Annotated in this window: 55 protein-coding genes, 1 pseudogene and 1 riboswitch (1 of these 57 only partly in view); of the genes and pseudogenes, 8 read left to right on the plus strand and 48 right to left on the minus strand. The window is 58.5% G+C overall.

Annotated features, from left to right (window positions below; translation table 11 throughout):
• Positions 1–118 (plus strand): annotated as a pseudogene (locus DA373_RS11585) (IS5/IS1182 family transposase); the annotation flags it as partial.
• Between the two features lie 7 nt (positions 119–125).
• Here DA373_RS11585 and DA373_RS11590 read toward each other — a convergent pair.
• The 7 genes from DA373_RS11590 to bioB form a co-directional block, all read right to left on the minus strand.
• Entirely contained in the window at positions 126–1,313 is a 1,188-nt protein-coding gene (locus tag DA373_RS11590) for a CRISPR-associated endonuclease Cas3'' (RefSeq protein WP_157953708.1), read from the minus strand.
• Between the two features lie 97 nt (positions 1,314–1,410).
• Positions 1,411–2,247, minus strand: coding sequence for a WYL domain-containing protein (locus DA373_RS11595; RefSeq protein ID WP_107852475.1), 837 nt, complete (start codon positions 2,245–2,247; stop codon positions 1,411–1,413).
• Positions 2,248–2,416: 169 nt separating this feature from the next.
• On the minus strand, positions 2,417–3,292 hold the full coding sequence (htpX, locus tag DA373_RS11600; RefSeq protein ID WP_107852476.1) for a protease HtpX: 876 nt from the start codon (positions 3,290–3,292) through the stop codon (positions 2,417–2,419).
• A gap of 74 nt (positions 3,293–3,366) precedes the next feature.
• Positions 3,367–4,050 (minus strand): dethiobiotin synthase, encoded by a 684-nt coding sequence (gene bioD, locus DA373_RS11605; protein ID WP_107852477.1) that lies wholly within the window; start codon positions 4,048–4,050, stop codon positions 3,367–3,369.
• Complete coding sequence (locus DA373_RS11610) at positions 4,043–4,798, minus strand: methyltransferase domain-containing protein (protein WP_107852478.1); 756 nt, start codon at positions 4,796–4,798, stop codon at positions 4,043–4,045. Before DA373_RS11610 ends, bioD begins: the two co-directional genes overlap by 8 nt.
• 215 nt (positions 4,799–5,013) lie before the next feature.
• On the minus strand, positions 5,014–6,150 hold the full coding sequence (gene bioF / locus DA373_RS11615) for an 8-amino-7-oxononanoate synthase (protein WP_107852479.1): 1,137 nt from the start codon (positions 6,148–6,150) through the stop codon (positions 5,014–5,016).
• Positions 6,151–6,315: 165 nt separating this feature from the next.
• Entirely contained in the window at positions 6,316–7,347 is a 1,032-nt protein-coding gene (bioB, locus tag DA373_RS11620) for a biotin synthase BioB (RefSeq protein ID WP_107852480.1), read from the minus strand.
• Positions 7,348–7,458: 111 nt separating this feature from the next.
• On the opposite strand from bioB, the gene bioA reads away from it, so the two are divergent.
• Positions 7,459–8,724, plus strand: coding sequence for an adenosylmethionine--8-amino-7-oxononanoate transaminase (bioA, locus tag DA373_RS11625; protein WP_107852481.1), 1,266 nt, complete (start codon positions 7,459–7,461; stop codon positions 8,722–8,724).
• Positions 8,725–8,737: 13 nt separating this feature from the next.
• Here the strand turns inward: bioA and maiA are convergent, their stop codons facing one another.
• From maiA to DA373_RS11720, 18 genes are all read right to left on the minus strand, one after another.
• Positions 8,738–9,379 carry a maleylacetoacetate isomerase gene (gene maiA, locus DA373_RS11630; protein ID WP_107852482.1) on the minus strand — a complete coding sequence of 214 codons (642 nt, stop codon included), beginning with the start codon at positions 9,377–9,379 and terminating at the stop codon, positions 8,738–8,740.
• Between the two features lie 54 nt (positions 9,380–9,433).
• Positions 9,434–10,384: a tetratricopeptide repeat protein gene (locus DA373_RS11635; RefSeq protein ID WP_107852483.1), complete on the minus strand. Its 951-nt coding sequence runs from the start codon at positions 10,382–10,384 to the stop codon at positions 9,434–9,436.
• A gap of 77 nt (positions 10,385–10,461) precedes the next feature.
• On the minus strand, positions 10,462–11,403 hold the full coding sequence (locus DA373_RS11640; protein ID WP_107852484.1) for a type II secretion system F family protein: 942 nt from the start codon (positions 11,401–11,403) through the stop codon (positions 10,462–10,464).
• 2 nt (positions 11,404–11,405) lie between these two features.
• Entirely contained in the window at positions 11,406–12,380 is a 975-nt protein-coding gene (locus DA373_RS11645) for a type II secretion system F family protein (protein ID WP_107852485.1), read from the minus strand.
• Positions 12,381–12,391: 11 nt separating this feature from the next.
• Entirely contained in the window at positions 12,392–13,699 is a 1,308-nt protein-coding gene (locus DA373_RS11650) for a CpaF family protein (RefSeq protein ID WP_107852486.1), read from the minus strand.
• Between the two features lie 20 nt (positions 13,700–13,719).
• On the minus strand, positions 13,720–14,928 hold the full coding sequence (locus DA373_RS11655; RefSeq protein WP_107852487.1) for an AAA family ATPase: 1,209 nt from the start codon (positions 14,926–14,928) through the stop codon (positions 13,720–13,722).
• Entirely contained in the window at positions 14,925–15,413 is a 489-nt protein-coding gene (locus DA373_RS11660; RefSeq protein ID WP_107852488.1) for a TadE/TadG family type IV pilus assembly protein, read from the minus strand. The genes DA373_RS11655 and DA373_RS11660 overlap by 4 nt, the downstream gene beginning before the upstream one ends.
• Positions 15,410–15,841, minus strand: a complete 432-nt coding sequence (locus DA373_RS11665; RefSeq protein WP_107852489.1) for a TadE/TadG family type IV pilus assembly protein — start codon at positions 15,839–15,841, stop codon at positions 15,410–15,412. The genes DA373_RS11660 and DA373_RS11665 overlap by 4 nt, the downstream gene beginning before the upstream one ends.
• On the minus strand, positions 15,841–17,205 hold the full coding sequence (locus DA373_RS11670; RefSeq protein WP_107852490.1) for a Tad domain-containing protein: 1,365 nt from the start codon (positions 17,203–17,205) through the stop codon (positions 15,841–15,843). The genes DA373_RS11665 and DA373_RS11670 overlap by 1 nt, the downstream gene beginning before the upstream one ends.
• Positions 17,206–17,216: 11 nt before the next feature.
• The gene (locus tag DA373_RS11675) at positions 17,217–17,486 is read right to left on the minus strand and encodes an addiction module component (RefSeq protein WP_107852491.1); all 270 of its coding nucleotides are present in this window, start codon (positions 17,484–17,486) and stop codon (positions 17,217–17,219) included.
• 31 nt (positions 17,487–17,517) lie between these two features.
• A complete protein-coding gene (locus DA373_RS11680) occupies positions 17,518–18,927 on the minus strand; it encodes a type II and III secretion system protein family protein (protein ID WP_107852492.1) in 1,410 nt (469 codons plus the stop codon).
• Positions 18,928–18,967: 40 nt separating this feature from the next.
• Positions 18,968–19,759: a Flp pilus assembly protein CpaB gene (gene cpaB, locus DA373_RS11685; protein ID WP_107852493.1), complete on the minus strand. Its 792-nt coding sequence runs from the start codon at positions 19,757–19,759 to the stop codon at positions 18,968–18,970.
• Between the two features lie 45 nt (positions 19,760–19,804).
• The gene (locus DA373_RS11690) at positions 19,805–21,040 is read right to left on the minus strand and encodes an AAA family ATPase (protein ID WP_107852494.1); all 1,236 of its coding nucleotides are present in this window, start codon (positions 21,038–21,040) and stop codon (positions 19,805–19,807) included.
• A gap of 89 nt (positions 21,041–21,129) precedes the next feature.
• A complete protein-coding gene (locus tag DA373_RS11695; RefSeq protein ID WP_107852495.1) occupies positions 21,130–21,648 on the minus strand; it encodes a prepilin peptidase in 519 nt (172 codons plus the stop codon).
• A gap of 61 nt (positions 21,649–21,709) precedes the next feature.
• Positions 21,710–21,910 carry a Flp family type IVb pilin gene (locus DA373_RS11700; RefSeq protein WP_107852496.1) on the minus strand — a complete coding sequence of 67 codons (201 nt, stop codon included), beginning with the start codon at positions 21,908–21,910 and terminating at the stop codon, positions 21,710–21,712.
• Positions 21,911–22,240: 330 nt separating this feature from the next.
• Positions 22,241–23,557: a L,D-transpeptidase family protein gene (locus DA373_RS11705; RefSeq protein WP_107852497.1), complete on the minus strand. Its 1,317-nt coding sequence runs from the start codon at positions 23,555–23,557 to the stop codon at positions 22,241–22,243.
• Between the two features lie 227 nt (positions 23,558–23,784).
• Positions 23,785–24,096: a nucleotidyltransferase family protein gene (locus tag DA373_RS11715; RefSeq protein ID WP_107852499.1), complete on the minus strand. Its 312-nt coding sequence runs from the start codon at positions 24,094–24,096 to the stop codon at positions 23,785–23,787.
• Positions 24,083–24,472, minus strand: coding sequence for a nucleotidyltransferase substrate binding protein (locus tag DA373_RS11720; RefSeq protein WP_107852500.1), 390 nt, complete (start codon positions 24,470–24,472; stop codon positions 24,083–24,085). Before DA373_RS11720 ends, DA373_RS11715 begins: the two co-directional genes overlap by 14 nt.
• Positions 24,473–24,773: 301 nt before the next feature.
• Here DA373_RS11720 and asnS point away from each other — a divergent pair, with 301 nt between their 5' ends.
• Complete coding sequence (asnS, locus tag DA373_RS11725) at positions 24,774–26,174, plus strand: asparagine--tRNA ligase (protein ID WP_107852501.1); 1,401 nt, start codon at positions 24,774–24,776, stop codon at positions 26,172–26,174.
• Between the two features lie 88 nt (positions 26,175–26,262).
• On the opposite strand, the gene fadJ is transcribed toward asnS, so the two are convergent.
• Entirely contained in the window at positions 26,263–28,374 is a 2,112-nt protein-coding gene (fadJ, locus tag DA373_RS11730) for a fatty acid oxidation complex subunit alpha FadJ (RefSeq protein WP_107852502.1), read from the minus strand.
• A complete protein-coding gene (gene fadI / locus DA373_RS11735; protein WP_107852503.1) occupies positions 28,371–29,684 on the minus strand; it encodes an acetyl-CoA C-acyltransferase FadI in 1,314 nt (437 codons plus the stop codon). Before fadI ends, fadJ begins: the two co-directional genes overlap by 4 nt.
• Positions 29,685–29,915: 231 nt before the next feature.
• Here fadI and DA373_RS11740 point away from each other — a divergent pair, with 231 nt between their 5' ends.
• The 3 genes from DA373_RS11740 to putP all read left to right on the plus strand — a co-directional run bounded on the left by DA373_RS11740 (position 29,916) and on the right by putP (position 32,841).
• Positions 29,916–30,431, plus strand: a complete 516-nt coding sequence (locus DA373_RS11740; RefSeq protein WP_232821267.1) for a sigma-70 family RNA polymerase sigma factor — start codon at positions 29,916–29,918, stop codon at positions 30,429–30,431.
• Positions 30,424–31,152, plus strand: coding sequence for a DUF3379 domain-containing protein (locus tag DA373_RS11745; protein WP_107852505.1), 729 nt, complete (start codon positions 30,424–30,426; stop codon positions 31,150–31,152). Before DA373_RS11740 ends, DA373_RS11745 begins: the two co-directional genes overlap by 8 nt.
• A 225-nt stretch (positions 31,153–31,377) precedes the next feature.
• Complete coding sequence (gene putP / locus DA373_RS11750) at positions 31,378–32,841, plus strand: sodium/proline symporter PutP (protein WP_107852506.1); 1,464 nt, start codon at positions 31,378–31,380, stop codon at positions 32,839–32,841.
• 79 nt (positions 32,842–32,920) lie between these two features.
• Here putP and DA373_RS11755 read toward each other — a convergent pair whose 3' ends face one another.
• Positions 32,921–34,498, minus strand: coding sequence for a Na+/H+ antiporter NhaC family protein (locus DA373_RS11755; protein WP_157953709.1), 1,578 nt, complete (start codon positions 34,496–34,498; stop codon positions 32,921–32,923).
• A gap of 71 nt (positions 34,499–34,569) precedes the next feature.
• Positions 34,570–34,742: riboswitch (Lysine riboswitch) on the minus strand.
• A gap of 363 nt (positions 34,743–35,105) precedes the next feature.
• Between DA373_RS11755 and DA373_RS11760 the strand changes: the two genes are divergently transcribed.
• Positions 35,106–35,516 (plus strand): H-NS family histone-like protein, encoded by a 411-nt coding sequence (locus DA373_RS11760; protein WP_107852507.1) that lies wholly within the window; start codon positions 35,106–35,108, stop codon positions 35,514–35,516.
• 150 nt (positions 35,517–35,666) lie between these two features.
• On the opposite strand, the gene DA373_RS11765 is transcribed toward DA373_RS11760, so the two are convergent.
• From DA373_RS11765 to cmk, 7 genes are all read right to left on the minus strand, one after another.
• Positions 35,667–35,903, minus strand: coding sequence for a DUF3820 family protein (locus DA373_RS11765; RefSeq protein WP_107852508.1), 237 nt, complete (start codon positions 35,901–35,903; stop codon positions 35,667–35,669).
• Positions 35,896–36,612, minus strand: coding sequence for an orotidine-5'-phosphate decarboxylase (gene pyrF / locus DA373_RS11770; protein WP_107852509.1), 717 nt, complete (start codon positions 36,610–36,612; stop codon positions 35,896–35,898). Before pyrF ends, DA373_RS11765 begins: the two co-directional genes overlap by 8 nt.
• A 169-nt stretch (positions 36,613–36,781) precedes the next feature.
• Positions 36,782–37,951: a lipopolysaccharide assembly protein LapB gene (gene lapB / locus DA373_RS11775; protein WP_107852510.1), complete on the minus strand. Its 1,170-nt coding sequence runs from the start codon at positions 37,949–37,951 to the stop codon at positions 36,782–36,784.
• A gap of 8 nt (positions 37,952–37,959) precedes the next feature.
• A complete protein-coding gene (locus DA373_RS11780) occupies positions 37,960–38,247 on the minus strand; it encodes a LapA family protein (RefSeq protein ID WP_107852511.1) in 288 nt (95 codons plus the stop codon).
• Positions 38,248–38,337: 90 nt separating this feature from the next.
• Positions 38,338–38,619 (minus strand): integration host factor subunit beta, encoded by a 282-nt coding sequence (ihfB, locus tag DA373_RS11785; protein ID WP_107852512.1) that lies wholly within the window; start codon positions 38,617–38,619, stop codon positions 38,338–38,340.
• 67 nt (positions 38,620–38,686) lie between these two features.
• A complete protein-coding gene (rpsA, locus tag DA373_RS11790) occupies positions 38,687–40,357 on the minus strand; it encodes a 30S ribosomal protein S1 (protein ID WP_107852513.1) in 1,671 nt (556 codons plus the stop codon).
• A 108-nt stretch (positions 40,358–40,465) separates the two neighbouring features.
• Positions 40,466–41,146: a (d)CMP kinase gene (gene cmk / locus DA373_RS11795; protein WP_107852514.1), complete on the minus strand. Its 681-nt coding sequence runs from the start codon at positions 41,144–41,146 to the stop codon at positions 40,466–40,468.
• A 204-nt stretch (positions 41,147–41,350) separates the two neighbouring features.
• Between cmk and ribA the strand changes: the two genes are divergently transcribed.
• The gene (gene ribA, locus DA373_RS11800) at positions 41,351–41,950 is read left to right on the plus strand and encodes a GTP cyclohydrolase II (protein ID WP_107852515.1); all 600 of its coding nucleotides are present in this window, start codon (positions 41,351–41,353) and stop codon (positions 41,948–41,950) included.
• A gap of 55 nt (positions 41,951–42,005) precedes the next feature.
• On the opposite strand, the gene DA373_RS11805 is transcribed toward ribA, so the two are convergent.
• From DA373_RS11805 to pfkB, 13 genes are all read right to left on the minus strand, one after another.
• Positions 42,006–43,310 carry a Ni/Fe hydrogenase subunit alpha gene (locus DA373_RS11805; RefSeq protein WP_107852516.1) on the minus strand — a complete coding sequence of 435 codons (1,305 nt, stop codon included), beginning with the start codon at positions 43,308–43,310 and terminating at the stop codon, positions 42,006–42,008.
• Positions 43,307–44,110 carry an NADH-quinone oxidoreductase subunit B family protein gene (locus DA373_RS11810; RefSeq protein WP_107852517.1) on the minus strand — a complete coding sequence of 268 codons (804 nt, stop codon included), beginning with the start codon at positions 44,108–44,110 and terminating at the stop codon, positions 43,307–43,309. The genes DA373_RS11805 and DA373_RS11810 overlap by 4 nt, the downstream gene beginning before the upstream one ends.
• Entirely contained in the window at positions 44,107–44,925 is an 819-nt protein-coding gene (locus tag DA373_RS11815) for an FAD/NAD(P)-binding protein (protein ID WP_107852518.1), read from the minus strand. Before DA373_RS11815 ends, DA373_RS11810 begins: the two co-directional genes overlap by 4 nt.
• Positions 44,922–46,031, minus strand: a complete 1,110-nt coding sequence (locus DA373_RS11820) for a 4Fe-4S dicluster domain-containing protein (protein WP_107852543.1) — start codon at positions 46,029–46,031, stop codon at positions 44,922–44,924. The genes DA373_RS11815 and DA373_RS11820 overlap by 4 nt, the downstream gene beginning before the upstream one ends.
• Positions 46,024–46,770 (minus strand): hydrogenase nickel incorporation protein HypB, encoded by a 747-nt coding sequence (gene hypB / locus DA373_RS11825; protein WP_107852519.1) that lies wholly within the window; start codon positions 46,768–46,770, stop codon positions 46,024–46,026. The genes DA373_RS11820 and hypB overlap by 8 nt, the downstream gene beginning before the upstream one ends.
• Positions 46,770–47,096 carry a hydrogenase maturation nickel metallochaperone HypA/HybF gene (locus DA373_RS11830; RefSeq protein WP_107852520.1) on the minus strand — a complete coding sequence of 109 codons (327 nt, stop codon included), beginning with the start codon at positions 47,094–47,096 and terminating at the stop codon, positions 46,770–46,772. Before DA373_RS11830 ends, hypB begins: the two co-directional genes overlap by 1 nt.
• A gap of 2 nt (positions 47,097–47,098) precedes the next feature.
• The gene (gene hypE, locus DA373_RS11835) at positions 47,099–48,133 is read right to left on the minus strand and encodes a hydrogenase expression/formation protein HypE (RefSeq protein WP_107852521.1); all 1,035 of its coding nucleotides are present in this window, start codon (positions 48,131–48,133) and stop codon (positions 47,099–47,101) included.
• A complete protein-coding gene (gene hypD / locus DA373_RS11840; RefSeq protein WP_107852522.1) occupies positions 48,130–49,248 on the minus strand; it encodes a hydrogenase formation protein HypD in 1,119 nt (372 codons plus the stop codon). Before hypD ends, hypE begins: the two co-directional genes overlap by 4 nt.
• A complete protein-coding gene (gene hypC / locus DA373_RS11845) occupies positions 49,245–49,493 on the minus strand; it encodes a HypC/HybG/HupF family hydrogenase formation chaperone (RefSeq protein ID WP_107852523.1) in 249 nt (82 codons plus the stop codon). Before hypC ends, hypD begins: the two co-directional genes overlap by 4 nt.
• A gap of 136 nt (positions 49,494–49,629) precedes the next feature.
• Positions 49,630–52,422 carry a carbamoyltransferase HypF gene (hypF, locus tag DA373_RS11850; protein WP_232821268.1) on the minus strand — a complete coding sequence of 931 codons (2,793 nt, stop codon included), beginning with the start codon at positions 52,420–52,422 and terminating at the stop codon, positions 49,630–49,632.
• A 131-nt stretch (positions 52,423–52,553) separates the two neighbouring features.
• Positions 52,554–53,855 (minus strand): dicarboxylate/amino acid:cation symporter, encoded by a 1,302-nt coding sequence (locus tag DA373_RS11855; RefSeq protein WP_107852524.1) that lies wholly within the window; start codon positions 53,853–53,855, stop codon positions 52,554–52,556.
• A gap of 237 nt (positions 53,856–54,092) precedes the next feature.
• Positions 54,093–55,826: a PTS fructose-like transporter subunit IIB gene (locus DA373_RS11860; RefSeq protein ID WP_107852525.1), complete on the minus strand. Its 1,734-nt coding sequence runs from the start codon at positions 55,824–55,826 to the stop codon at positions 54,093–54,095.
• On the minus strand, positions 55,823–56,316 hold the 3' portion of the coding sequence (gene pfkB, locus DA373_RS11865) for a 1-phosphofructokinase (RefSeq protein ID WP_107852526.1). 457 nt of this gene lie beyond the right edge of the window; only the last 494 of its 951 coding nucleotides appear in the window; its start codon lies off the right edge, out of view; the stop codon is at positions 55,823–55,825. The genes DA373_RS11860 and pfkB overlap by 4 nt, the downstream gene beginning before the upstream one ends.

Below are 56,316 nucleotides of genomic sequence, written 5' to 3' on the forward strand. Positions count from 1 at the left end.
CTCATTTGCTTGGCTGGAGAAGTGTCGGAGGCTGTGGAAGAACTGCGAGCGCAAGCTCAATACGAGCTTGCAGTTCATCCACTTGGCATTTTTGGTTTTGCTATTACGGAGATCGTAAACAGGTTCTAAGAAGTTCCGGCTTTATCAGCGGGGAGCAAGGCTTCCTGAAATTGCTCGTTCATTTCTCGGGCACCATGGGCCAGCACTATGCTGGGGCGGCTGCCTTGCACCGATAACATCTGCAGATAATGGCCAGCTACGCGGGAAAACATGGCATTGGAAGTCGCCATGGTGGGCAAACCAAAATAAAAACCATCAGCTTCACCCTGCTGCAACAATCGATGGGTCAGCGCCAGTGCCGCCTCTGTTTTGCCAGCGCCAGTCACGTCTTCAAGAATGAATAACTGGGGGCCGGCAGCCAGAGACACCGATTCTGCCCATGCCTGCAAGGGAGTAGGTTCAAAACCAAAATGAGACTTAATAGAGATAAACGGTTGCACACTAACAGGCTGGTTCAGCTCCGTTGCCGCCAGTGCTTGCCGGGCTTTGTCCTGTGCAACAGGCCAATACTCATCGAGCGTATAACCACCGGTTTGGTACTCAAAATGGGTTGTGTCGGAGCCAATCCAGTCACTTAAAATAGCCAAGCCGGATAAGTGCCAGCTCACCTGCCGAAAGCGAGTCAGCCACTCTTTATCGGCCATTTGCTGCTCCGGCCACTCAACTTGCAGCAATGCCGCACAGTCCCGAATAAAGTCACAGGCGGCGCTGATATTTTCCTCATGACAGTAGTTTTTCATCGCCCTCGGCTGGTTACTCCGATTAATGGGGTAACCATGGTGGCCAAAGACCACATCAAACATGGCGTTCAGGCTGTCCAGAGCCGGACTGACTTGGGTGAGATCAGTTTGCTTAAGTCCAAGCTCGGTACCTGATAAATGCCTGACCCGGCTGGCCTGCAACCAGAAAAAATAACCCAGCCTGTCGTGCCTGGCCTGACGGCTGTCATAGCCAAACCTTGGCTGATAGTTAACCAGCGGAGAATCTGGGAAGTCAGCCAAATTCTGAAATGCCGATGCAAACTTGCCAAGGTCGTGCAGCATGAGAAAAAAGGTAAACAGCAACCTCAGTTGCGCAGGAGAAATATTGAGGAATGCCGCCAGGCTTCTGGTCAGCGGATCGTGTTCATCCAGCAGCCACCAGCCCACTGCTGCTACATCGAGGCAGTGATAAGGCAACAAGTGATAGTCTGCTCCGGACTCTTTTTCATCCTTACTGGCCTTGCCCCAATACAGAAAATAACTGGCATTCATTCTGTTTTCCTTTTGTTTGCTGCGCTTACTTTGGTGCATTCCGGCCCTTAAGCCAATCCTGTGCAAAAACACATGTCGCCTCACTTTACAGGTCTGCTCAAAACAACCACTCCTTCACCTCCTCGTAATTGGCGAGGATCAGCTGTTGGGCGGCGGGGTTGATGTCGAGCATTTTGGTGTTTATCTGCATTTCTCTGACTAAATAACCAGCAAGAGCGGCGCGGGTGTTGATTTTCAGCTGACCATGTTGCATGGCGTAGTCATGTATCAGGGCTTGTTGTTGCTCAGGAAGTAAACGCGGATCGGGAATGATGATGAGAGTAATCTGTGTATTCCAGCCAGTATCGGGAGGCAGCGGTGCCAGCTGTTTGCCTTCCGGTATTGGCGTGCCGTGAAAGCGGCTGAGCACAAAGTCACGGTAGTTTTGTGCTTTTTCACAGCAGGCCCGCAGATGCCAGCGGCTACCGGTATTCACAAAACGTACCGGTACAATAATGCGGCCGTCACGCTCACAGCTGCTTACGGCGCCGTAATCCACATCCAGCCGTTCGCCCTGGCGAAGGGCTCGCACCAGGGGGCGGATTACCTGCGGAGACACGTTTCTGGCCGGCGGCAGCAGAATGGCATGTTCCAGCCGGTAGCCCGGAGCGTTGGGCATGGCGTGGGCGCTCTGGCCGGTCATCCAGTTGAGATATTCAGCCACGTCACCGGAGATATAAACAGGATTAAAGCTGGCGGAAGGCACATAGCCTCTGCGAGACGCGCAATATTCCAGGTTACCGGCATGCTCCTGCTGATATTGATTAATATCCTTGCTGGCCTGCTGCCGGCTCAGGCCAAAAAACTGCCGCAAGTAACTGGTGGTGAACCGGCCTTCCCAGCAGGCGATCAGCTCTGCCAGCCAGTAACGGCGACGGCGTTCGGTTTTTATCATGGCGTTCGTGCTTTTTGTTTTTCGCCATTAAAAGCATTTGGCACGGAAATAACAAGAGCCACTGTGCAAAAATGAAAATACCGACACGCAAAATGCAGCGAACCGCTTATAAAAAAACCCCGGCAAGCCGGGGTTAAAAAGAGACCAAACTACAGGGTTATTGCAACTATTAACGGTGTTCGCGCAGCACCTGAATGCGTTTTTCCAGCGGCGGGTGGCTCATAAACAGCTCGCTCTGTTGCTTGCCGTTGATGCCAAAGGCCGCGAGGGAGCCTTCCAGCTGGGACTCGTGGCCGTGGCGCAGACGCTCGAGGGCAGCCACCATCTTGTCGCGGCCAGCCAGGCGGGCGCCGCCTTCGTCGGCACGGTATTCGCGCTGACGGCTGAACCACATCACGATAATGGAGGCCAGAATGCCGAACAGCAGCTCCAGGATCATCACGGTCACGAAGTAGGCAATGCCACCCATGCCGCCGCCTTCTTCCTCTTCATCGCTGCTGAGAAAGTTGCTGATCACATCGGCCACAATGCGGGCGAAGAACATCACAAAGGTGTTGACCACGCCCTGAATGAGGGTGAGGGTGACCATGTCGCCATTGGCAATGTGGCTCACCTCGTGGGCCAGCACGGCCTCGGCTTCGTCCCGGCTCATGCTGTACATCAGGCCGGTAGACACCGCCACCAGCGAGCTGTTGCGGCTGGCGCCGGTGGCAAAGGCGTTCATGTCGGGGGAGTCGTAAATGCCCACTTCGGGCATGCCAATGCCGGCCTGCTGGGCCTGACGCTGCACCGTGCTAACCAGCCAGTGCTCCATTTCGTTGCGGGGCTGTTCAATCACCTGCACGCCATAGCTGCGCTTGGCCATCCACTTGGATATCAGCAGCGAAATGGTGGCGCCGCCAAAACCGAACACGGCACAGAACACCAGCAAACCACCCACGCTGCTGCGATCAATGCCCAATACCGAAAACACTATGTTCAGTACCACACCCAGCACCAGCACCACGGCCAGGTTGGTGGCAATAAACAACAGTACGCGTTTCATAACCTTATCCTTACATCAGGGAACTCCAGACATAATATGTCCGGTTACGGGAATTTCAAGATGACCATGATGAATTATTTAAGCAGCGGAGCCAAATCAATAAAGCCCTCGGCGGTTTCGGCTTCCTCCTCGGTGAGCCTGGGCATCTCGCCCAAAAAAGGAGCATGAATGAGTTGCTTGAGGGTGGCGGCGTTTTCTTCATAGTGGCTCATGTGTTCATCCACCCGGTTCAGCACCCAGCCGGCCACCACCAGGCCGTCGTGACGAATGGCTTCCAGGCTGAGCAGGGCGTGGTTAATGCAGCCCAGCCGGGCGCCCACCACCAGGATCACCGGCAGGTGCTCCTTTTTTACCCAGTCGGAAAGAAAATGTCCCTGACCCAGTGGCAGGCGCCAGCCGCCGGCCCCTTCGGCAAAAATCCAGTCGGCGGTGGTTTCCCTGAGCCGGGTCAGGCCCTCGGCTATGCAGGGCAACGCAATTACCTCGCCCGCCTGCTCGGCGGCAATGTGCGGAGCAATGGCCGGCGCAAAGGCATAGGGGTTGTGCATGGCGTAGGGCAGTTTGATGCTGGACTCGGCCTGCAGGGTAAGGGCGTCTTCGTTTTTCAGCTTGCCGTTTATCAGTTCGCACCCCGAGGCGACGGGTTTGTAGCCCAGCACCTGCTTGCCCGCCTCTTTGGCGGCGCGCATCAGGGCGCGGGTAATAAAGGTTTTACCCACTTCGGTGTCGGTGCCGGTTACAAAAAAGGTTTTAGCCATAAATCACTCCATATGCCAGCCGGTAGGTGGCCACACAGTGGCCCTGTTGGTTTTTAGGATAGATGAGATTAAGCCGCTGCCAGGCGTTTCTGCCCAGCAAGCCGGTCCGGCGGCGGCCGTTAATCTGGTTGGCGCCAATGCCCTTGAGATCGAGCAGCAGACCCTTGAGCTCGGGATAAAACAGCTGCTCGGTGGCGGTGTGCAGTTGCCACTGCCGGCCGGTGGCGGCGAGATGCTCATGCAGCAGCGGCGCAGTAATAAAACGGTTGATATGGGCGTGATCATCCAGAGCTTGCCAGCTTTCGGCCAGCTCTGCGAGGCTGCCGTCCAGCAGAGTGGAAAACACCATGACCCCGCCGGGCCTGAGCCGGGCACTCCAGTTAGTCAGCCAGGCGGCGGTGTCGTTGCTCCACTGCATGCACAAATTGGCAAAAATGAAGTCGAGACTGTGCTCGGTCAGGGGCGGCGCGTCCATGTCGGCGCACAGGGGAATAATGTCGGCCCGGGTGGCGGCCTGTTGCAGCATGGCCGGAGAAAGATCCAGCGCCAGCAAGTGTTGTGCCCGCTGTTTCAGCATGGGGGCAAACCAGCCGCTGCCACAACCCAGATCCAGCCCGGTATGTGCCCACGCCGGCAGATATGTCAGCAGCGCCTCGCCGCTGCGCCGCTGCAGGGCGTTATGACGGTCGTAGCTGGTAGCCGCCCGGCTGAAGGCGGCGGCCACTCTGTGTTTGTCGACCTGTTGCATGGGGTTCTCCGGAAATCAGCTATAAGCCATAAGCTGTCAGCTGTAAGTAAGGTCATTCCGGCCTTCGAGCCGGAATCTATTCTGCAGGCGGTTGTGTACTCAAGTTCATACGGCCCTGGACTCCCGCCTTCGCGGGAGTGACGTTGTTTTGTAGGCCCCAATTTATTGGGGCAATGGCATCGCCTGCTGGCCGGCTTGCCCGGCTGAAGCCGGGCCTACAAAGCACTGTGCAGGGCATCAATCAGCCGCTGCACGTCTGCCTGAGTGTGGGCGGCGCTCAGGGTAATGCGCAGCCGGGCCGAGCCTTTGGGCACGGTGGGCGGACGAATGGCGCCGGTCCACAGGCCCTGTTGTTTAAGCGCGGCGGCAAGCCTGAGGGTGGCGGCTTCTTCCCCCACCACCAGAGGCTGAATGGCGGTGGCCGAGGGCAACAGCGTAAGCGGCAGACCGGACACACCGTCACGAAACTGCGCCACCAGCTCGCGCAGGTGGGCCCGTTTGTCGTCGGCCTTGCGCACCAGGCGTACGGCGGCGAGCACGGCGGCGGCCTGGGGTGGCGGCAAGTGCGTGCTGTAGATATAGCTGCGGCCGAAATTGTGCAGATATTCCACCAGCTCCCGGCTACCGCCCACAAAGGCGCCGCTGACTCCCAGCGCCTTGCCAAAAGTGCCCATAAAGACGTTCACATCGCTGGCTGCAAGGCCCTGTTCAGCGAGTGTGCCCCTGCCCTCTTCTCCCAGCACACCCAGGCCGTGGGCGTCGTCTATCATCAGCCAGTTGCCGCTTTGCCTGGCCAGCCGCACCAGCCCGGGCCAGGGCGCGGTGTCGCCGTCCATGCTGAACACACCTTCCGACACAATCAGCCCGGCGGCGGGCTTGAGCTTGGCTGCCAGCGCATTCATGTCGTTATGGGCAAAGCGCACCATGCGCGCCGGGCTTAACAGGCCGGCTTCCTGCAGGGAGGCATGGTTGAGCCTGTCCTGCCACAGGGTGTGCTCCTTACCCAGCAGCGCCTTGATAACCGCCTGATTGGCGGAAAACCCCGAGCTGAACAGCATCACAGCTCCAAGTCCCAGCCAGTCGCACAGCTCGGCTTCAAGCTCCCTGTGAATGGCCTGATGGCCCACCACCAGCGGCGAGGCCACGGCACCCACGCCATAGTCCCGCGCCGCCTGCTCACTGGCGGCCAGCAGCTCGGGAGCCCGGCTCAGGCCCAGATAATCATTGCCGGCAAAGTTGAGGTAGTGTTTGCCACCGGCATACAGGCAGCGACCGTCCACCCGCTCGATAACCGGCAAACTCCGTTTCAGCCCGGCGGCGTCGCGCTCGGCAAGAGACAAATTAAAAGGCATTTTAAAACCAGCTGTAAGCTATAAGCCGTAAGCTGTCAGCAGCCCGTGCCGAGAGTGGGATTTATGATCACCGCAGGCAACTGAGTTTCTGCAGAACAAACAACGTTGATCACAAACCACATCCATCGACTTACAGCTTAAAGCTGATAGCTTACAGCTGTGTGTTCAGGCTTCGTAATACAACGGCTTGGGCGCGTTCTGCTCGGCAATCTGCTCGTGCAGCTCGATTTCCGCCATTTCGTCCGGCTTCTGGCTGGCGCCGCTGGGGCGCAGGCCCAGCCGCTTGAACAGCTGCATGTCGCTGTTTTCATCCGGGTTGGGGGTGGTGAGCAGCTTGCAGCCATAAAAGATGGAGTTGGCGCCGGCCATAAAGCACATGGCCTGCATTTGCTCGTTCATCTTCTCGCGGCCGGCGGAGAGCCGCACATGGCTTTTTGGCATCAGAATACGGGCCACGGCAATGGTGCGGATAAAGTCGAAGTCGTCGAGATCTTCCTGGTTTTCCAGGGGCGTGCCCTTCACCTTGACCAGCATATTGATGGGTACGCTTTCGGGCTGACGCGGCAGGTTGGCCAGGGCCAGCAGCAGGCCGGCGCGGTCTTCCGGGCTTTCCCCCAGGCCCACAATACCACCGGAGCACACTTTCATGCCCGCTTCACGCACGTTTTCCAGGGTGTTGAGCCGGTCGGCATAAGTGCGGGTGGTAATGATGTCGCCGTAGAACTCGGGGCTGGTGTCGAGGTTGTGGTTGTAATAGTCAAGCCCGGCCTCGGCCAGCCGGCCGGCCTGCTCGGCGTTGAGCATGCCCAGGGTCATGCAGGTTTCCAGCCCCATGGCTTTCACTTCCTGCACCATTTTCACCAGATAGGGCATGTCGCGCTCTTTGGGGTTGCGCCAGGCCGCGCCCATGCAGAACCGGCTGGAGCCGTTTACCTTGGCCTCGCGGGCCCGCTCCAGCACCTTTTCCACTTCCATCAGCCGCTCGGTTTCCAGACCGGTGTTGTAGCGGGCGCTCTGGGGGCAGTATTTGCAGTCTTCCGGGCAGGCGCCAGTCTTGATGGAAAGCAGGGTGCTTACCTGCACTTCATTGGGGTCGAAATTGGCCCTGTGCACCTGCTGCGCTTCAAACAGCAGGTCGAAAAAGGGGCGGTCAAACAGTTCGAGCACCTGCTCGCGGGTCCAGGGTGTACGGCTCATGCTGAGGCCTTTTGCTTGATGTTTGTAAAAGTGTTTCGTCTGGCCAAGTGTAAGGGCCGGTGTTAGCCTGTCAATCACAAACCAACACCAAAGTTTACATTCGACCACTTTATGACCAATCAAGACTTTGACCTGCACCATCTGTGGCACCCCTACACCTCCCTCACTCGTCCCCTGCCCTGCTATGAAGTGGCCAGCGCCAGCGGCGTGCATTTGCAGCTGAAGGACGGCCGCCGGCTGGTGGACGGCATGTCGTCCTGGTGGGCCTGCCTGCACGGATACAATGTGCCCGAGTTGAACGCCGCCGCCACCGCCCAGCTGGGCAAAATGTCCCATGTGATGTTTGGCGGCCTGACCCACGATCCGGCCATTGAGCTGTGCAAGGCGTTATCTGGCGTGCTGCCCACCGGGCTGGATCGCTTTTTTCTGGCCGACTCGGGCTCGGTGTCGGTGGAAGTGGCGCTGAAAATGGCCATTCAGTACTGGCATGGCCGGGGCACGCCCAAAACCCGTTTTGCGTCACTCAGCCGGGGCTATCATGGCGATACCTTTGGCGCCATGAGCGTGTGCGATCCCAACGGCGGCATGCACAGCCTGTACAAAGGCTTTTTGCCCGAACATGTATTTGTGCCCACACCGCAAAGCCGGTTTGACGGCGAGTTTGACCCGGCCGATCTGCAGGCCCTTGAAACGGTACTGGAACAGCATCATCACGAGCTGGCGGCGCTGATCCTGGAGCCGGTGGTGCAGGGTGCCGGCGGCATGCGCTTTTATCACCCGGACTACCTGAAAGGCGCCCGCGCGCTGTGCGATCGCTACGACGTGCTGCTGATTGCCGATGAAATCGCCACCGGCTTTGGCCGCACCGGCAAGCTGTTTGCCTGCGACTGGGCCGGCATTTCACCGGACATCATCTGCATCGGCAAGGCGCTCACCGGCGGCTACATGACCATGGCCGCCACCATTACCACACAGCATGTGGCCGAGACCATCTGCAACGGTCCCGCCGGGGTGCTGATGCACGGCCCCACCTTTATGGCCAACCCGCTGGCCTGTGCCGTGGCGCTGGAAAGCCTAAAACTGCTGCTGGACTCTCCCTGGCAGCAGCGTATTGCCGCCATTGAAGCGCAAATGCGGCGGGAGCTGGCGCCGGCGCTTAAGCTTGATTCGGTCGCCGACGTACGGGTGCTGGGTGGCATTGGCGTGATTGAACTGAAGGAGCCACTAAACGTGGCCGAAGTGCAGAAGCGGCTGGTGGAGCTGGGAGTGTGGATACGCCCCTTTGGCAAGCTATTTTACATAATGCCGCCCTATGTGATCTCACCGGAAGAGCTGAGCCAGCTTACCTCTGCCATGCTGACGGTGTGTGAAAAATGACTCCGACCCCTTTTTAAGGTTTGTAGTCTGGTTGTTGATCCGGTGCAGCCTGCTGAAAGGCGGGCTGTTGCTGGCAATGGTGGTACACCGCCATCACTCCGGGGTATGGGGTCAGATCACAGTTAGTGCGAATGCCGTTGGCCACCTGGGGCACCAGGCAGCAGTCGGCGACCGTGGGCGTGTCGCCAAAGCAGTAATCGCCAAAACCGTGGCGCTGCAGCAGGGCTTCGGCCGCCGCCAGGCCCTCGGCCAGCCAGTACCGGTACCAACGCTCCTGCTGCTCCTCGCTCAGGGCCAGTTCATTGGCCAGATATTTACGAACCCGCAGATTGTTCACCGGGTGAATATCGCAGGCGATCAGGTTGGCCAGCTCCAGCGTCCGGGCCCGCAGCAGCGGCTCGGCGGGCAGCAGCGGCGGCTCCGGATACAAGGCCTCAAGATAGTCGATAATGGCCAGAGACTGGCCCAGGCCGTTACCCTGATCGTCCACCAGCCAGGGCACACCCGCGGCCGGGTTCAGTGCCCGGTAATCCTCACTGCGCTGCTCTCCGGCCCTCAGATCTATGCCCTTGTAATCGGCCTTCACCCCCTTGATCGCCAGGGCAATGCGCACCCGGTACGAGGTGGAGCTGTTGAAGAAGCTGTAAAGGTGCATCAGTTAAATCCATTATCAGGTAGCCGTTAAATGTTGGGACTCGTCCCGACATTGCTATCGGCGATTATTGGCCGATTGCATGGACCTGGCCTGGTTCAGATTATCCACCGCCTTGGGGTAATAACGGGGCGAGGCATCAATGGCCCGCTGAAACAGGCTGGTAGCAATGTCGTATTCGCCTTCCATCATGGCGATATAGCCCAGATCGTTGAGCGCCTCGGCCTGAGACATGATTTTTCGCAGGGCCATCAATGCTTCCGACTGCCTCCCCCAACGATAATAGAGCAGCCCCAGATTGCTCCAGGCACGCTCATATTCGGGCTCCTGATTTACCGCCCGGGTATAGGCCTGCTCTGCCTGAGGATAATCACTTTCGAGATAATAGGAAAAACCCAGGTTGGTATGCAGCATGGCCATACCGGGCTGAATTTGCAGGGCGCAACGATAATATTCCCGGGCCTGTTGGCCTTGTTCGAGAATGTCGGACAACAGACCCAGGGCATTGTAACTGCGCCACGGCGACTCAGCGTTGGTGACGCAATCTCCTGTCTCGGCCGACACTTTCCCCAGCCGGGCCTGATCGGCTGTGACCACTTCAAGCAGCAGGGTTTCCGCCTCCTGATGACGCTTCATGTCGATCAGCAACAAGGCCAGCCCTTCTTTTGCGCCCTGCCGTTTTGCATCTTCCTGCAAGGCATTGCGATAGGCCTGCTCGGCACGGGCGTTATTCTTACGCTGGTGCTCCAGACGGGCAATGTTGATATACAGTTCTACCTTGTCGAATTCGCGAAATGCCAGTGCCTGGGTGTAGGCATAGACCATGGCATCAATGTCGCCGGCGGTTTGCGACTGGGCAATCAGCATTTGTGCTTCCTTGCCGCTGGTGGGTTTAATGGCCCCTGCCCCCGGGGTTTTGATGGAGGAAAGTCCATTTTCTTCCGAGTCAGACATGGCCGCGCAGCCGGACATCAGAACAGTTACCAGCGCCAATACAGTGTATTTCATCTTGTTATCCTTAAGCCGGTTCCATGGCCAAAGTTTACTGTAGTTATTATGCTAGTCGTTGTGTGCCATTCGAGCCATTACATATTACCAAACACCCGGAACACCTTGATCAGGGCCGGACCAACCGCCACGATAAAGAACGATGGCCAGATAAGTATAACCAGCGGAAAAATCATCTTGGTGCCCACCTTGGCCGCCATTTCTTCCGCTTCCTGCTTGCGCTTGATGCGATACTCATCGGCATACACCCGCAGGGTTTCGGCAATGCTGGTGCCCAGATGAATACTCTGATTAATGGCCACACTCAGGCTTTTAAAGTCTTCCAGCCCGGTACGCAAAATAAACTCGTCAAAGGCCTGCTGCATGCTGAACCCCGCCCTGAGCTTTGCGGAAATCAGGTTCAGCTCCTCGGCCAGCTCCTCATGGCTCATGCTTACTTCCTGAGCCACCCGCTGCAATGCCGCCTTGAAGCCCAGCCCCGCCTCGGTACAGACCACCAGCAGATCAAGGGCATCGGGCATAGACAGCTTCATTTGGGTCATTCGCTTATTGGCCAGGCGCTCCAGAATAAACACCGGTAACACGTAGGCCACATATCCCACCCCCACTAACACCAGCAAAATGCCATTCAGAGGTAGCTGAGTCGCCATATTGAGCGCCACAAAAGTCACCAGCAGAGCAACCAGCACCACCATCACCCGAATGCCGTTAAACACCCGGTAGGCCGAGTTTTTCTGAAAGCCCGCATGCACCAGCAGGGTACGAATGCGATGGCCGTTAAAGCCGCTGCCCCGCTCCCGGGCAATCACCAGCCGTTGTTCCAGCGACTCTTCGTTTTCATCGACCTCCTGCTGAATTTCCTTCAGCTGACGCCGGTAAGGACTGGTCACCCCACTGGCCACCAGACTCAGTCCCCAAAACAGGGTAACGGCACTCAGGCCCACCACGCCTACCAATACCCACTGGCGCATTTGCGGATCGGCCAGCACCTGGCCCAACACCTGATTGAGCGTGTCCATAATCACACCTCTATCTTGATAATTTTGCTAATCCACCAGGTACCCAGCGCCATGCCTATCGCCCCCATGATCAACAGACGGTTACCTTCTGGTGTGTTCACCAGCTCGGTAATGTAACCGGGCGTGGTCACAAAGATTAACGCAAACAAAGCAAATGGAGTCAGCACCAGGATCCAGCCCGACATGCGCCCTTCGGCGGAGAGTGTGCGCAGCTGACGGTTAAACTTGAAGCGATCCCGAATGATCTTCGCCAGCTTGTCGATGTTTTCCACCAGATTACCGCCGGTTTCCCGCTGTACCTGCACGGCGCTGACCAGGGCCATGTTGGAAATGCTGGGTACCCGCTCCAGCAGACCGGTCATGGCCTTGCGCACATCCTTGCGGTAATTGATATCGGCAAACACCAGGGCAAATTCCCGGCCAATGGGGTTGGGCATCTGCTCGCTGATAAGCTTGATGGTGTCGGCAAAGGAATAGCCCGCCTGCAGGCCCCGCTTCATAATGTCCAGGGCTTCCGGCATCTGCTGCTCATACAGCGCCAGCCGGTTCAGATAGCTACGCTTGAGCTTGAACCAGGCAATCAGCGACGGCACTGCCAGCATAATGAGACTGATCCAGATATTGTGCAGCCACCACCAGCTGCCCACCACCAGCACCAGGGTAATGGCGCCCACCATCAACACCAGCTGATACGCATAGCGTTTTGAGCCTGCCAGCTCCAGGGAAAACGCCACCCGCTCCATCAGGGGCAGAGTTTCAATACGGCGCATGGCTGGTGACAGGGCATCCAGCTTCTTGGTACGGAAAATCGAGGCCTGGGCCTGTTCACGGTTCTCATCCGCCAGCGCCTGCACCCGACGCTTGAGCATGGCGGAGTATTTAAGCCGCGGTTGGCTGATGGGCACAAACAGCGCCATGCTCAGGCACACCACCGCCAGCCCCACCAGCGCCAGAAAGATCAGGGTATTGCTGCTCATAATGCCTCCCCTCAGAATATGCCCTTGTGCAGATCATCATCACCAAACAGGCTGCGGGGCAGCACCATGCCCCGGCGGGCCAGACGATCATAAAAGTTGGGCATGACCCCGGTGGCCTTGTGACGCCCCTGCACATTGCCCTCGGCGTCGATGCCGGTACGCTCAAAGGTAAAGATTTCCGACATGGTGATGGTCTCGCCTTCCATGCCGTGTACTTCCTGCATGCTGATCATGCGCCGGCGACCATCTTCCTGACGCTCCAACTGAATAATCAGATCCAGTGCCGAGGCCACCTGGGTACGTATGTTTTTTACCGGCATGTCGAAGCCGGTCATGGACACCATGTTCTCGAGCCGGCTGAGGGCATCACGGGGCGTGTTGGCGTGCACTGTGGTGAGCGAGCCTTCGTGGCCGGTATTCATGGCGGTGAGCATGTCAAAGGCCTCGGCGCCACGCACTTCCCCCACCACAATACGATCGGGCCGCATACGCAGGGTGTTTTTCACCAGATCCCGCAGGCCGACCTCGCCGCGCCCTTCAATATTGGCGGGGCGGCTTTCCAGCTGGACCACATGGGGCTGCTGCAACTGCAGCTCGGCGGAGTCTTCCACCGTAATAATGCGCTGATTGGACGGAATAAAGCTCGAGAGAATATTAAGAAAGGTGGTTTTACCGGTACCGGTACCACCCGAGATAAGAATATTGAGCTTGCCCTTCACTACCGCCTCCATTACCTGGGCAATGGCCGGAGTAATGGTGCCAAAGTCAATCAGGGTATCGATGGCCAGTTTTTCCACGGTAAAGCGGCGAATGGACACGGTCGGTCCGTTCAGCGCCAGTGGCGGAATAATGGCGTTCACCCGGGAGCCGTCTTTCAGGCGGGCGTCCACCATGGGCGAGAGCTCGTCAATACGCCGCCCCACGCTGGATACAATGCGCTCAATCACCCCCATCAAATGTTCATCGTCCCGAAAGGTCAGCGGCACCCGCTCAATGCGGCCCCGGCGCTCCACATAAATGCTTTTGGCGCCGTTTACCATGATGTCGGCAATGCCGGCATCGGCCAGCAGCGGCTCCAGTGGCCCCAGGCCCAGCACCTCGTCAAGAATTTGCTGCACAATTTTCTGGCGCGAACTCATGGAAAGCGGTACCGGCGAATCCTGCATCAGCTGATGACACAGCCGTTCAATCTGTTCCGATGCCTGCTCCCTGGAAATGGTCTGCAACATGGGTAAATCAAGCATGTCCATCAGCTTGCCGTGCAAACGCTGTTTATGGCCTTCTTCTTCCTGGCTGAGAATATAATCTTCAAGGTTCATCCGTGACCCCCTAGGTCCGGTCAGTGACCGAACAGTCGTTTAAACAAGCCCGGCTTTTCGTCCCGTTCCTTGCCAAGCCGGAGCGCCTGAGCAAGGTGGCTAAAACCATCCACCAGCTTGTGATTGCGTTTTTCTTCTGCCACCAGCCGTCCCAGATCGGTACAGGTTTCTGCCATGGCAAAGTCATTGACCAGAGTGACAATGCGCTTTATTTCTGTGGCCTTTTCTATTTCCTGCAACGACACGTCCTTTTTCTTGTCGTAACGGTTCACCAGCAGCAAAATGCGCTCCTTGCCAATGCCCAGCTCATGGCGCAGCTGCCGCAGCAGAAAAATGGTTTCGCGCAGAGCGCTCAGGCTTTGCTGCATCACCACCAGCACCTGCTCCGCGTTTTCCAGCAGCGGCAGGTTCCAGGCCTCGGGCCCACGGGACATGTCGACGACCACCCGCTGATACTGTCCCCGAATCAGGTGCAGCAACTGGGCACACTGCCGGGCGGTAACGGCATTTTCATCGTGCAGGGGCAACACGGAGGCTGGCATCACATCCATGCCATCCCGGGCCTTGCTGACCATACCCGCCAATGCCATGGCATCCATTTCACCGGCACGCTGCAGGGCATCATGTAATCCCCCCTGTTTCTCACGAATATTGAGATAATCTGCCAGAGAGCCATAGTGGCGGCTGGCATCCAGCAACAGCACTTTTTCATCTTCATCCCGAAATGAATGACCCAGGTTGGCACAGACAAAACTGGCCCCCGAGCCCCCCTTGCCATTTATGACTACGGTGACCGGCGCCAGGCTGACACTGGCGGACACCCGGGCGGAAATACGAACCAGTGCCGACCAGAGTTCAACGAGCTCACTGTCTGATGGCAAGAAGTCGGCAGCCCCCATGCGCATAGCCCGGCGCACCAGGCCAGTATTTTGAGCATCGCCCACAAAAATCAAACTACGGCTTTCTCCGGCCTTGCGCTCCAGCTCGTCGTATACCGGCGCCAGCAGCGGATGATCCACCATCAGCAGTACCTGACGATCGCCCTTGGGCAAGAAGTCCTGATCGCTGAGCCTTTTCAGCTGCAACTGACTGCTGTTGTGCAGCCTGACCTTGAGCAGGGGCCACAACCGCTCATCGGGATCCATTACATTCAGCTGCAACGGACAGGAAAGGGCGGGCATGGCCTGCAGCCCTTCCCGCTCCAGTTCAACTATTTTGGCGTCTGTCATAAGCTTGCTCCACCATCAGGGTTACACTTCACCTTTCCATTAATGGTTACACCCAGGCTTTCAGCTCTTAAGGTGGTAGAAAATGCGGGAGCCCACTGCGAAAGATTAACAGGTAATGGCAGTATCATATTATACTGATAGTTCACTATTCTGCTTTCTACCAGGCTGGCACTCACTTCAGGGACAGCGGCACTGCCATCCTCATTAAGGTACGAGAACTGCAGATTTGATTGCTGGAGGTTAATGGCATTACCCTGCCACTGGTTTACCACCATGTCTGAAACAACACCATTATTCACATCATCAACAGAACAGACCGTTGCCAGCCTTGCTGACAGCCTTGCCACTTCATTTAGTGCATTCCAAGTATAGATGATTCGACCAACTTCAATTAACGAAAAAAGCACCAGAAAAACAACAGAGCCTACAATGGCAAACTCAACCGTTGTTGTTCCCTCCTCGTGCTTTGATGTAAAAGATTTCATTCCAGCGACCTCATTGTCACACTGGTTACCAAAGGGAAATCCAGTGATAAGCTACCCGCAACAAAGGTATTAAAGGTATCTCCCCACACAGGTGTCCAGTTATATACTGCGCTCACCACAATATAAATGTCCCCATTTACCACTGAGGATCCCACAGTTACATCACTTACATCCAACCCAGGAAGTACAGAGTCTCCCGAAGCGTCATCCTTACCATAAACAACCACTCTTTTCGTTTTATCAATGTTCACCGGGCCAGGGTGCTCTGCAAAAAAACCAGCCCCTGCGCGCACTGACTTGGTCAAAGTGTTGTATTGGTACAGAGCCCTTCCAAACTCGCCTACAGCCATTATCATCAATAGCAGCACGGGCATGACTATTGTTGCTTCAACAGCTGCCAGTCCTTTTTGTCGTGACAGATTATTCATTATGCGTCTCCACGAGTGTCATGCTTGAATAAAACTATCTTTTTGTAACCACTGGTACCCGGTGTAGGTTGATCACCCGATCTTGGAGGACAATGTTGTGTTTCAAGCAATTCGGCCATGATGTACTGGGTATTGCCAGCACCTTTTTCCTTGGTCACTTCCTGAGGCAAATACATACAAGCCAGTTTTATTTCTGTAGGAGACTTACCCGGTGATAACCCCGCACAGTTGGCTGTTGGCACCCATACAACTCTTCTGTTATCAACGCACACATCTCTCCCTTGAACACCGATAGGACTACTCTCTGAACCACTAATATAATCGGAATACGTTTGCAACTTACCAACATCCTCGGATGATAGCTTACTGTATGTTGCTCCAGACGAAGTTGACACCGGAACAAAATTGGCAGGATCAAGTTTTATCGGCGCATTAGCCGACTGATTACAGTCTGGATAATATGCTTGAGTCATATTTGCCGGATCTGAATAAGGAACGCCGGGCTTATCATTTCGCAGGTCACCCGAATACTTATTGAATCGTGTATTTATTCCCCATGCAACCTTGTTTGGCATATTGCCAGTTTCAGTATAGATTTCATCTCCATCACTATAACTACAGTGGTCTACCAAATCACCATTGCCATCATATCTCAGGCAGTCACCGGCAAGAAATTTCCCCAGATCACTGGCACCATTACCGTCAAAGTCCAGAGCCAGAAAATTGCCTGGACTGCCCGACCAAGTATGGCTTGGTGCCTTGATCACCAGAATATCGCCGATGGGTGTAGGATCATCAACGTCAAGTGGGTCATAAGCACGAAATCCAAAGTCATTTGAACTATCAAAGTCTGCGGCACACAGCAATAAAGGAAACATGCCTTCGGTATCAGGATCATCAATATAAACTGTGCCTGCCACACCTGCTGCAGAAACCTGCCAGGTATCAATTAACAACTGGGAAAAAAACTGATCAACCGGAACCGTGTTCAAAGTCACCCTGATGTACTCTCCAGTGGGCGAGCCCGGAGTAAAAGGAACCGGAGCATCAGAAAAATCTATGGTAACCAGAGAGCTCAACTGGCTGGTATCTATATTGACAGTCTCAAATCCGCTTCCGGTAAATACCTCTGTCAAGGTATCAATCACCGCCTGTTCGGCCTCAGCTTGAGTTTTACCATCAGCCAAAGTTCTGGCACCACTCAATGCTGCCGAGTCCACCGCGTCCTGTACCCGGGTCTTGTTAAGAATAAGATACCCTCCATCCAGGGCCAGGGCGGTAAAGCCAAGCAGGGTAAACAGCGCTACCGTCACCAGAACCAGTACGGCGCCTTTCTGTTTGTTGTGGTGTGGCAGCGCTTTCATGGCGTTACTCCTTAATTACCAAAGTTCAGAGTGACCTGGGTTTTGCCTTCGGCCGGGGCCTCGGCGCCTTTCACATATTTGTCGTGCAACGACACGCCGTATTCACCGTTCAGCGTGAGCGCGGCCAGCTTGCCATCGTTACGGACGGCGGCACCGGGATCCAGCACCTGTAGTGTGTCGAGACTCTGAGTATCCTGACCCATGTCAAAGCCGTAGTAGCGTTCACTGGCACAGCCAGTAAGCACACCGGCTGCCAGCAGGGTGAACAATAACTGTTTCATGGTAACTCTCCTTGTTTGGCGACTTGTTCCACTAGAGCGACTGACCATAGGTTTGTTCCATGCCACCCTCGCTCATTGCCGGATTGGCGCCAGTGTTACCGCTCTGGCTTGAGCCAGAAACATCGCTGTCTGCGCGAGAACGTTCCGACATTCTGCCCAGCAGATAAAACTCGAGATCGTTGGGCTCAACAAAACCATCGGTGGGCAGGGTAACCTGCTGCTTATTAAAGGGCCTCACCAGGCGAGGCGTGACCATAATCACCAGCTCGGATTCCCCCTTGGCAAAGCTGCGGCTGGTAAAGAGGTTGCCAAGCACGGGAATATCACCGGCAAAGGGCAGCTGGCTTACCTGCTCCCGGCTGTTTTCGCTGAGCAGGCCGGCAATACTGATGGTCTGACCATCGCCCAGCTCCACCGTGGTGCCGGCGCTGCGCTTGCTGAGGGCGGTAATATCGCCAAACAGAGGTACGTTGGCCGAGTTGGCTACCACAGGCTCACTCACGGCAACATTGAGGTTAAGGTTGATTTTGCCGCTGCTCAGCACTACCGGCGTGAATTTAAGCCCCACACCAAACTCCTTGAATTCCACGGCAACACCATCCTCAGTCGGCACAGGTACCGGAAACTCTCCGCCGGAGAGAAACTCGGCGGACTGACCGCTGATGGCGGTAATGCGCGGCTCGGCCAGTACCCTGGCCAGACCGCGGGTTTTGGCCAGATCCAGCGCCACGTTAAATACGGTGTCGGCGCTGGCAAAGCTCCCAATCACGGTATTGCTACCAAAGGCGGCCAGCTGGCCCACGCTGTCACGCAGCAGGGAAAAACCCCAGTTGCCGGAGCTTTCCAGCAGTTCAAAGGCCGACTCCCAGCTGCGTGAAGTGTCCCGGGCCACCTCGGCCACGGTGACTTCCAGCATCACCTGCTGGCCACCACCCACGCTCATCATGTTCATGACTTCGGAGCGGGCTGTGCCCCCTTCGGCGGCCACCACGTAGCCCCGGGTCAGATCATAGGCGGCATTAAGACGATCAAGATTGGAGACTTCACCACTCACCACCAGCTGCCCCTGTGATGTGTGTACCTGAATGGGTTCGTTGGGCAGAAAACGGTAAAGCCGCTCTTTTAACCCCTGCAGATCATGGCTTACTTCAATGTCGTATACCTGCATAAGGTTGTCGTTCATGTCCCATACCATCAGATTGGTATGGCCGAGGGATTTGCCCACCAGATACAGTTCACGATCCTGCAACACCAGCACGTCGGCAATGGCAGGATTACCCACCGACACGCGGCTGGCGGGCCGGTCGAGCAAGAGTGAGCGGGATTTATGAATGGGCAGCTGCATTTCGTTGCCCGGTTCGTTCAGGCTGCCACCGGCCATAACGGGGCCGGTGGCCGCCAACAGGGTTAATCCTAAAACGCTTCCCAATAAGGCTTTCATAGCCACCTCCATGTGCACTAAAAGTAAGTTGTTTTAATTATCAGCTTTTTACCGGCACCTGTTGCTGGCTGGTACCCTTGATAAGATCAATGGTCGACGAACGCGGGCGGATCACGCGCGGTGCCGGTTCGGGGCTGGGCTCGGGCTGAGGTGCAGCCACGGCGGCCACCGTCTCGACTTGCGGATCCAGTTCATCATTGGGATTGCGCAGGGCAAGCTGAATGCGGCCATTGGAGCTGGCGTTCACCAGGCGTTCTGCCTGCTCGGGGTCGACTTCAAGGGTAACGGCGCGCACCAGCTTGGGCCGGTTTTCGTCGGTATGCTGAGTCTGATCCACCGCCAGCACCTTGAGGTTTTTCAGCACGGTGCGGGTCATGTCACCTTCGGTGAACAGAATATCGACCCGGTTGCCGGGAAGCAGGAAACCGGCCACACCGATCACATCGTTAACCCGTACGGTCACCGCCCTCATGCCGGGCTCAAGCAGCACGGAAAGGGTACTGCCCTCACCCACCGGCGCCAGCCGCTCGTTACGCAGCACATCTCCCCGGTAGAGATTGTTTTTGGCCACCATATTCTGGGCCTGCTCCAGACTGGTCAGAGCGCCGGGAGGCACCAGGCGGGAGTCTATGTCTTTTAACTGAACATGAATGGGTTCAATGGGAGCGCCAGGCACCAGATCGACCGCCGCCACCACTACCTGGGTGGTTTCGCCCTGGGCCTTAGCCTGGGCGGCCTGACTTTGCTGATTAAGCCAGTTATTGGCCATGTAGGCGGCCGCCACGCCGAAAACAACAGACAGTACAAACAGCAGCAGAGTACGTGTTTTCATAACCGAATCCTTGGTTTAATCGTTTATTCCACAAAAGGAGTATAGTCAGTGAACGCAGTACATGTTCCAGGCTTTGGCAATAATTTCCTTGTTGAGCGGCATGCCGGCCTGACCGTTAAAGTGCATAATGTCCCGGGCAATGCCCAGAATATCCCTTGGGTAGCAGGCGATCAGGGGTTTATCACTGCCTTTGTGCAGGCTGTCTACCATAAAGCGAAACAACAGCTCGTTAGCAGAAAGCTGGTATTTTTCCAGGTTCATATTCCAGACCTGCCGGTACAATTCTTCCGGCATTTCCCGCAAATGCAGCTTGTAACCCAGGCGGCGCAAAAAGGCCTCATCGGCAATGGACTCCGGATCCAGGTTGGTGGAAAACACCAGTATCTGTTCAAAGGGAATATCAAAGTGCAGACCATTGGACAAGGAGAGAAAATCCCGTTTTTCTTCCATGGGCACTATCCAGCGGTTAAACAGCTCGTCGGCGGAAAAGCCCTGCCGGCCCAGATCATCAATCAGAAAAACGCCGTTATTGGCCTTCATTTGCAACGGGGCACTGTACTGGCGGGATTGCCTGTCAAAGTGTACTTCCAGCATATTTAGCTTAAGCTCGCCCCCCACCATCACCAGTGGCCGCTGGCAGGCGATATAACGGGCATCTCTTTCCGGATCGTGATTATCTGTCCGCCAGTGATAAAGGGGGTCAAATACCGGAATAATGGTGTTCTGCACCGCAATGGCGTGAGGCACATAAATATGCTCATCAAACACCCGGTTAAAGCGATGGCACAAAAAGCTTTTACCTGTGCCCGCATGACCGTAAATCAGCAGGGGCCGGCGCGAGTTCAGCGCCGGCCCCAGGGCATTCACCAGTTCAGAACTTATCACCATATCGGAGAGAGCAGCTTCAAGTTGCTCCCGGCCAATACTGCGTTCTCCCAGAGACTGGGCCAGCACCAGCCGATTGTAATCGGCAAGGGGAATGGGCGCCGGGCCTATGTAGCCGTCCCGCTCATTCAGCACCTGAGCTTCGTATTGCCCTTTTTGGGTGAGCGCAAAGCGAATAGGTTCATCCATGCGGCCCGATGCACGCACTTCAACCAGTTGCAGGGTTTTCAGCTCCTGCAGCAGGGGCTCGACAATGCTGCCCCGCAGGCACAGACGCTCGGCCAGCACGGGCAAAGACAGCGACGCCTCTTCCTGCAGGTGCCGCAGGCAAAGGCGAAACAGCAACTCTTTGGAAAGACCGGTGTCGGCCAAGGTTTTGGGTTTGGGCAGGAACATCCGTGTTACCTCCTTCCTGATTGAGCTGTAAGCTATAAGCTGTCAGCTGTAAGTTAAAAACCTGTCGCCTGATAGCTGATAGCTGATAGTCAGGATATCAGGGTAAATAACTGATATTTATTGAGTATCACCGCCAGGGCCGCACCCAGAGCCAGGGCCGGGCCGTAGGGGACTTTCAGGCCGGCCATTTCATTGTCTGCCGGCGCCAGATAACGGCGGGAGCCGAATATCAATCCGTAACGGGTAAAGGTGGCTTTAAAGCCCTGCCAGCCCACCTTTTTCCAGGCCAGGATCAGCACCAAGGGCAGACCCATCATCAGGCCGTAAAGCAAAGATTCAAGAAATATCTGCCAGCCGGTAAAGGTAGCAATGGCCATGCCCAATTTGACATCACCGCCGGCAAAAAAACGCAGCATAAAAAACGGAAACAGGAGCAAAAAGGAAAATACCAACCCGGATAGGGGAAATACGGTTCCTTCGCCAAAAGTAGCATGAAAGATAATTCCTGACGGAATAAATGGTAGAGTAATAAAATTAGGTATCTTGTGCGTCCTGAGGTCCGTCCAGGTGGCACAAACCAGCAATGCAAATAATGGTAGCTGTTCCATAGCTCCACCATTCTATTATGCACAGGGTGGAATCACCCTGTGCAATATATTGAAAATAAAATCACTTGCAATTCGTAGTGGTAGTAGCACCACTGGCTACTGTTGTACACAAATCATTTACCCTGTTTGTAACCGAAGTACCCAAATTAGAAAATGCACCAACTACAGCAGCTGCAACAAGAGCACCCGCAACCGCATACTCTACGGTAGTCAGACCTTCTTCATCATTTACCAGACGCAACAGTTCTTTTGCAATCAACATAAGAAAACCCTCTTTCCTTGCTTGTGTTTTCAGTTCCCTGTTTTACAGAAAACCTTCCTGGTTAAAACATTTACCTTTTCATCCCGGCACCGCCTGTGCCTGTGTTTATCATATAGTCTCGCGGCCTCCCTTCAGCTCGATTATATGTTCCGGTACTTTTTCTTCTCTTCAGTGCCGGACCTCTTAAGCATTGCGCTTGTTATTATTTATAGCTCAGTCTGCGGGGCCGCAAGGGAATTTATTGATGCAAGTTTCCGAAAGAACATCGCCAATTTCAGGAGTATTGTTCAGGTTTTTCATTTGGTTCCCTTTTTGGGTTCCATATAAATCTCACCATACTTCATTTGCGGCGCGGTTTTTACCATAAATATCCCCGGCAAACACCAGGCTGCCGCCCTCGCTCCAGGCGGTGAAATACACCATGTAAACCGGCAACCGCTCGGGCGGTGGCAGCACTTGAGTGCGTTCGTGCCCGGGCACTTGCCAGCCCAGCCCTCGCGCCAGCGCGGCGGGATCGGCCAGGCGCACACAGCCGTGGCTGAGCGCCCGCTGGTCGCGGCCGAACAGGGATTTATCGGGGGTGTCGTGCAGATACACGCTGTGGCGGTTACGCATTTCAAACTTGAGCCGCCCAAGGGCATTGGTGGGCCCGGGCTGCTGCACCAGGCGCAGGCCGGGGGGCGGGCTGTGCCAGTTGATGCTGGACGGCGGCACCGGCTCAATCTGGCCGGGCAGCCAGGCGCTGAAACCGTTACGGTCCAGGTAACCGCCGTCCTTGCGCTGGGCCGGCAGCAGATCTTCCCGCACTATATTGGCGGTGGGGGTCCAGTCCGGATTGACCTTGAGGGCATCAATATGAGTGGCCAGCTCGGGGGTGGGCCAGTCGGGCCGGCCTACTATCACTTTCATGGCAAGCTGTGGCCGCCCTTCGCGCACCAGGGTCAGGCGGTAGGAAGGAATGTTGATCAGCACATAGTCACTGGTGGCCGGCGGCAGCCGCAGCCAGCGGCGCAGATTGGCCTTGATCTCGGCCCTAAGCTCACCGGGCGATCGGTTCAGCAGGGTCCGGGTCGTCTGGTTCAGTCTGCCGGTTACATTCAAACCGCCGGCCCGTTGCAGGTCGGCCAGCGTCTCGCTTAACTGCGGGTCCAGCACATCGGCCCGACCCACGGGTGCAGGCACTTGCCGGCCCAGCTCGGCCAGCCGCCGGCGCAGGGCGGGAATGGCCGCATCCCGCTCGCCGGGGCGAATCTCGGGCCCCGGCGGCAGGGTCGTATAATCCGTGATCTCTGCCAGACGCCGATAATGACGATACAGCTCCCGATAACCGTTATAGTCGGGGGCCTGCCCGGCCATATAGGCCGCCAGGTTTTGCTGCTTAATGGCCCGCTCAAAGCCTGCGGTGCGCCAGTGCGCCGGCAGGGCGTACTGGGCAAAGCGTTCTCTTTCCTGCAGCACCCTGCGCCATTCCCGGGTGAGCCAGGCATCCCGCTCGTAGGAGCTCATCGCCGCCAGGGCGCGCTCATCGGGCAACAACAGCCGTTGCAGGTGCTGACCCGCCTCGTTCAGTTCGCTGCCGGTGTGCCATAACAACTGTGCCCACGCCTGCCCGCTCAGTAGCACCAGCAACAGTAATAACACTCGCATCTTGCTCCCTCCCTGGGCTTATACCTTGAACAAGTATGGCCAAAAGCCGCGGGAGTGGTCTGGTTTCGTTTGCAAACAGTGTCTCAAGACCTGCTGCGCAGGCTGCTGCATCGGGGCCGGAGTGCAACTGCCTTTGCCGCTGCGCGGCAAAATGCGGGCAGGCTGCCCGCGCTCCAACAACCACCATGTGCTGTATTCCGTGGCGCGCAGGCGGTACTCAAGATCCATTATTTCAGCTCAAGAGGGATCAGGTCGGGAAGAATGGCCTGTCTGAACTCTTCACTGATGGTTCGCAAGTCAACGATGTCCACCATAAAGGGCAGGTCAGACTCACCCAGTGTGGACTTGAGGCGAAACAACAGCTCGGGCGGCAAGGGATGGCAAGGATGTTCCAGCGCCAGGTCGAGGTCGGAATAAGGGCGGGCCTGGTGTTTTGCCCGGGAGCCAAACACATAGGCACGTACCCCCTCCTGCACCGGCAGTGTTTGTTTGAGGCAGTCGAGCAACAGGCTCATGGCGGCGGCATCAATCTGTGGCATTGCGCTTCTCCAGCTCGGTCAGCAGAGCCATGGCATCGTCATAAAAAGCGATCGCAACCTGATACACCTGTTCCGCTACCGCTTCATCATAGGTATGGGAAGTAATGTTACGGGCATGATGATAATCAAACCAGGGCAAGGGGCTTGCAATAAGCTGTTTATCGGCGGCAAGGCGGAACAGATCCTTGCGGCTCAGAGGAGCCAGGGTTTCGGCCCCCACATCCTCGGCCAGATATCGACGCAACAACTTCCATGCCAGCTCATAGCTGTATTCAAAGCGCTGAATAACGGCATCGCGGATAAACTCGTCCTTGGGCTGGCATAATGCCAGATGCAGGGTTGCCAGCGCTTTTTGCAGTGGACCAAGCAAAATCATGCTGTTCTCCTGAAAATTTTTCGCCAGTGTAATACAGCCAGAGAGCAATCCCAACCCGCCGGTGAAGCAGACTATTCGGGTTGATAAAAGCAAACAGCGGCAGGGTCTCAGCAGCAGAAAAAAGAGTCCAGCCCCCCGTTCAGGGCCGCAAGCCCGGCGCCAAGCCGGCCTTTGCACTGCTTTGCCACGACCCTCCCCATCTTTTGCTTGAGTCCTGACCCCACACGGGTAACATTACCCCCCTTATGTATTAGTGTATCGGCCCGGGGCCGGTTTAGTTCAAAGCTGGAGAGCGATTTACATGACCCACGCATCCGTAACTGATGTGCTGGCAGGCAAATATGCCGTTGGCACCCCCCTTACCGTTAAGGGGTGGATTCGCACTCGCCGTGACTCCAAGGCGGGAATTTCGTTTTTGGCCATTCACGATGGCAGCTGCTTCAATCCGGTGCAGGCTGTGGTGCCCAATAACGTGGCGAATTATCAGTCTGAAGTGGTGCGCCTGACCACCGGCTGCTCGGTGGAAGTGACCGGCACCGTGGCCGAGTCTCAGGGCCAGGGCCAGGACTTTGAGCTGCAGGCCACCGAGGTGAAGGTAGTGGGCTGGGTGGATGACCCGGATACCTACCCCATGGCCGCCAAGCGCCACTCCATTGAATATCTGCGGGAATACGCCCACCTGCGCCCGCGCACCAACCTGATCGGCGCCGTGGCCCGGGTGCGCAACTGCCTGTCTCAGGCGCTGCACCGCTTCTTTCATGAAAACGGCTATATGTGGGTGGCCACGCCCATTGTGACCGCCTCCGACTGTGAAGGCGCCGGTGAAATGTTCCGGGTGTCCACCCTGGATCTGCAGAACCTGCCGCGCACCGACAAGAATGATATCGACTTTGGCGAAGACTTCTTTGGCAAGGAAGCGTTCCTCACCGTATCCGGTCAGCTCAATGCCGAAACCTACGCCTGCGCCCTGAGCAAGGTCTATACCTTTGGCCCCACTTTCCGCGCCGAAAACTCCAACACCAGCCGCCACCTGGCGGAGTTCTGGATGGTGGAGCCGGAGCTGGCCTTTGCCGATCTGGATGACGCCGCCAAGCTGGCCGAAGACATGCTGAAGTATGTGTTCAAGGCCGTGCTGGAAGAGCGCATGGACGACATGAGCTTCTTTGCCCAGCGCGTGGACAAGGACGCCATTACCCGTCTGCAGCAGTTTGTGGAAAAGGACTTTGCCCAGGTGGACTACACAGATGCGGTGGAGATCCTTAAAAAATCCGGCAAAAAGTTCGAGTTCCCGGTGGAATGGGGCGTGGATCTGTCCTCCGAGCACGAGCGCTACCTGGCCGAAGAACACTTCAAGGCGCCGGTGGTGGTGAAGAACTACCCGAAGGACATCAAGGCCTTCTACATGAAGCTCAACCCCGACGGCAAAACCGTGGCGGCCATGGACGTGCTGGCCCCGGGCATTGGCGAGATCATCGGTGGCTCCCAGCGGGAAGAAGTGCTGGAAGTGCTGGACGCCCGTCTGGAAGAAATGGGCCTGAACGTGGAAGACTACGGCTGGTACCGGGATCTGCGCCGCTACGGCACCGTGCCTCACGCCGGCTTTGGTCTGGGCTTTGAGCGTCTGGTGGCCTATGTCACCGGCATGGGCAACGTGCGTGACGTTATCCCCTTCCCCCGCACCCCGCGTAACGCCGATTTCTGATTATTCACTACAAATAAACGCAAAAAGCTCCGGTATCGGGGCTTTTTTGTTGTAGATTGGTTGGGCGAGTCCCAACCTTTTCCGGTATTCAATAATAACTCTGTCCCTGCTCTGCCATGTCCTTGAGCGACTGGCAGGGTTTGAAGCGTTCACCGTATTTGCGGGCATATTCTTCCATTTTCGCGACAATGTTCTCTATGCCCTGCTGGTGCATATAGTGGAACGGGCCGCCGGTGAAGGCCGGATAGCCGATGCCGAATACGGCGCCAATGTCGCCGTCCCGGCTTGAGGCCACCACCCCTTCACTCAGAGCCAATGCCGCTTCGTTCAGCATCGGCAGCACACAGCGCTCGGCCATGTCCTGAGCCGGCAGCCTTGCCTGAGGCGTGATGTTCAGCAGCCGGTAGATGGCCGGATCGGCGGGTTTGCCCTTTTTGTCAAAGACGTAAAAGCCCCGGCCGTTTTTCTTGCCAAGGCGTTTGTCGTCCAGCAGCTTGCTCAGGGCCGGCGGCGCCTTAAAGCGGCTGCCCAGCTCGGCTTCAAGCACGGGGGCGATGTTGGCGGCCACGTCGATGCCCACTTCATCCAGCAGGGTCAGGGGCCCCACCGGAAAGCCATAGTCCACCAGGGCGTGGTCAATAGACTCGACGGGCTCGCCGTCCAGCAGCAGCCGGACGGCCTCATTGACATAGGGCGCCAGAATGCGGTTAACGTAAAAACCGGCGCTGTCTTTCACCACTATGGGGGTTTTGCCCTGAGCCCGGGCCAGTTTCAGTGCCGTGGCCACTGTGGCCGGGCTGGTGCCGGCATGGGGAATGATCTCGGCCAGGGGCATTTTTTCCACCGGGCTGAAATAATGCAGCCCCACCACCCGCTCCGGGTGAGCGGCCCCTTCGGCAATCCGGTGAATGGGCAGCGACGAGGTATTGCTGGCAAAAATGGTGTGCTCCGGGCAACGGGCCTGCACCTCTTGCACCATTTGTCGCTTTACCTTCAGATCTTCAAATACCGCCTCCAGTACCACGTCCACCCGCTCAAAGCCGCTGTAATCCAGGGTGCCGGTCAGCAAAGACAGCTGGCGGTTCATTTCGGGCTGACGAAGGTGCTTTTTCTCGACCTTGCTGCTCAGCAGCCGGTGGGCGGTGGCCATGGCCTGATTGATGCCCTTGTTCTCTATGTCCTTGATGCGCACCGGCAGGCCGGCTTTGGTGGCGGTAACAAAGGCGATGCCGCCGCCCATCAGGCCACCGCCCAGCACGCCGGCCCGGCTCAGGGGGCCCGGCCCCGCGCCCTGATAATCCGTTTCCTTTTTCATCTCTGTGGTGGCAAAAAACAGCCGGCGCAAGGCTGCCGACTCCGGGGTCGTCACCAGCTCGCCAAAGGCGGCGGCCTCGGCTTCAAAGCCGGCCTGTTTGCCCTGCTCATAACCGGTGCGCACTACCTCCAGCAGTTTTTCCGGTGCCGGGTAGTTGCCCCGGGTTTTGCCACGCAGGCGGCTCAGCGCCTGATCGAACACCAGTTTGCGCCCCAGCGGGTTGCCTTCCAGCACAAGGGATTTTAAATCCCTTGTGCTGGTGCCGGCGGGTTTGCCTTTTTTGGCCATGGCAATGGCGGTGTCCAGCAATATGCTTTCGGGCACCATGTCGTGCACCAGGCCGGCTTTCAGTGCCTGTTTCGGTCTCAGCTGCTTGCCGGTGAGCATCATGTCGAGGGCCTTCATCAGGCCCACTCGCCGAGGCAGGCGCTGGGTGCCGCCGGAGCCGGGAATCAGCCCCAGCTGCACCTCGGGCAACCCCAGGCGGGTAATGTCGTCATCGCTGCATACCCGGCCATGGCAGGCCAGCGCCAGCTCCAGTCCGCCCCCCAGACAGGGACCGTGAATGGCGGCCACAAGGGGCAGTTCGAGGCTCTCCAGCTCGCCAAACAGCGCCTGCCCCGACCGGGCCAGTGCTTCGGCCTGTCCGGCGCTCTGGCAGTCATCCAGCATATGCACATCGGCCCCGGCAATAAAGGAGCCGGGCTTGCCGGATCGCAGCACCAGGCCTTTTATAGCGGTGTTCCGGCGAATATCCGCCAGCAGCGTGCGAAGTTCACCGGCAAAGCTGGCCCGCAGGGTGTTCATGCGCTCGCCGGGCACATCCATGGTGATAATGCCAATGCCGTCGTTCACGCTCAGGGTAAAGGTGGTTGGTTCGCTCATTGGGCTGCCTCCAGTACCATGGCCACGCCCAGGCCACCGGCGGCACAGGCGGTGGCAAGGGCCAGACCGCCGCCCCGGCGGTTCAGCTCGTTCAGGGTTTGGGTAATGATGCGCGCACCGGTGGCGGCAAAGGGATGGCCATAGGCAAGCGACCCGCCCAGCACGTTGAATTTGTTGATGTCGACGCTGCCAATGGCCTCATTCAGCCCCAGCTCGTTTTCGGCAAAAGTGCGGCTTTCAAAGCACGTGAGGTTGGCCAGGGTCTGGGCCGCAAAGGCTTCGTGCATGTCGATCAGATCCATATCGGCCAGGCTGCACCCGGCCTGAGCAAGTGCGCGCGGGGTGGCGTAGCTCGGCCCCAGCAGCATGTCACTCTGCACGCCAATGGCGGCATAGGCATGGCTGCGCAAATACCCCAGGGGCCGGAGCCCCAGCGTTTTTGCCCGGCTTTCGGTCATCATCAGCACGGCGGCGGCGCCGTCGGTGAGTGCCGTGCTGTTGCCGGCGGTCACGCTGCCGTGGCGCTTGTCAAAGGCAGGCTTGAGCCGCTGGTAGTCACTCAGCGCTGACTCGGGCCGCAGGGTGTTGTCCCGTTCAAGGGGCGCCTTGAAGGGCGGCACAAAGGCGGTCATCACCTCACCGTTCAGCCAGCCCTGCTCCCAGGCCGCAGCGGCCAGCCGATGGGAGCGCAGGGCAAATTCATCCTGCTCCCGGCGGGAGATGCCGTGGCTCTTGGCCATTTGCTCGGCGGTCTGGCCCATGGTCAGCCCGGTGGAATATTCCGCAATGGCCGGCGGCACCGGCATCAGGTCGTTCAGTTCAAGCCGGCGCAAAATGGCCAGCTTCTGCTTAAGGTTTCTGGCCTTGTTCAGCGCCAGCAGGGCCCCGGCAAGCCGCCGGGAAACACCGATAGGCAGCACAGACGACGAGTCGGCGCCGCCGGCAATACCGATGTCCACCCGGCCGGCCAGCATGGACTCGGCCAGGCTGGATACCGCCTGAAAGCTGGTGGCGCAGGCGCGGGTCACGCTGTAGGCATCGGTTCTTGCCGGCAGCTCGGTGCCAAGCACAATTTCCCGGGCAATGTTGGGCGCACTGGGCATCTGAATCACCTGGCCGAACACCAGCTGTTCAATATCGCTGGCGGGCACCGGCGCCCGGGCCAGCAATCCGGCCACCAGCATGCGCCCCAGATCCAGCGCGGGCATGTCTTTAAAAACGGTAGCCTGACGGGCAAAGGGCGTTCGCAGCCCGGTCACAATGGCAATGCGATCGCCATTGGGAGTAACAAGGGGGGAAGTCGACGACATGAAGGCTCCTTGCCATATCAAGGGGTCTGACCTGATTGCATAGTAGCAACGGCAAAACCGGTTTCAAACAGGCTCGTTACTTTTTGTCTGCGTTGACGCAAGGCGTTGGCACAAGGCTGTCGCACCGGGCTGCAACTGTGGTTAGACTGAATAACAGGAGCACTCCCGGGGAAAGTGATGATTTCCATATTCAGACGAAAGCAACAACGGCAGCACTCGGTCTCTAAAGACATGATGATAAAACAAAAGCGTTACGAGGCTTTAGTGTATGCCCTGCATGGCGATTTGTTCCGCTATGCATTCTGGCTGTGCCATGACCGGCAGGTGGCTGAAGACCTGGTGCAGGAGACATTTCTGCGGGCTTGGAAAGCGCTCGACAGCCTGAAAGAAGAAAAAGCCGCCAAGGCCTGGCTTATTACCATTTTGCGCCGGGAAAATGCCCGTCGGTTTGAACGCAAGCAGTTCGATCTGGTGGACATTGAAACCACATCGGTGCCGGATCGCAAATCGCCGGGCCTGGAGCAGGACATGGAAAATGAATGGCTGCGCCGGCACATTGCCGAGCTGGCCCCCGAATATCGAGAGCCGCTGTTGCTGCAGGTAATTGGCGGCTTCAGTGGAGAGGAAATTGCCGGAATATTGGACTTGAACAAAAACACCGTAATGACCCGCCTTTTTCGCGCCCGCAACCAGCTGAAAGAGGCCATGGAGCAAGACAAAACAGCAAGAGGTCGTAACAATGGATGATCTGGAATTCCGCCGCCGGGCCTACGCGGATCCTGATGACAAAAGCCCCGACTTTTTAGCCGCCTCTGCCATCAACCCCGGCAATCGTCAGTTTCTGGACGAGATGAAGGCGTTTAACCGCAAGCTTAACCGGGCGCTTGAAGAGCCGGTTCCTGCGGCCCTGCCCGACAAGCTGATGCTGTCTCATTTGTTGCGCCAGCCCGACAACCGGGAGCTTTCCGGCTGGCGGAGTCTGGCCGTGGCCGCTTCGGTGGCGTTTGCCCTGGGGTTCGCCACCCGCTTTGTTACCTTCTCTCCCCAGGCCGTGGCCGAGCCCCCGCCGGTGGGCCAGGTGGCCATGAATCATGTGCTGCGGGAAATGCCTTTTACCCATTATGTGGACGAAGCCGTGACCCTGGAAACGGTTAACGCCAAGCTGCGCCCCTATGGCACCCGGCTGCAGGATATGGCGGATATCGGCCGGGTGTATTATGTCAATCACTGCATGTTTGCCGGTGGCCCTGCCGCCCATCTGGTGATCCAGGGCAAACGCAACAGAGTTCATGTGTTTCTGGTGCCCATGGAGCGGGCCCTGCAGCTGCAAAACCGCTTTGCCGAAGCCAACCTGCACGGTGAGGTTATGCCCATGAGCTATAACCGGCTGGTGGTGGTCAGCGACCGCAGCGAAGACATTCATCATGTGGCAGAAAAGGTAAAGGCTTCGCTGGAAAAAGCCATTTAAACCCCACGTCCCGGTAAACTTGGACCCGCATCAAACCGTCACTCCGGCGAAAGCCGGAGTGACGGTTTTTTGCTGTTGCCTGCTGCCAGTTGACCCTCACATTTTTCAATGCTCGCTCCGTTCGACGCCATACTACTATAAGAGTTGTATCCACTTTTGGTGTAACATTTGAGCCCTTGCTCACACGGAAGCCACTGATGCTGTTTGCAACAACAGGAATGCATTATGACCATTGAACTCCCTATTTTAATTACCTTTGTCGGCTATCTGGTGCTGACCATGCTGATCGGCGTGATCGCCTATAAAGCCACCAGCTCGCTGAGCGATTATATTCTGGGCGGGCGCCGCCTGGGGCCTGGCGTGGCCGCGCTCAGTGTGGGCGCTTCAGACATGAGCGGCTGGCTGCTGCTGGGCCTGCCCGGCGCTGTGTATCTTTATGGTCTGAACCAGGCCTGGATTGGTATTGGTCTGGTCATTGGTGCCTGGCTTAACTGGCTGTTTGTGGCCAAGCGTCTGCGGGTGTATACCGAGCAGGCCAACGACTCCCTTACCCTGCCCGACTTTCTTGAAAACCGGCTGAACGATCACAGCGGTCTTATTCGCGTGATCTCGGCACTGACCATTTTGATCTTTTTTGTGTTTTACACCTCTTCCGGCCTGGTGGGCGGCGCCATTTTGTTTGAAAAGGTCTTTGGTCTGCCCTACCTCACCGCGCTGCTGGTGGGGGGTGCCGTTATTGTGGCCTACACCTTTATGGGCGGTTTTCTGGCGGTGTCCTGGACCGACTTTTTCCAGGGCATTCTGATGCTGCTTGCCTTGATCATCATGCCCTGGGCGGTGATGAACGAGCTGGGCGGCATGGAGCAGACCATGGCCACTCTGGATGGCATGGGTGATCACAAGCTGGATCTGTTCCATGAGTTCTCGCTGCTGAGCGGCCTCAGCCTGATGGCGTGGGGACTGGGTTATTTTGGTCAGCCGCATATTCTGGCGCGCTTTATGGCCATTGACTCGCCCCGCTCGGTGCCGCTGTCCCGCCGCATTGCCATGAGCTGGATGATTTTGTCCCTGATTGGTGCTCTGGGCGTGGGTCTGTCCGGCGCCGTGTATTTTACCGATGCGCCCCTGGAAAACCCGGAAACCGTGTTCCTGGCGCTGGCCAATGCGGTGTTCAACCCCTGGGTCGCCGGCTTTCTGATTGCCGCCATTATGTCCGCCATCATGAGTACCATCGACTCCCAGTTGCTGGTGTGCTCTTCTGCCATTACCGAAGACTTCTACAAGCGCTGGCTGCGCCCTCATGCCAGCGAGTATGAGCTGGTCTGGGTTGGCCGTATCGCGGTGCTGGCGGTGGCCATTCTGGCCCTGGTTATTGCCACCGACCGGGAAGCCACCGTGCTGGAGCTGGTCAGTTATGCCTGGGCCGGCTTCGGCGCCGCCTTTGGCCCGGTCATTATTCTGTCGGTATTCTGGTCTCGCCTCACCCGTAACGGCGCCCTGGCCGGTATTATTCTGGGAGCACTGACCGTGATCGGCTGGAAACAACTGGAAGGCGGCCTGTTCGATCTCTATGAAATCGTGCCCGGCTTTATTATCTGTGGTCTGGCCTGCATTGTGATCAGCCGCATGGACAAGGAGCCCTCCAAGGCCGTTATTCTCGGCTTCCGGCGCATGGAGTCTGACCTTTAACAGTGGTTGTTGCAAATAAAAACAATAAAAGCGCCATTTGGCGCTTTTATTATTTGAATGGCAGCAATGAGAAGCGCCGTTATACCGTACGTGGCTCGGTACCCTTGCTTCTGGCCGCGAGCGACCAGAAGCCCAGCACCAGTACAAAGGCAACGGCAGACGCCACAAAGCCCGCCAGCAGGCTGGCCGTTATGCCCAGCGCCAGAAAACCGGCAATGCTCACCACGGCCATCGACAGGGCATAAGGCAGCTGAGTCATCACATGGTCAATATGATGGCAGGAAGCCCCGGTGGAAGAGAGAATGGTGGTGTCGGAGATGGGCGAGCAGTGATCACCAAACACGGCACCGGCCATCACCGCCGCCATGCCGGGCAGCAGCATCTGGGCGTCGATGGCCATGGTCATGTCGGCGGCGATGGGCAGCATCACGCCAAAGGTGCCCCAGCTGGTGCCGGTGGCAAAGGCCATGATCCCCGCCAGCACAAACAGAATGGCCGGCAGCAGATAAATCGGCAGATTTTGCTGTACCAGTGACGCCAGGTATTTGCCGGTTTGCAGCTCACTGATAAGACCGGCGATGGTCCAGGCAAACAACAGAATGTAAATGGCCGGCAGCATGCCCTTGAGGCCCACCTTGAGGGTATGCCCCCAGTCTTTGGCAGAGGTGCGCTCACGCACCAGCGCCACGCCGCAAATCAGCAATCCGGCCACGCCACCGGCCACCAGAGAACGGCCAACATTGGTGTTTTCCAGCGCACCCAGCAAACTGAAGGCCTGCTTCGCCTCGCTCAACGCCTGGGCCCCGGTCCACAGCAGACCGGCCACGGTTACCAGCGTCAGGCCGCCAATGGCCAACAGCAAATCCGATACCCGGCCACCGGAGACTTCATGGTCATGGACTCCCGGCGGGGCCCCCTTGCCCTGATCAAACAGCTCACCCTGCAATGCCCGGGCCTCATGCCGTTTCATCGGGCCCAGATCCCATTTTCCGCGGATCACCAGGATCACCATGAGCAGGGTGAAAATCGCATAAAAGTTCATGGCCCCCATGGTCATAAAGGCCGCCAGCGGGCTTTGTCCGGTCAGGCCATAGCCGGCAAGAATGCCGCCGATAAGGGCAATAATATAAGCGCCCCAGGATGAGACCGGCATCAATACGCAAATGGGTGCGGCGGTAGAATCCAGCAAATAGGCCAGCTTGGCCCGGGAGATAGCAAAGCGATCGGTCACCGGGCGACAGATGGTGCCGACGGAAAGGCTGTGAAAGTAATCATCGATAAAGAAGACAAACACCAGCAGGCCGGTCATGGCCTTGGCCTGACGACGACTTTTAATGTGTTTTTGAGCCCATTCGGCAAAGGCGTGAGTGGCCCCGGCCCGGCTCAGCATGCTGATAATGCAGCCCAGCAATAACAAAAACAGCAGAATATTTACATTCCACTCATTCAGCGCCCCATCGCTCCAGAACAGGGAGAAGACCTTGTCTGCCACATGGGAAAAGGAGGATACGGGACTGAATTGCTGTATCAGCAGGGCGGCCAGCAAAATGCCGATACCCAGAGACAACAACACACGACGGGTAACAATGGCCAGCAGAATGGCCATGAGGGGTGGCAACACAGACCACACAGTTTGAATAAACGGATGAGCTTCCACAGCGGCACCTGAATCTTGAGTAACAAAAAACCACCAGGAGCAGGAAACCGACACAGTCTTATCCTTTCTTTCCCAGCAGTAGCGCATCACGATAATCATCGTGACAGTATCAGCCCTTTAGGTACTGATCCCAGCAGCGGCTTCTTGATGAAAGCCGCCACTTCGGCAACGCCTCCTTTTGGCCGGGGTCAATGGCATCACCCTGTTCCGGCCTACTGATAAGCGCTGCGCCTCTACGCAGGTAAGTTGGCGGATTTTACTGCTCCAGAAGCAAAAATCAACACATTAAGCTGTCATGTTACCGAATTGTTAGCACAGAACGTATTATTTTCTCACCCGATGGGAAACTGCGGTTTACTGGCCAATTTCTGCAGAAGAAAGATCTGCCATGAGCGGCTTTTACGCACTCCGGCAGCACTCATTTAATATGACTCTCAAGCGAAGAATATGGTTGCAAAATGCAACAAATATTCATTTTGGTTTTAAAGGATCGGCTTCATTATTGATTGAGATGAATAGCCGTGAAATGAATTTACTTGCAACAATTCAGTTCTGACTGTAAATTTAAACCAATAAAACGATTACAAAGAAACTACAGGTGAACGAGATGACCGATTTTCTGAAAACCCTGCTCAATATTCGCAGCCTGCGTGCCGCTGCCCGTGAGCTGACCATGGAGCAACTGGAAGAAGCGCTGAGCAAACTGAGCATGGTAGTGGAAGAGCGCCGCGAAGCCGAAGCCGAAGAACGAGCCAAGGCTGAAGAGAAAGAACGCAAACTCAAGGAATATGCCGAAATGCTGGCCGCAGACGGTATTGATCTGAGTGATCTGATGGAAGTGGTTGAGCCGGCATCCAAAAAGGCCTCTGCGCCGCGTACCAAGCGTCCGCCCAAATATGCCTACACCGACGAAAATGGCGAATACAAAACCTGGACCGGTCAGGGTCGCCAGCCTGCCGTGATCAAAAAAGCCATTGAAAATGGCGGCACACTCGAGCAATTTCTAATCAACCAGTAATCATTACCGGTTGTAAAAACGGGGCCTCTGGGGCCCCGTTTTTTATTGCCGATAGGAATATAACCACTTTATTTATACTGCTTTGAACTTATATTGTGTCAATCAATGACACATTAAATCAATGCATGCATAAACCACCACCGGTCTTTCTCAGGGCGGCAGCAGCCCGTAGAGCGCCTGATCCAGGCCATTGTGCTTCAGCTCATACACCAGTGCCAGCTCGGTGCCCAGCGCGCCCTCAGGCCAGCCCTTGCGCTCCATCCAGCACAAATAGGCCAGGGGCAGCCGCAACAGCGGCTGCCCCCGGTATTTACCGTAAGGCATGGGTTTGCGAATAACACGAAGCAGCCCGGCCTGATCCAGACCGGGCAAAAAGGGCTCAGCCATGCAGGCTGGCGTTAATGGCGGCCAGAGCGGCGGCAGGGTCTTCAGCCTGGGTAATGGGCCGGCCAATGACCAGATAATCACTGCCCGCCTTCAGGGCCAGCTCAGGGGTCATGATACGGCGCTGATCGCCGGCATTGCTGCCCGCCGGACGAATGCCCGGGGTGATCAGTTTGAAGTCGGGGCCCAGCTCGCTTTTCAGCAGGCTGGCTTCCTGAGCGGAGCACACCACACCATCCAGGCCAGCCTCCTGGGTGAGCCGCGCCAGCGCCAGCACCTGTTCGGCAGGAGAGCGCAGCACGCCGGTCTGATTCAGCTCTTCGGCGGTCATGCTGGTGAGCACGGTCACCGCAATCAGCAAGGGTGCCTTGTCGCCATAGGGCGCCAGCGCGGCTTTGGCCGCTGCCATCATGCGGCTGCCACCACTGGCGTGTACGTTGACCATCCACACGCCCAGCTCGGCAGCGGCGGCCACCGCTTTGGCAACCGTGTTGGGAATATCATGAAACTTGAGGTCCAGAAATACATCAAAGCCCTGAGCCACCAGATAACGCACAAAACCGGGGCCAAACAGGGTGAACATTTCCTTGCCCACCTTGAGCCGGCACTGAGCCGGATCCAGCTGTGCCACCAGGGCTTTTGCCTGCTGCTCATCGGCAAAGTCGAGGGCGATCAGAATTTTGGGATCGCCGTTAGGTGATGTTTGTTGCATTGAATGATTACCTTCGGTTTTTATTTATAATGTATGCCTGTGCCTGAAATGTTGGGATTCGCTGCGCTCATCACCAACCTACATCCTTTTTGTGAGGGGTGAGGTGTAAGGAGAAGAAAACACCGTGTTGTGTTTCTCCTCACTCCTCACGCTTCACCCCTGTCGTAATCTACTCGCCGTCGAGGCCCCGCACCGGCTTGATGCTGCCCCACTGCTTGCAGGACGGACACTGCCAGAACAGGCTGCGGGCCGAAAAGCCGCACTGGCCGCAGCGATGGCTGGGTTTGGCCTTGATCTGCTCGGCCACCAGCGCCTTCAGCATTTCCAGGCTGGCCCGGGCCCTGCCCTGCTCGGCATTGGCCGCATGATACGACATCAGCCGGTAGAACCCTTTCATGGTGGGGTGACGTTGCAGGTGAGAGAGCACCAGCTGCTCGGCGCTGATCTGCCCTTCCCGCTCGGCTACCCGGTCTGCCAGCATCAGCACGGCGCTGGCGCCGCTGTCTTCGGCCACCCACTGCTCCAGCAGAGCAGTAAAGGCGTCGTCCTGTTGCAGCTGATGATAACAATGCTGCAAATCGGCCAGCACCTCACTGACAAAACCTCTGTCCTGCTCCGTCACCTGCTGCAGACAGGCCACTGCCTGGCTCCACTGTCCGCCTGCCATATAAATGGCGGCCATGCGGATGTTGGCGCGCACACAACCGGGATCGGCCTTGAGTGCCCTTTTGAAGTCGGACAAAGCCCCCCTGCCATCCTGACGCTGCCATTTCTGCTCGGCCAGCTCGCAGTAGAAATGCCCCATGGGTACCAGCGCCTTGCTGCCCTGACGCTTTTTAAGACGGGCCGCCACGGTAATGGCCTGCTCCCAGTCACGCAGCTGCTGATAAAGGGTCATCAGCAGCTCCAGGGCATCCTGCTCATAATCGGGGTCGTCTTTCAGCTCGGAGAGAATTTGTTCGGCCCGGTCCAGCAAACCGGCGGCAAAAAAGTCCCGGGCCAGCTCCAGCATGGCCAGGTGTCGCTGTTCCAGCGACAGGTTGGTGCGGGCAATCAGATTCTGATGAATGCGAATGGCCCTGTCTACCTCACCGCGGGAGCGGAACAGGTTGCCCAGAGCCAGATGAGTTTCAATGGTTTCGCTGTCGACCTGCAACAACTGAATAAAAAGATCGACCGCCTTGTCGGGCTCATCGGAAAGCAAAAAATTCAACCCGGCAACATATTGCCGGGAGAATTGACTGGATTGTTTCTGTGCATCCTGGCGAACACTTCTGCGTCCCATATACCAGCCATAAGCCGCAGCCACCGGAAGCAGCAGAAACAACAATTCCAGCATGAAGTTCGTCAGTCCTTAACCGGCAGCGCCCTGAGCTCTTCCAGTTCCCTTTGCTGACGTTCCACCTTTTTATTCAGCCCTTTATTGGACATTTTAAGCCGCAGCATCACCAGACCAAATACCAGCCAGCCAATCAGAAAACCAGCCACGAACACCACCGCCAGCAGGGAAGAAAGACGATAGTCTCCCTGAGCCAGCAAATAGTTAACGTGCACCAGCTGGTCGTTCTGGGAGCCCAGTGTCAGCCCTACTGCAAAAAGGATCGCCAGAATTATCAGGCCAAAAATTATTTTCACCTTACCCTCTCAACATCCTGATTTTTGAGTGTTTGGCATTATCCCGAAAAAGCCGCGGCTTCGCCAGCGCAGCCACCGGGAAAAGTGAACTCACGCCGGGTTTACCCTTTCCCGCAATTCCTTGCCCGGCTTGAAGTGAGGCACATATTTACCGTTAAGCTCCACTTTTTCGCCGGTCTTGGGGTTACGGCCCAGCCGGGGTGCCCGGTAATGCAGCGAGAAGCTGCCAAAGCCGCGAATTTCAATGCGATCCCCCGACTGCAGAGTAGATGCCATCTGCTCCAGAATTTCCTTGATGGCGCTTTCCACTTCTTTGGCGGAAAGGTGTCCATATTGTTCAGCCATGCGTTCGATAAGATCGGATTTGGTCATGATTCATTCTCCGGAACACTCAAACAAAAAGGGGCCACGAAGGCCCCTTGTTTCAATACGGCTTGGCTTATTCGCCCTTGGCCGCCTTGAATGCTTCAGCCATGGCACTCAGACCAACTTCGTCTTGCTGCTGGTTCAGGGTGTCGATGGCGGCCTTCTCTTCAGCTTCGTCCTTCGCACGGATGGACAGGCTGACGGTGCGGTTCTTGCGATCGATGCCCATGAAGCGAGCTTCAACTTCTTCACCGGCACTCAGCACGGTGGAGGCGTCTTCGATGCGGTCGCGAGAGATGTCGGCAACGCGGATGTAACCTTCCACGCCTTCTTCCAGCTCAACCACGGCGCCCTTGGCGTCAACGGCAGTGATGGTACCCTTAACGATAGCACCTTTCTTGTTGTCAGACAGGTACTTATTGAAAGGATCTTCGTCGATTTGCTTCACGCCCAGGCTGATGCGCTCACGCTCCGGATCGACCTGCAGAACCACGGCTTCGATTTCGTCGCCTTTCTTGAACTCACGAACGGCGTCGTCACCGTTGGCGTTCCAGGAGATGTCGGACAGGTGAACCAGACCGTCGATGCCGCCTTCCAGACCGATGAAGATACCGAAGTCGGTGATGGACTTGATCTTGCCGGAAACGCGGTCGCCCTTGTTGTGGGTTTCAGCAAACAGCTGCCAGGGGTTGGATTTGCACTGCTTCAGACCCAGGGAGATACGACGACGCTCTTCGTCGATGTCCAGCACCATCACATCCACGTTGTCGCCCACGGATACAACCTTGGACGGGTGGATGTTCTTGTTGGTCCAGTCCATTTCGGACACGTGTACCAGGCCTTCAACGCCTTCTTCGATTTCAACGAAGCAGCCGTAGTCGGTCAGGTTGGTTACGCGGCCGGCCAGACGGGTGCCTTCCGGGTAACGGTTGGCGATATCTACCCACGGATCTTCGCCCAGCTGCTTCAGACCCAGAGACACACGGGTGCGCTCGCGGTCGAACTTCAGGACTTTAACGTTGATTTCGTCACCCACGTTCACGATCTCGGAAGGATGCTTAACGCGCTTCCAGGCCATGTCGGTGATGTGCAGCAGGCCGTCTACGCCGCCCAGGTCCACGAAGGCACCGTAGTCGGTCAGGTTCTTGACGATACCCTTGACTTCCTGGCCTTCCTGCAGGTTTTCCAGCAGCTGCTCGCGCTCGGCGCTGTTTTCGGTTTCGATCACGGCACGACGGGAAACAACAACGTTGTTGCGCTTCTGGTCCAGCTTGATGACCTTGAACTCAAGCTCTTTGCCTTCCAGGTGAGTGGTGTCGCGAACCGGACGCACGTCTACCAGGGAACCCGGCAGGAAGGCGCGGATGCTGTTCACTTCTACGGTGAAACCACCCTTGACCTTGCCGTTGATCACGCCGGTCACGGTTTCTTCGTCTTCGTAGGCTTTTTCCAGCTGCAGCCAGGCTTCATGGCGCTTGGCTTTTTCACGGGACAGCTGAGTCTCACCGAAGCCGTCTTCCACGGCGTCCAGCGCTACGTCTACTTCGTCGCCAACGCTGATTTCCAGCTCGCCCTGGGCGTTCTTGAACTGCTCGGCAGGAATGGCAGACTCGGACTTCAGACCGGCGTCAACCAGCACGATGCCGTTTTCAATGGCAACAACGGTGCCCTTGACGATGGAGCCCGGACGGGTTTCGAGTTCTTTCAGAGACTCTTCAAAGAGTTGAGCAAAAGATTCAGTCATGTTTAATGAATACACTATTGTAGTTGAACATCCACGGGGCAATCCGGCACACGTGGGGTGACTAACACATTCCGCCCTTCTTCCCTGAGGGCGGCATTGCCAAATGGCTTAACGACCAAGTTTAACCTTAGTATGACTCAGCACCCTGTCCAGCACTTGTGTGATGGTCAGTTCGGTGGAGTCGATCACCAGGGCATCATCGGCCGCCTTGAGAGGCGCCACGGCCCGGTTTCTGTCCCGGTCGTCACGCTCCTGTATTTCGCTTAAAAGGCGGTCAAAGCTAACATCAAAGCCCTTGTCTTGCAACTGCTTGAGGCGTCGGCTGGCGCGCTCTTCGGCGCTGGCATCGAGAAAAATTTTGACCTCGGCATCCGGGAACACCACAGTGCCCATGTCGCGGCCGTCGGCGATCAGGCCGGGTTTGGCCCGAAAGGCCCGCTGACGGCGCAACAGTGCCTCGCGTACTCTGGGGAAGGCCGCCACCTTGCTGGCGGCATCGGCCACTTCCTGGGTACGAATGTCACGGGACACATCTTCGCCTTCCAGGATCACGCGTATCTCGCCGCTCGCTGTCGGAAACTGCACGTCCAGGTGCGCTGCCAGGGGCATCAGGCCCGCCTCGTCATCCAGGGCCACGTTGTGGTGCAGGGCGGCCAGGGCCAGCACCCGGTAGATGGCGCCGGAGTCGAGCAGGTGCCATTCCAGCTGTTCCGCCAACAGCTGGCAGAGGGTTCCCTTGCCAGCACCGCCCGGACCATCAACGGTGATGACGGGAGCTTGTTCAGACATACGTCCTCCAGTAAATCATGAGTTCGGGCACACCACTCAGAAGCGGTCACCGCGCGGGCGGCATTATAACCAAGTTGCTTCACAAAGACAGGCATTACAAACAATTAACAAAACGCCTGCAGCGATTGAGCCTATACCTGCCGGCTTATCCGCTTTACAATAACCGCCATTTTTTATTGACGTATTAATTTGAAGAGGAAGGCCATGAGCAGTGTTACCCGTATGGCAAACTCCAAACTGCCTACCCCCTGGGGCACTTTTACCCTGGTCGGGTTTGAAGAAAAGGGCACTGGCAAGGACCATGCCGCCCTGGTAATGGGGGATGTCGACAGCGGCGAACCGGTACTGGCCCGCATTCATTCCGAGTGCCTGACCGGTGATGCCCTGTTCAGCCTGCGCTGCGATTGTGGCTTTCAGTTACAGGCGGCGCTGGAGCGCATCGCCAAGGAAGGCCGGGGCGTGCTGCTGTATGTGCGTCAGGAAGGCCGGGGCATCGGCCTGCTGAACAAAATTCATGCCTATCACCTGCAGGATCAGGGCAAGGATACTGTTGAAGCCAACGTGGAGCTGGGTTTTGCCGCCGATATGCGTGACTACACCATCTGCGCCGACATGCTGCACAGCCTGGGCGTGAGCGAGCTGAAGCTGATGACCAATAACCCGCGCAAGGTCAAGGCGATGGAAAACTTTGGCATCAAGGTGGCCGAGCGCCTGTCACTGCAGGAGGGGCGCAACCCCTTCAACGAGCATTACCTGGATACCAAGGCCGGCAAACTGGGCCATATGCTGAAAGAGCAGGACTAAACTTCCATACCGGCCTTGCGCCGGTATCTTTTTGCCTGCGGCCCGAGCGCCGGCACTATTCGCGCTGCAAGCTGAACTGCAGAAAGTGGGTCGAGCAGGAAATACAGGGGTCGTAATTACGGATCAGCCGCTCGCAGAACAGCTTTAGTTCCTGATCGCTGTGATGCAGGCCAAATTGAGTGACCGAAGCCCTGAGATCCTGCTCAATGCGCGCCTGATTCTGACTGGTGGGCGGAATAATGGAACAGGATAACACCCGGCCCTGCTCATCGAGCCGGTAATGATGGTAGATCATGCCCCGCGGCGCCTCGGTGCAAAAGCAACACTCTCCCGCCCTAGGGCTCACCGGCAGACAAGCCTCACCGCTCGGGCAGTCCTGCGCCAGCAGGCGGCTGGCTTCAAACAAGGCCCAGTAAATTTCCAGGGCCCGGGCCTGAATGCTGGTGAACATATTGCGACTGGGAAAGCCCAGGCCACAATCCCGGGCCTGGGCCTGCACCTCGGCGGGCAGCCGGGCGAAGCCATTGTTCATTCGGGCCAGGGGCCCCACCAGATAATCACGGCCATCGAGCAGTGAATACAGCGAGGTGGAATGGGGCTCCTGGTGCTCAGCAAAGTGGGCGGCATAATCACCGTAATCCAGGCTCAGGCCGGTGTTGCTGGTAATGCGGCCGCCATTGATGGCATAGGCACCGGGCTCGGTCAGGCTGACCCAGATAAAATCATGGCTGTAGTCGGGCAGGCTCAGCCCGGCGGTCCAGCGCACCAATGCTTCGGCGGCGGGCAGGGCCTGCGCCACCTGCCCCCGGACGGCAGCCCAGCGGTCGGCATCGGGCAGGCGACCAAAGCCGCCCACCTGCAGCCCCACCGGATGCACAGAGCGCCCGCCCAGCAGCGCCATCAGGGCATTGCCGGCTTCCTGCAACTGCATGCCCCGCTGCAGTACCTCCGGATACAGCCTGGCCATGGCCAGGGCATGATCAAATCCGAGAAAGTCCGGCGCGGCCAGAAAATGAATATGCAGGGCATGGCTCTGCACCCACTCCCCCAGGTTCATCAGCTTTCTCAGCTGCATCAGTGGCTCAGGCAGTTCAATACCAAACAGCCGCTCCATGGCCTGAATGGAGGTCAGCTGATAGGCCATGGGGCAGATACCGCAGATGCGGGCGTTGAGATCCGGCACCTCCTGATAGCCGCGCCCTTCCAGAAACTTCTCGAACAACCGGGGCGGCTCAAAAATGGCCAGGTGCAGCTTGTCGATGCGATTCCCCCTGGCGCTCAGCTCCAGGCTGCCTTCTCCTTCCAGCCGGGTCACAAAGGGCACTTTCAGGGAAATCCTGCGCCTGCTTTTTTTCTTCATTCGTCCAGCTCCCGCACATCGATTCGCTGCCAGCGCTGGTGTTGCTCGCGAAAGGGCGCGCTGTGACTGTGAATGGCGGCAAAGCGTCTGGCAATGTCAGCGGGCACCAGGCCCAGACCGGAAAAGCGGTTGGCCAGACTGTCGCAGTTGGGTTGCTCGGACGGGCCGAAACAGCCGTAACAAGCCCGGCCAAAGGCGGGACAAAGGGCGCCGCAGCCGGTGCGCACCACCGGGCCCAGACAAGGGGCTCCTTTGGTTACCATGACGCACACCTGCTGGCGGCGCTTGCACTCCATGCACAGCTTTTCGGCCTCGGGGCGAGGCTGCACGTCCAGCCGCAACTGGCGCAGAAAATGGCGCATCTGCTCCACGGTAATGGGGCAGCCCCAGAGTTCAAAGTCCACCTTGATATGCTCGGCCACCCCGGTGGAGGTGGCCAGGGTGGCGATAAACTCCGGATGAGCATAAATGGCCGCCTGCCAGCCCGGACCATCGGCCAGGTTGCGCAGGGCCTGAATGCCGCCGCTGGTGGCACAGGCCCCCATAGTCACCACCAGCTTGCTGTTGCGACGCAGGCGCTCGGCCCGCTCAAGATCGTCCGGGGTGGAGACACTGCCTTCGACAAAGGCCACGTCCACCTGTTGGTCCGGCCCCTCGATGCCCGCCTCGATAAAATGCAGGAATTCCACTTCTTGCAGCAGCTCCAGCAACGCCGCCCCCTGATTGAGAAAGGCCAGCTGGCAGCCGGAGCAGGACGTGAGCTTGTGCACCGCCAGGGTCAGCTTTGGTTTTGTCGTCACACTCCCTCCCTGCCCAGCCAGGGCTTCACTGCCGGGTAATGAAAGACGGGGCCATCCTTGCAGACAAAATAAGGCCCCAGCTGGCAGTGACCGCACAAACCCAGGCCACACTGAAAGTTGCGCTCCAGACTCAGATAGACGGCGTCATCCCCCACGCGCAGCCGGGCCAGCTGTTTAAGCGCCGCCAGCATCATGATCTCGGGGCCGCACATCAGCACGGCGCAATTGGTTGAGTCGAACTCGGCCAGCGCCAGCAACTCGGTCACCAGCCCCAGCCGCCAGCGATGCCGGTGGCGGTGCTCCTCGCTCGCGGCCAGCAGCACCTGGCACTTGCCCAGGGTTTGCCAGCGCCGGTATTGCTTCTGCCAGAGCAGATCGGCATGGTGTTTGACCCCCTGCAGGATCACAATGCGGCCATACCGATCCCGGTTGGCCACCGCATGGTGAATGGCCGCCACCACAGGCGCACACCCCAGCCCGGCGGTGATAAACACTAGGTCCCGTCCCTGCAGTTGCGCCAGGGGCCAGCCCCGGCCAAAGGGTCCCCGCAGACCCAGCTGCTGGCCAACGTTCAGCGCCACCAGGGGATGAGTGACCCGGCCCACGGCGCGGATGGTGTGCTGCAACAGCCCCTGCCGCCAGCCCATAATGGAGATGGCCACTTCACCGGCGCCAAACAGATACAGCATGTTGAACTGGCCGTAATCAAAATCAAAGGGTGCCTGAGTGTCCAGCGCCAGACCCAGGGTATAAATCCCCGGCGATTCCATCTCCTTTGCCGCCAGGGTGGCGACCATGGGCAGTGTCTGACTCATGACGGCGCTTCTCGGGGGCTGTCTTGCAGCAAGGCCTGTGCCTCTTCCACCAGATCAATGGCCACCGGACACCAGGCGATGCAACGGCCACAGCCGACACAGCCGCTGCGGCCGAACTGCTGCTGCCAGGTGGCCAGCTTGTGCACCAGCCACTGGCGATAACGATGGCGGATCTCGGCGCGGATCACCTTGCCGGTAATGTAACTGTGCTGCTCGCTGAAGCAGGAATCCCAGCGCTGCACCTGCCCGGCCTGCCGGTTCTGAATATCGCCCTCGGTATCCTGCCTCGAGCAAAAACAGGTAGGGCAGACCGAGGTACAGTTACCGCAGGCCAGACAGCGTTCAGCCACCTGCTGCCAGCGTGGGTGATCGAGCCAGTCCACCAGTTGCGCCAGCTCGGCTTCGGAGGGCATGGCCCGCTGCTGTTGACGGGCACCGGCCAGCAGGGTCCGGGCCCTGGCCAGCTGCTTGCCGGTTGCTTTCTTCAGCGGCAGCCCGGCTGCAATGGCCGCGCCTTGATCGCTGCCGGCCTGCAGCAGGTAGCCGTCATCCAGCTCGTCGAGCAGCAGATCGAAACCGGAGCGGGCCTCGGGGCCGTCACCGGTCGAAACACAGAAGCAGGTTTCGGCGCTGCGGCCACAATTCACCGCCACAATAAAGAGTTGTTCACGCTGAGCCCGGTAAAAACGGTCGGCATAAGGCCCGTCCATAAAATGCCGGTCCTGAATGGCCAGCGCCGCCAGATCACAGCCCCGCAGACCGATAAACGCGAGCCGCTCGGGGGTGGGCTCCACGGCACGAAAATGCAGGCCCTGTTCGGTATGCTCGGCCCGCCAGAGCACCTGCTCGGGTTTGAACAGCCAGGGTTTGAGCCCCTGAGGACCGGTATTCCAGGCAAAGGCCCGCTTGCCGGCGGTGTGCTGCAGACGATAGCTGCCGGCCCCGGCCAGCTCCTGCCAGCCCCAGGGCAGATCGTCAACATGGTCAAGGGGGGCAAACAGAATGGCATCGTCTTTCACTTGTGGGCCAATCACGCTGTAACCGGACTGCACCAGCGCCCGATGCAACCGGTGCAGATGCTCACGAAATAAGAAGCGCTTAGTCATGACCGGACCGGGCCAGCAGCCAGTCATACCAGGCATTCAGCCCCTCGCCGGTCCGGGCCGACAACACCAGGATCCCGATATGGGGATTGAGACGGCGCAGGGAGGCTTTTATTTTATCCAGACTGATATCCAGATAAGGCAGCAGATCGGCCTTGTTGATAATGGCCAGCTCACAGCCGGCAAACAGGTGAGGGTATTTTTCCGGTTTGTCGTCGCCGTCGGTCACCGCCATCATGGCCACCCTGTGCTGCTCGCCCAGATCGAACAGGGCCGGGCACACCAGATTGCCCACATTTTCGACCAGCACCAGAGCACCGGCCGGTGGCGCCAGGCTGGTCAGGCCCGCCTGTATCATTCGTGCATCCAGATGACAGCCGGTGCCGGTGTTGATCTGCACCGCCCGGCCACCGCAGGCCTGAATGCGCCGGGCGTCATTCTCCGTGTGCTGATCCCCTTCAAGCACCGCCATGGTTGGCCAGCTGGCCTGAGTATGGGCATAAGCAAAGGTGGCTTCCAGCAACCGGGTCTTGCCGGCGCCCGGCGTGCCCATCAGATTGATGCAGCTGATGCGGTTGGCGGTGAGCCAGTCGCGGTTTTGCCGGGCCAGCTCGTCGTTGCCGGCCAGCAACGCTCGCTGCAGTTGCAGACTGTCACCGTCATGGTGCAGGTGTTTATGAGTGTCTTTGCCCGGCTCCGACAGCCGGGTCTTGTCGCCGGAACATCCACAATGTCCACACATCAGCCGAATCCTATTTCCGTTAACAGCAGTTGCCTTCCTGACGTCAAAGTATAGTCATGGCTGCCACATGGGCAGGCGTCGCCCGGCCCGGACGGGGCAAAGCACCGGCCGCAAGCGCGACATTGCGCCTCGGCGGGCACCTGCTTGATCACCAGCTCGGCATCGCTCAGTCCGCCTGCTTCTTTCACCATGTCGAAACAGAACTGCAGCCGTTCACTGTCGACACAGCTGATGGCACCTATTTCCAGGGTGATGCAGGTGATCCTTCTGTGTTGATAGGGCGCGAGTTCACTCAGCAGGGCCCGCACCACCGACAGCTCATGCATGATCAGCAGATCCGCGGCAGTTGCAGGCCATGGGGCACGTCCAGCAGGCGCTGGCCGCCGTAAGGGGTGATCAGGCTGAGCCGGCCCGGTAAGGCCGGGCCCGTCACCTCACCGATAATTTGAGCGTGCCGGCCCAGAGGATGGCCACGCCACAGCGCCAGCGCCTGCTCCGCCTGCTCCGGTGCAATCACCATCGCGGCCAGCCCCTCACAGGCAAGAAACAACGGCTCCAGCCCCAGCAGCTCGCACAGTGCCTGAGTCTGGGGTCGAACGGGCAGATCGCTTTCAACCAGCCGGATCTCAACCGCCGAGGCGCCGGCCATTTCGTTCAACACACCACCCAGGCCACCCCGGGTGGCGTCGCGCAGGCAGCGCACCCCCGAGCATTGCGCCAGCACCGGCTGAATAAGTAAGTGCAGGGCGGCGCAGTCACTGGTCAGCTCCCCCACCAGCCCCAGATCTTCCCGGGCCAGCATCACGGCGGCGCCGTGATCGCCGATATGACCGTTGATCAGCACCTTGTCGCCGGGCCGGGCCGAGCCGATGGCAAGCTCCACGCCGGCCGGTATCACGCCCACGCCGGTGGTATTGATAAACAGCTTGTCGGCCATGCCCCGCTCCACCACCTTGGTATCGCCGGTCACTATGGTCACCCCGGCCTGGCGTGCGGCTTCGGCCATGGAGCCTACCAGGCGTTCCAGCTGCGCCCGCGGCAGTCCTTCCTCGATAATAAAGGCGGCGGTCAGATACAGGGGAATGGCGCCGCCCACGGCGAGATCATTAAGGGTGCCGCACACCGCCAGCTTGCCGATATCCCCACCGGGAAACGCCAGCGGGCTGACCACAAAGCTGTCGGTGGTCAGCGCCAGCCTGTCCCCTTTCGCCAGCAACCCGGCCAGGGGCAGCCGGGCCTGATCCTCCTTTTGCAACAGGGGAGTATCGCCGAAAGCGGCGAGAAACAGGGTGTCAATCAGCTCGTGCATGGCCCCACCTCCGGCGCCGTGAGCCAGGGTTATGGTGTCCTGCCGAAGGCTCATGTCACCTCCCCGACCCGGTATTGATAGTAGGCGGCGCAGGCCCCTTCGCTGGACACCATCAGGGCGCCGGCCGGGTGCTCGGGGGTGCACTGACGCCGGAACAGCGGGCATTGATGAGGCTTGATGCGGCCGGTGAGCACGGCGTTGCACCAGGCCGGCCCGGCGTCGGCCTCGACCGGTACATCTGTCTCCAGCAGTCCGGCCGCATCCAGATGCCGGTACTGGTCCCGCACCCGCACCCCCGAGCCCGGCACCGTGCCGAGCCCTCGCCAGTGGCTGTCCACGCCAGACTCGAACACCCGGTCAATCGCCTTCAGGGCGGCCGGGTTACCGGCTTCTTTCACCACCCTGGCATAGGCGTTTTCAATGGCACAGCGCCCTTCGGCCAGCTGCCGCACCAGTTGATAAAGCGCCTGCAGAAAGTCCACCGGCTCAAAACCGGCGATCACCAGTGGCTTGTGATAGTGGCTGGCGATGGGATCATAGACCCGGCTGCCGATCACCATGCTGACGTGCCCTGGCCCCACAAAGCCATCGAGCCGGATCTCTCCGGCTTCCAGAAGCCCTGTCAGGGTGGGCATCAGCCGAATATGGTGGCAGAGAAAGCGCAGATTGGTGATCCCCGCCCGGTCGGTGGCCAGCAGGGAGCAGGCGATGCCCGGCATGGTGGTATCGAAACCAATGGCAAAGAACACCACCTGCTTGTGCGGGTTGTTTTGTGCCAGCGCCAGGGCATCAAAGGGGGAATAAAGCACCTTCACCCCGGCCCCCTCGGCTTTGGCCTGCAGCAGGCTGCCCCGGCTGCCGGGCACCCGCAACGGATCGCCGAAGCTCGCCAGTATCACATTCTTCCGGCGGGCCAGACTGACCGCCTGATCCACCGCCTCCACCGGCAGCACGCACACCGGACAGCCGGGACCGTGAATAAACTCGATGGACTCGGGCAACAACTGGTGCAGCCCGAAACGGAAGATGGCATGAGTGTGACCGCCGCATACCTCCATGATCTGCAGGGGCCGGCCCAGGCGCGCCGCCACCTTGTCGGCCACCGGGGTGATGGCCGCCAACAGGGCCTTCACCCGGCCGGCATCACGGAATTCCGTGTTCAGACTCATGACTCCTCTCCCTGCTCCATTTGCGCCAGCAGCGCCAGAGTGCGGCTGGCCTCCTGCTGGTCAATCAGCGCCATGGCAAAGCCCACATGCAGCAGCACCCACTGCCCCACCAGCAACGAAGGATCACTATCGGCCGCCAGCAGGCTGATATTGATCTGCCGGCGTACCCCGGCGGTCTCCGCCAGCGCCAGCCCGGCGCCGGCATCCACAATGGCCACCACCCGGGCCGGAATTCCCAGACACATAAGCGACTCCTTCTTCAACAGCGAGCATCGGGCAAAGGGCGGTTTGTTGTAGCCGGCGCTTTAGCTGCCGGAACAGACGGTGCCGGCTCATCAGATACCTCATGGCTTGCTGATTTCGCGCCGGCTAAAGCGGCGCCTACCGTTCGGACACACCTTGAGCAAGAGCGATAGCAGCCTGGCCCAGGGCGATGCCGCCGTCATTGCTCGGGGCCCGGCTCTGGCTTAATACCGTCAGTCCCGTGGCTTCAAGCTCAGTGCTCAGGGGCTCCAGCACCAGGCGGTTCTGCATCACGCCGCCGCTCAGGGCCACTGTGGTGACGTTCACACCGCGCTGCCGCCGCAGCCGCGCCACCATTTGGCACAGCCCCTTCACTAAACTTAGGTGAAAATTGGCCGCCAGCACCGCCCTGTGTTCACCGGCCCGCAGCGCCTTGAGCAAAGCAGGCCACAGCGGCGCCGGGTCCAGCTGCCAGAGTTTCTCCTCGTGGCTCAGTGTAAAGTCATAACAGGCACTGGCCTGTGCACCCTCGGCCAGGGCTTCCAGCAACATGGCCGCTTCCCCTTCAAAGCTCAGCTCGGGAGGCGCTACGCCCAGTAACGCCGCCACCGCATCAAACAGGCGCCCCGCCGACGAGGTCAGCGGAAAACGCGGAGCCATCTTCAGCAACACCTGAGCCTCGGGCTTGATCAGCCAGTCCAGAGCAGCATGCTCGGCAGCCAGGGTGGGCCAGGGAGGAAGCTGCTGCATCTGCGCCAGCTGGGCCAGCAGGTTGCGCCAGGGCTGACGGCTGGCCTTGTCGCCTCCCAGCAGGGGAAAGGGCCGCAGCCGCGCCAGCCGCCGGTAGCCGGCATAGTCGGCCAGTAAAAATTCCCCGCCCCACAGGCTGCCATCATCGCCATAACCCAGGCCGTCGAGCACAATGCCAAGCACCGGCTGTTCCGGCGGGTGGCCGTTTTCCACCAGGCAGGACACCAGATGAGCATGATGATGCTGCACCCGGAACAGCGGCAGCCCCTGTTGCCGCGCCAGCCGCTCCCCCAGCCGGGTGGCGGCATAATCGGGATGCAGATCGACGGCAATGGCCCGGGGCTCCAGGCCCAATAGTTCAGGCAGGCAATCCACCTGCTGTTGCAGGGCATCCAGGCACGCCAGGCTGTTCAGATCGCCGATATGGGCGGACAATACGGCCCGGCCGTTGCCGGTGATGCAAAAGCTGTTTTTCAGATCCGCTCCCAGCGCCAGCACACTGCCTTCTAGTCCGGCAGGCAGAGCGATGGGATCCGGTACATAACCCCGGGCCCGGCGCACCAGCCGGGGGCGGCCGGCCACCAAAGCCTGCACGGAGTCGTCGCAGCGGTGCACGATGGCTCTGTTGTGCAGCAGAAAATCGTCGGCCAGGAGAGCCAGCACCGACAGGGCCTGGCGGTTGCCGGTACAGATGGGCTCGCCACCGGCGTTGCCCGAGGTCATCAGCAGAGGGCCGCCCACCTCGTTCAGCAGCAGCCAGTGCAGTGGCGAGCTGGCCAGCATGACCCCAAGGCAGGCCATGCCCGGCGCCAGTGCCTCGGGCAGGAGCCCATGTACGGGCTGGCGAAGCCGCACTTTCGGCAACAGCACAATGGGGGCCGCCGGGCTGTTCAGCTGTTTGCGCTCCATGTCGTTCAGCGCAAAGCAGGTTTCTGCCTGAGCCAGATCCCGCAGCATCACGGCAAAGGGCTTGGCGGGCCTGTGTTTGCGCCGGCGCAGCAAGGCGATGGCTTTCGCCGAGCCCGCATCGCAGACGAGCTGAAAACCGCCGATGCCCTTGAGCGCCAGCACCCGATCCTGTTGCAGCCAGCCACGGCATTGCGCCAGCAGATCCGCCGTTGACCCCTGCAATACCTCGCCGTTGCCGCTCTGCAGCCAGATATGCGGACCGCAGCGGACACAGGCCACCGGCTCGGCATGAAAGCGCCGGCTGGCGGGATCGCCATACTCCTTCCGGCAGGCGGCACAGAAGGGAAAGTCCGCCATGGCGGTATTGACCCTGTCCCAGGGCAGGGCCTTCACAATGGAGTAGCGGGGACCGCAATCGGTGCAGTTGATAAAGGGATAGCCATGGCGCCGGTCCTGTGGATCGGTCAGCTCGGCCAGACACTGAGGGCACACCGCCAGATCCGGCGGAAAACGGGCGCCCTGTCCTTCGGCCTGACTGTCGCTCACCGTGAAACCCGGAGAGACGGATGCAACATCACAGGGCTCGGTCGTCATGCTCTCGATGCGGGCATGGGCCGGGCACTCGGCCCGCAGCCGCCGGCAGAACTGCGCCAGGGTGGCTTTGTCTGCGGCCAGCCGGATCTCCACTCCGGCACCGATATTGCCCACCTCCCCCGTCAGTCCGAGCTCCGTGGCCAGCCGGTAGACGAAGGGACGAAAGCCCACCCCCTGCACACAACCGGTGATCCTTACCCGGCTGCCGGTGACGACCGACTCCTCACTCACATAACGGTGCAGGCGCCGGCACAATGCCGGCAGGGCATGCGCGACCTCATCGCTGAGCTCGGGTGTACAGGGGGTAAAACAACGTCCGCCGATGGCAAAAAGTTCAATCACCGGGGCCGGTGATACCAGCAGCGGCACCAGCGCCAGCAGCCCCCGAATGCCGCCGCCATGCTCCAGCCCTTCGGCCCCCGCCAGCGACGCTGCAGTGACCTGGCGCAAGTGACGGATTTCGCCCGCCCGCTCCGGGCTCAGAAAGGCATCCACCAGTATGATGCGCCGGCAGTGCCGGAACAACGGCAGCAGGCTGACGCCGCCCGTGCCCCCGTCCACCAGCTCCACTCCGGCAGGCCAGCGGAACGAGCGGGACAAGGCCAGTGCGCGCACGCCGGCGGCATCATCCCCGTGCAGGGGATTGCCCAGAAAGATAATCCGTATTCCGGCATTCATGTTCACGTTCAGCCTCCTGCTTTTCCACCGGCAGCCCCCTGATGCGCCCGTCTCTCAACTATGGTTGAAATTCATTTATCCATAAAAAACGGGCGCCGAAGCGCCCGTTTTTTATGGTGAAGGATTATCCCTCAGTGCTTGTCAAAGTGTACGTCCTCTTCCTTTTCACCGGCATGGGGATCGTGAAAGCGCACCAGGTTCATGGCGCCTTCGCTCTTGCCCACGATACAGGTGACCACGGCATCGCCGGTGATGTTGACGGCGGTACGGATCATGTCGAGCAGGCGATCCACACCGATGATCAGCGCTATGCCTTCCACCGGCAGCCCCACCTGATTCAGCACCATGGCCAGCATCACCATGCCCACCCCGGGTACACCGGCGGTGCCAATGGACGCCAGGGTGGCGGTCATGATCACCATCAGGTAGTCATTGAACGACAGGTCGATATTAAAGGCCTGGGCGATAAAGGCGGTGGCCACCCCCTGCATGATGGCGGTGCCGTCCATATTGATGGTGGCGCCCAGCGGCACGGTAAAGGAGGCCACCCGGTTTTCCACCCCCATGCGACGGGTGGTGGTTTCCAGGGTCACCGGAATGGTTGCGTTGGAAGACGCAGTGGAAAAGGCGAACATGACCGCATCTTCCATTTTTTTAAGGAAGGTGATGGGGCTCAGGCCGGTGAACACCCTGAACAGGGTGGAGTAGGTCACCAGCGCGTGCAGCAGCAGGGTGCCCGCCAGCACCAGGAAGTATTCCAGCAGGTTGAGAATGGCATCCAGCCCCAGCGACGTGAACAGCTGGGCCATCAGACAGAATACGCCATAAGGGGCCAGGTTCATCAGCAGCGCCACCAGCTTCATGATCACTTCGTTCAGATCCACAAACAGCGCCGCTATGCGCTCTCCGTGTTTGCCCGCCAGGCTGATGGCGATGCCGAACAACACCGCAAACACGATGATCTGCAGGGTGTTGCCCTGGGCCATGGCGTTAATGGGGTTGGTGGGGAACATGTTGATGATCACCTCGGCCAGCGAGGGCGCTTCACGGGCGGCAAAGGTGCTCGACGACACCAGATCGGCCCCTTCACCGGGCTTGAACAGCTCGCCCATCACCAGCGCCAGGGTAATGGCCACGGCGGTGGTAAACAGATAAAGGGCCAGGGTCTTGCCTCCCAGCCGGCCCAGAGTGGAAATGTCTTTCAGGGAGCTGGTACCGCACACCAGGGATACAAAGATCAGCGGCACCACCAGCATGTTGAGGCTGGCGATAAAGATCTTGCCGCCGACCAGAAACAGGCCATCCACCAGATAATGTTGTACCAGTGCCACATCGGCAAAAAAGCTGCGGATAATAAAGCCGGCCAGCACACCCGAGCCCATGCCCACCAGCACACGCGTGGTGAGCGACCACTTTTTCTCACTCGCATTCATGGCTGAATACTCCTTATTCAAAGTCTGTTGCGGGGTTGCAATCGAGGACCGCAAGGGTAGCAACCTCGCATGAAAAATGCTTCAGAAAATCGCCAACCAACAAAACAACTGCCCACTTAACTGACAAAAAACAAAAAAATAAGCCAAACAAAGTGACTTTAGTCACATAAAAAACCAAAAAACAATACATAAAAAAATGCCGCCCATGACGAGCGGCAGATCACTGAAGAACAGAGCTCAGGCGCTGGCTGCGGGTGCCAGCATCTGGGCATCACTGCGCTTGAGCACAGAATAGACCACACCGGTGAGCAGCGCGCCGGCGGTGATGGCCAGAACGTACCAGCCCAGCTGCTGTATGGCATTGGGAATAAACAGCACAAACACGCCGCCGTGGGGCGCCAGCAGCTTGGCACCAAACAGCATGGACAGGGCCCCGGTCAGCGCGCCGCCGGCCATGCAGCTGGGGATCACCCGCAGCGGATCCCGCGCCGCAAAGGGAATGGCCCCTTCGGAAATAAAGCAGAGCCCCAGCACAAAGGACGCCTTTCCCGCTTCCTGCTCATTGGTGTTGAACTTGCGCCGGGCGAGAAAGGTGGCAATGCCCATCCCCAGGGCCGGCACCATGCCCGCCGCCATGGCCGCCGCCATGGGACCGTAGGTTTGTGACGCCAGCAGCCCCACGGAAAAGGCGTAGGCCGCCTTGTTCACCGGTCCGCCCATATCAAAGCACATCATGGCGCCGATAATGACTCCCAGCAGCACGGCGTTGGCCGAGCCCATGTTGTTGAGGAAGTCGGTCATTACCGCCATGATGGTGGCCACCGGGCCGCCCACCACGTAGATCATCACCAGGCCGGTAAACAGGCTGGCAAACAGCGGAATGATCAGAATGGGCTTGAGCGACTCCAGGCTCTTGGGCATGGGAACGCGCCGGGCCAGTAAACGAGCACAGTAACCGGCCAGGAATCCGGAAATAATGCCGCCGATAAAACCGGCCCCGAGAGAGCTGGCCAGCATGCCGCCGATCATGCCGGGAGCAATGCCCGGCCGGTCGGCAATGGAATAGGCAATATAGCCCGACAGCACCGGAATCATCAGGGCAAAGGCGGAGCCGCCACCAATCTGCATCAGTGCCGCCGCCAGGGTACCTTCTTCCTTGAACGCTTCTATGCCGAAAATAAACGACAGGGCGATGATCAGGCCCCCGGCCACCACCATGGGCAGCATAAAGGACACCCCGGTGAGCAGGTGCTGATAGGGGCCGGGCTCTTTTTTGTCGGCCTCGTCGCCCTGCGCTGCACCGCTGTTTTGCTGGTGCCAGACCCGGGCCTCGCTCAGCGCGGTTTCAATGGTGTGCTGCGGTTTTTTCAGGGCCGGCCCGGTGCCGGTGCGATACAGCCGCTTGCCATTAAAACGGGCCAGGTTGACGTCGATATCGGCGGCCACAATCACGCAGTCGGCGGCGGCAATGTCCTCGGCGGTCAGGGCATTCTGGGCCCCCACCGAGCCCTGAGTCTCCACCTTGATGTCGTAGCCCAGCTTTTTGGCGGTCTCACTCAGCGCCTCGGCCGACATAAAGGTGTGCGCCACCCCGGTGGGACAGGCGGTGATCGCCACCAGCCGCACCGGCTTGCTGGCACCCTGCTCTGGCGACGGCTGCAGCGGCCCGGCCTGCGCCGCCCCCTGCTGCAGCCAGGCGGCGGGATCATTCAGCGCCGGTTGAATGCCATCCACAAAGCATGGCTTACCGACAAAACGGGACAAATCCGGCGTGGACCCGCTGGCGGCCACCAGCACCAGCTCCGCCTCGGCGATTTGTGCCGGGGTAAAGGAGACCACCGGCGCCAGCTGGCTGTGGCATTCCACCGCCACTTTCCAGCCCTGTTTTTCTGCCGCCTGCTCCAGTACGCGCGCGGCCATGTAACTGCTGGCCATGCCACTGGGGCAGGTGGTAACGATCAGAACATTCATGCGGTCGCTCCCCGGTCATGAATTGGCTCAATATGAATATCGCGCTGAAAGGCGGCAAAGGTTTTCTGGCAGTAAATACCCACGCCAATTTGCGTGACGGCCATCAGCGACAGCGCCACCGCCCGGCGCAGGTTGTCGGGCTCACTCAGCCCTTCCAGCATGCCGGCACACAAACCCGCCACCAGAGAATCGCCCGCCCCCACCGTGCTGATCACCTTTACCTTTGGCACCCGGGCACGCCAGTGCCCATTGGGGCTGAACCAGTAAACCCCCTCGGCACCCGCCGACACCACCACCTGGTGAATGCCCCGTTGCTGCAGCTGCCGGGCACAACCGGCCAGTGCTTCATCAGTGTCGATGATTCGTCCCGCCAGGCCTTCCAGCTCTTCCAGATTGGGCTTGATCAATGCAGGCAGGCCCCGAATACCCGCTTTCAGCGCCTCGCCGCTGGCGTCCAGCCACACCGTCTTGCCCCGCTCCCGCCACATTT

It is taken from the genome of Oceanimonas marisflavi (genome assembly GCF_003049725.1).
GTDB classification, from domain to species: Bacteria; Pseudomonadota; Gammaproteobacteria; order Enterobacterales; family Aeromonadaceae; genus Oceanimonas; species Oceanimonas marisflavi.

Bases quoted from the DNA above. Each gene is read 5' to 3' on its own strand.
- DA373_RS11590 (WP_157953708.1), bottom strand. From the start codon at position 1,313: ATGAATGCCAGTTATTTTCTGTATTGGGGCAAGGCCAGTAAGGATGAA.
- DA373_RS11595 (WP_107852475.1), bottom strand. From the start codon at position 2,247: ATGATAAAAACCGAACGCCGTCGCCGTTACTGGCTGGCAGAGCTGATC.
- htpX (WP_107852476.1), bottom strand. From the start codon at position 3,292: ATGAAACGCGTACTGTTGTTTATTGCCACCAACCTGGCCGTGGTGCTG.
- bioD (WP_107852477.1), bottom strand. From the start codon at position 4,050: ATGGCTAAAACCTTTTTTGTAACCGGCACCGACACCGAAGTGGGTAAA.
- DA373_RS11610 (WP_107852478.1), bottom strand. From the start codon at position 4,798: ATGCAACAGGTCGACAAACACAGAGTGGCCGCCGCCTTCAGCCGGGCG.
- bioF (WP_107852479.1), bottom strand. From the start codon at position 6,150: ATGCCTTTTAATTTGTCTCTTGCCGAGCGCGACGCCGCCGGGCTGAAA.
- bioB (WP_107852480.1), bottom strand. From the start codon at position 7,347: ATGAGCCGTACACCCTGGACCCGCGAGCAGGTGCTCGAACTGTTTGAC.
- bioA (WP_107852481.1), top strand. From the start codon at position 7,459: ATGACCAATCAAGACTTTGACCTGCACCATCTGTGGCACCCCTACACC.
- maiA (WP_107852482.1), bottom strand. From the start codon at position 9,379: ATGCACCTTTACAGCTTCTTCAACAGCTCCACCTCGTACCGGGTGCGC.
- DA373_RS11635 (WP_107852483.1), bottom strand. From the start codon at position 10,384: ATGAAATACACTGTATTGGCGCTGGTAACTGTTCTGATGTCCGGCTGC.
- DA373_RS11640 (WP_107852484.1), bottom strand. From the start codon at position 11,403: ATGGACACGCTCAATCAGGTGTTGGGCCAGGTGCTGGCCGATCCGCAA.
- DA373_RS11645 (WP_107852485.1), bottom strand. From the start codon at position 12,380: ATGAGCAGCAATACCCTGATCTTTCTGGCGCTGGTGGGGCTGGCGGTG.
- DA373_RS11650 (WP_107852486.1), bottom strand. From the start codon at position 13,699: ATGAACCTTGAAGATTATATTCTCAGCCAGGAAGAAGAAGGCCATAAA.
- DA373_RS11655 (WP_107852487.1), bottom strand. From the start codon at position 14,928: ATGACAGACGCCAAAATAGTTGAACTGGAGCGGGAAGGGCTGCAGGCC.
- DA373_RS11660 (WP_107852488.1), bottom strand. From the start codon at position 15,413: ATGAAATCTTTTACATCAAAGCACGAGGAGGGAACAACAACGGTTGAG.
- DA373_RS11665 (WP_107852489.1), bottom strand. From the start codon at position 15,841: ATGAATAATCTGTCACGACAAAAAGGACTGGCAGCTGTTGAAGCAACA.
- DA373_RS11670 (WP_107852490.1), bottom strand. From the start codon at position 17,205: ATGAAAGCGCTGCCACACCACAACAAACAGAAAGGCGCCGTACTGGTT.
- DA373_RS11675 (WP_107852491.1), bottom strand. From the start codon at position 17,486: ATGAAACAGTTATTGTTCACCCTGCTGGCAGCCGGTGTGCTTACTGGC.
- DA373_RS11680 (WP_107852492.1), bottom strand. From the start codon at position 18,927: ATGAAAGCCTTATTGGGAAGCGTTTTAGGATTAACCCTGTTGGCGGCC.
- cpaB (WP_107852493.1), bottom strand. From the start codon at position 19,759: ATGAAAACACGTACTCTGCTGCTGTTTGTACTGTCTGTTGTTTTCGGC.
- DA373_RS11690 (WP_107852494.1), bottom strand. From the start codon at position 21,040: ATGTTCCTGCCCAAACCCAAAACCTTGGCCGACACCGGTCTTTCCAAA.
- DA373_RS11695 (WP_107852495.1), bottom strand. From the start codon at position 21,648: ATGGAACAGCTACCATTATTTGCATTGCTGGTTTGTGCCACCTGGACG.
- DA373_RS11700 (WP_107852496.1), bottom strand. From the start codon at position 21,910: ATGTTGATTGCAAAAGAACTGTTGCGTCTGGTAAATGATGAAGAAGGT.
- DA373_RS11705 (WP_107852497.1), bottom strand. From the start codon at position 23,557: ATGCGAGTGTTATTACTGTTGCTGGTGCTACTGAGCGGGCAGGCGTGG.
- DA373_RS11715 (WP_107852499.1), bottom strand. From the start codon at position 24,096: ATGCCACAGATTGATGCCGCCGCCATGAGCCTGTTGCTCGACTGCCTC.
- DA373_RS11720 (WP_107852500.1), bottom strand. From the start codon at position 24,472: ATGATTTTGCTTGGTCCACTGCAAAAAGCGCTGGCAACCCTGCATCTG.
- asnS (WP_107852501.1), top strand. From the start codon at position 24,774: ATGACCCACGCATCCGTAACTGATGTGCTGGCAGGCAAATATGCCGTT.
- fadJ (WP_107852502.1), bottom strand. From the start codon at position 28,374: ATGAGCGAACCAACCACCTTTACCCTGAGCGTGAACGACGGCATTGGC.
- fadI (WP_107852503.1), bottom strand. From the start codon at position 29,684: ATGTCGTCGACTTCCCCCCTTGTTACTCCCAATGGCGATCGCATTGCC.
- DA373_RS11740 (WP_232821267.1), top strand. From the start codon at position 29,916: ATGATGATAAAACAAAAGCGTTACGAGGCTTTAGTGTATGCCCTGCAT.
- DA373_RS11745 (WP_107852505.1), top strand. From the start codon at position 30,424: ATGGATGATCTGGAATTCCGCCGCCGGGCCTACGCGGATCCTGATGAC.
- putP (WP_107852506.1), top strand. From the start codon at position 31,378: ATGACCATTGAACTCCCTATTTTAATTACCTTTGTCGGCTATCTGGTG.
- DA373_RS11760 (WP_107852507.1), top strand. From the start codon at position 35,106: ATGACCGATTTTCTGAAAACCCTGCTCAATATTCGCAGCCTGCGTGCC.
- DA373_RS11765 (WP_107852508.1), bottom strand. From the start codon at position 35,903: ATGGCTGAGCCCTTTTTGCCCGGTCTGGATCAGGCCGGGCTGCTTCGT.
- pyrF (WP_107852509.1), bottom strand. From the start codon at position 36,612: ATGCAACAAACATCACCTAACGGCGATCCCAAAATTCTGATCGCCCTC.
- lapB (WP_107852510.1), bottom strand. From the start codon at position 37,951: ATGCTGGAATTGTTGTTTCTGCTGCTTCCGGTGGCTGCGGCTTATGGC.
- ihfB (WP_107852512.1), bottom strand. From the start codon at position 38,619: ATGACCAAATCCGATCTTATCGAACGCATGGCTGAACAATATGGACAC.
- rpsA (WP_107852513.1), bottom strand. From the start codon at position 40,357: ATGACTGAATCTTTTGCTCAACTCTTTGAAGAGTCTCTGAAAGAACTC.
- cmk (WP_107852514.1), bottom strand. From the start codon at position 41,146: ATGTCTGAACAAGCTCCCGTCATCACCGTTGATGGTCCGGGCGGTGCT.
- ribA (WP_107852515.1), top strand. From the start codon at position 41,351: ATGAGCAGTGTTACCCGTATGGCAAACTCCAAACTGCCTACCCCCTGG.
- DA373_RS11805 (WP_107852516.1), bottom strand. From the start codon at position 43,310: ATGAAGAAAAAAAGCAGGCGCAGGATTTCCCTGAAAGTGCCCTTTGTG.
- DA373_RS11815 (WP_107852518.1), bottom strand. From the start codon at position 44,925: ATGAGTCAGACACTGCCCATGGTCGCCACCCTGGCGGCAAAGGAGATG.
- DA373_RS11820 (WP_107852543.1), bottom strand. From the start codon at position 46,031: ATGACTAAGCGCTTCTTATTTCGTGAGCATCTGCACCGGTTGCATCGG.
- hypB (WP_107852519.1), bottom strand. From the start codon at position 46,770: ATGTGTGGACATTGTGGATGTTCCGGCGACAAGACCCGGCTGTCGGAG.
- DA373_RS11830 (WP_107852520.1), bottom strand. From the start codon at position 47,096: ATGCATGAGCTGTCGGTGGTGCGGGCCCTGCTGAGTGAACTCGCGCCC.
- hypE (WP_107852521.1), bottom strand. From the start codon at position 48,133: ATGAGCCTTCGGCAGGACACCATAACCCTGGCTCACGGCGCCGGAGGT.
- hypD (WP_107852522.1), bottom strand. From the start codon at position 49,248: ATGAGTCTGAACACGGAATTCCGTGATGCCGGCCGGGTGAAGGCCCTG.
- hypC (WP_107852523.1), bottom strand. From the start codon at position 49,493: ATGTGTCTGGGAATTCCGGCCCGGGTGGTGGCCATTGTGGATGCCGGC.
- hypF (WP_232821268.1), bottom strand. From the start codon at position 52,422: ATGAATGCCGGAATACGGATTATCTTTCTGGGCAATCCCCTGCACGGG.
- DA373_RS11855 (WP_107852524.1), bottom strand. From the start codon at position 53,855: ATGAATGCGAGTGAGAAAAAGTGGTCGCTCACCACGCGTGTGCTGGTG.
- DA373_RS11860 (WP_107852525.1), bottom strand. From the start codon at position 55,826: ATGAATGTTCTGATCGTTACCACCTGCCCCAGTGGCATGGCCAGCAGT.